Source organism: Kribbella caucasensis (genome assembly GCF_004361855.1).
Classification (GTDB): Bacteria; Actinomycetota; Actinomycetes; order Propionibacteriales; family Kribbellaceae; genus Kribbella; species Kribbella caucasensis.
On sequence record NZ_SNWQ01000002.1, the window covers coordinates 226206 to 282814 of the forward strand.

The 56609-nt window shown below is 68.5% G+C and carries 58 protein-coding genes, 1 tRNA gene and 1 pseudogene (1 of these 60 only partly in view); 45 read left to right on the forward strand and 15 right to left on the reverse strand.

What is annotated here, in order from left to right; genetic code table 11:
• Positions 1-3: 3 nt before the first annotated feature.
• The 6 genes from EV643_RS05220 to cobG all read right to left on the reverse strand — a co-directional run bounded on the left by EV643_RS05220 (position 4) and on the right by cobG (position 5773).
• The gene (locus EV643_RS05220; protein WP_133798806.1) at positions 4-744 is read right to left on the reverse strand and encodes an SDR family NAD(P)-dependent oxidoreductase; all 741 of its coding nucleotides are present in this window, start codon (positions 742-744) and stop codon (positions 4-6) included.
• A gap of 90 nt (positions 745-834) precedes the next feature.
• Positions 835-1473 carry a hypothetical protein gene (locus EV643_RS05225; RefSeq protein WP_133798807.1) on the reverse strand — a complete coding sequence of 213 codons (639 nt, stop codon included), beginning with the start codon at positions 1471-1473 and terminating at the stop codon, positions 835-837.
• 105 nt (positions 1474-1578) lie between these two features.
• A complete protein-coding gene (locus tag EV643_RS05230; protein WP_238165373.1) occupies positions 1579-2265 on the reverse strand; it encodes a hypothetical protein in 687 nt (228 codons plus the stop codon).
• A 93-nt stretch (positions 2266-2358) separates the two neighbouring features.
• Complete coding sequence (locus EV643_RS05235) at positions 2359-3858, reverse strand: precorrin-2 C(20)-methyltransferase (protein ID WP_133798808.1); 1500 nt, start codon at positions 3856-3858, stop codon at positions 2359-2361.
• Positions 3855-4487: a precorrin-8X methylmutase gene (locus EV643_RS05240; protein WP_133798809.1), complete on the reverse strand. Its 633-nt coding sequence runs from the start codon at positions 4485-4487 to the stop codon at positions 3855-3857. Before EV643_RS05240 ends, EV643_RS05235 begins: the two co-directional genes overlap by 4 nt.
• A complete protein-coding gene (gene cobG, locus EV643_RS05245; protein ID WP_133798810.1) occupies positions 4484-5773 on the reverse strand; it encodes a precorrin-3B synthase in 1290 nt (429 codons plus the stop codon). The genes EV643_RS05240 and cobG overlap by 4 nt, the downstream gene beginning before the upstream one ends.
• Positions 5774-6053: 280 nt before the next feature.
• On the opposite strand from cobG, the gene EV643_RS05250 reads away from it, so the two are divergent.
• Positions 6054-6536 carry a MarR family winged helix-turn-helix transcriptional regulator gene (locus EV643_RS05250; protein WP_133798811.1) on the forward strand — a complete coding sequence of 161 codons (483 nt, stop codon included), beginning with the start codon at positions 6054-6056 and terminating at the stop codon, positions 6534-6536.
• An 83-nt stretch (positions 6537-6619) separates the two neighbouring features.
• A complete protein-coding gene (locus EV643_RS05255; protein ID WP_202869399.1) occupies positions 6620-8104 on the forward strand; it encodes an MFS transporter in 1485 nt (494 codons plus the stop codon).
• Between the two features lie 49 nt (positions 8105-8153).
• On the opposite strand, the gene cobF is transcribed toward EV643_RS05255, so the two are convergent.
• The 4 genes from cobF to EV643_RS05275 all read right to left on the reverse strand — a co-directional run bounded on the left by cobF (position 8154) and on the right by EV643_RS05275 (position 11270).
• On the reverse strand, positions 8154-8921 hold the full coding sequence (cobF, locus tag EV643_RS05260) for a precorrin-6A synthase (deacetylating) (RefSeq protein ID WP_133798812.1): 768 nt from the start codon (positions 8919-8921) through the stop codon (positions 8154-8156).
• Between the two features lie 32 nt (positions 8922-8953).
• Positions 8954-10450: a glucose-6-phosphate dehydrogenase gene (zwf, locus tag EV643_RS05265; protein WP_133798813.1), complete on the reverse strand. Its 1497-nt coding sequence runs from the start codon at positions 10448-10450 to the stop codon at positions 8954-8956.
• 127 nt (positions 10451-10577) lie between these two features.
• Positions 10578-10967 (reverse strand): VOC family protein, encoded by a 390-nt coding sequence (locus tag EV643_RS05270; RefSeq protein ID WP_133798814.1) that lies wholly within the window; start codon positions 10965-10967, stop codon positions 10578-10580.
• Positions 10968-11042: 75 nt separating this feature from the next.
• Positions 11043-11270, reverse strand: coding sequence for a DUF8836 family protein (locus EV643_RS05275; RefSeq protein WP_133798815.1), 228 nt, complete (start codon positions 11268-11270; stop codon positions 11043-11045).
• Positions 11271-11634: 364 nt separating this feature from the next.
• On the opposite strand from EV643_RS05275, the gene EV643_RS05280 reads away from it, so the two are divergent.
• From EV643_RS05280 to EV643_RS05290, 4 genes and pseudogenes are all read left to right on the forward strand, one after another.
• Complete coding sequence (locus EV643_RS05280) at positions 11635-11973, forward strand: YciI family protein (RefSeq protein WP_133798816.1); 339 nt, start codon at positions 11635-11637, stop codon at positions 11971-11973.
• Between the two features lie 2 nt (positions 11974-11975).
• Positions 11976-12455: pseudogene (locus EV643_RS46830) on the forward strand (RNA polymerase sigma factor); the annotation flags it as partial.
• A gap of 27 nt (positions 12456-12482) precedes the next feature.
• Positions 12483-13181: an RNA polymerase sigma factor gene (locus EV643_RS46835; protein ID WP_370452230.1), complete on the forward strand. Its 699-nt coding sequence runs from the start codon at positions 12483-12485 to the stop codon at positions 13179-13181.
• A 51-nt stretch (positions 13182-13232) separates the two neighbouring features.
• Positions 13233-13862 (forward strand): maleylpyruvate isomerase family mycothiol-dependent enzyme, encoded by a 630-nt coding sequence (locus EV643_RS05290; RefSeq protein WP_133798818.1) that lies wholly within the window; start codon positions 13233-13235, stop codon positions 13860-13862.
• A 247-nt stretch (positions 13863-14109) separates the two neighbouring features.
• Here EV643_RS05290 and EV643_RS05295 read toward each other — a convergent pair whose 3' ends face one another.
• A complete protein-coding gene (locus tag EV643_RS05295; RefSeq protein ID WP_133798819.1) occupies positions 14110-15108 on the reverse strand; it encodes a hypothetical protein in 999 nt (332 codons plus the stop codon).
• Between the two features lie 2 nt (positions 15109-15110).
• Between EV643_RS05295 and EV643_RS05300 the strand changes: the two genes are divergently transcribed.
• The gene (locus tag EV643_RS05300; protein ID WP_133798820.1) at positions 15111-15890 is read left to right on the forward strand and encodes a hypothetical protein; all 780 of its coding nucleotides are present in this window, start codon (positions 15111-15113) and stop codon (positions 15888-15890) included.
• 125 nt (positions 15891-16015) lie between these two features.
• Positions 16016-16852 carry a trypsin-like serine protease gene (locus EV643_RS05305; RefSeq protein WP_133798821.1) on the forward strand — a complete coding sequence of 279 codons (837 nt, stop codon included), beginning with the start codon at positions 16016-16018 and terminating at the stop codon, positions 16850-16852.
• Positions 16853-17181: 329 nt separating this feature from the next.
• Here the strand turns inward: EV643_RS05305 and EV643_RS05310 are convergent.
• A tRNA-Arg gene (locus EV643_RS05310) sits at positions 17182-17253 on the reverse strand.
• A 231-nt stretch (positions 17254-17484) separates the two neighbouring features.
• On the opposite strand from EV643_RS05310, the gene EV643_RS05315 reads away from it, so the two are divergent.
• From EV643_RS05315 to prmC, 14 genes are all read left to right on the forward strand, one after another.
• Positions 17485-17679: a PspC domain-containing protein gene (locus tag EV643_RS05315; RefSeq protein ID WP_133798822.1), complete on the forward strand. Its 195-nt coding sequence runs from the start codon at positions 17485-17487 to the stop codon at positions 17677-17679.
• 51 nt (positions 17680-17730) lie between these two features.
• Positions 17731-18288 (forward strand): hypothetical protein, encoded by a 558-nt coding sequence (locus EV643_RS05320; protein ID WP_238165375.1) that lies wholly within the window; start codon positions 17731-17733, stop codon positions 18286-18288.
• 59 nt (positions 18289-18347) lie between these two features.
• On the forward strand, positions 18348-18848 hold the full coding sequence (locus EV643_RS44020; RefSeq protein ID WP_166665314.1) for a hypothetical protein: 501 nt from the start codon (positions 18348-18350) through the stop codon (positions 18846-18848).
• A 64-nt stretch (positions 18849-18912) separates the two neighbouring features.
• Complete coding sequence (locus EV643_RS05335) at positions 18913-19158, forward strand: FitA-like ribbon-helix-helix domain-containing protein (RefSeq protein ID WP_133798825.1); 246 nt, start codon at positions 18913-18915, stop codon at positions 19156-19158.
• Complete coding sequence (locus tag EV643_RS05340) at positions 19155-19571, forward strand: type II toxin-antitoxin system VapC family toxin (protein ID WP_238165376.1); 417 nt, start codon at positions 19155-19157, stop codon at positions 19569-19571. The genes EV643_RS05335 and EV643_RS05340 overlap by 4 nt, the downstream gene beginning before the upstream one ends.
• A 62-nt stretch (positions 19572-19633) precedes the next feature.
• On the forward strand, positions 19634-21292 hold the full coding sequence (gene argS, locus EV643_RS05345; RefSeq protein ID WP_133798826.1) for an arginine--tRNA ligase: 1659 nt from the start codon (positions 19634-19636) through the stop codon (positions 21290-21292).
• Positions 21289-22704, forward strand: coding sequence for a diaminopimelate decarboxylase (lysA, locus tag EV643_RS05350; protein WP_133798827.1), 1416 nt, complete (start codon positions 21289-21291; stop codon positions 22702-22704). Before argS ends, lysA begins: the two co-directional genes overlap by 4 nt.
• 150 nt (positions 22705-22854) lie before the next feature.
• Positions 22855-24147: a homoserine dehydrogenase gene (locus EV643_RS05355; protein WP_133798828.1), complete on the forward strand. Its 1293-nt coding sequence runs from the start codon at positions 22855-22857 to the stop codon at positions 24145-24147.
• Between the two features lie 3 nt (positions 24148-24150).
• Positions 24151-25215, forward strand: a complete 1065-nt coding sequence (gene thrC, locus EV643_RS05360; RefSeq protein WP_133798829.1) for a threonine synthase — start codon at positions 24151-24153, stop codon at positions 25213-25215.
• Positions 25215-26189 carry a homoserine kinase gene (thrB, locus tag EV643_RS05365; RefSeq protein WP_238165377.1) on the forward strand — a complete coding sequence of 325 codons (975 nt, stop codon included), beginning with the start codon at positions 25215-25217 and terminating at the stop codon, positions 26187-26189. Before thrC ends, thrB begins: the two co-directional genes overlap by 1 nt.
• A gap of 307 nt (positions 26190-26496) precedes the next feature.
• On the forward strand, positions 26497-28689 hold the full coding sequence (gene rho, locus EV643_RS05370) for a transcription termination factor Rho (RefSeq protein WP_202869401.1): 2193 nt from the start codon (positions 26497-26499) through the stop codon (positions 28687-28689).
• 119 nt (positions 28690-28808) lie between these two features.
• Positions 28809-29015, forward strand: a complete 207-nt coding sequence (rpmE, locus tag EV643_RS05375) for a 50S ribosomal protein L31 (protein WP_133798831.1) — start codon at positions 28809-28811, stop codon at positions 29013-29015.
• Positions 29016-29133: 118 nt separating this feature from the next.
• Positions 29134-30213, forward strand: a complete 1080-nt coding sequence (prfA, locus tag EV643_RS05380; RefSeq protein WP_133798832.1) for a peptide chain release factor 1 — start codon at positions 29134-29136, stop codon at positions 30211-30213.
• Positions 30210-31049 (forward strand): peptide chain release factor N(5)-glutamine methyltransferase, encoded by an 840-nt coding sequence (gene prmC / locus EV643_RS05385; protein WP_202869402.1) that lies wholly within the window; start codon positions 30210-30212, stop codon positions 31047-31049. Before prfA ends, prmC begins: the two co-directional genes overlap by 4 nt.
• On the opposite strand, the gene EV643_RS05390 is transcribed toward prmC, so the two are convergent.
• The gene (locus EV643_RS05390) at positions 31040-31987 is read right to left on the reverse strand and encodes a hypothetical protein (RefSeq protein ID WP_133798833.1); all 948 of its coding nucleotides are present in this window, start codon (positions 31985-31987) and stop codon (positions 31040-31042) included. The two genes, prmC and EV643_RS05390, sit on opposite strands and share 10 nt — an antisense overlap.
• Positions 31988-32152: 165 nt before the next feature.
• Between EV643_RS05390 and EV643_RS05395 the strand changes: the two genes are divergently transcribed.
• Both EV643_RS05395 and EV643_RS05400 read left to right on the forward strand, forming a co-directional pair.
• The gene (locus tag EV643_RS05395; protein WP_133798834.1) at positions 32153-32446 is read left to right on the forward strand and encodes a hypothetical protein; all 294 of its coding nucleotides are present in this window, start codon (positions 32153-32155) and stop codon (positions 32444-32446) included.
• Positions 32443-32946: a zeta toxin family protein gene (locus EV643_RS05400; protein WP_133798835.1), complete on the forward strand. Its 504-nt coding sequence runs from the start codon at positions 32443-32445 to the stop codon at positions 32944-32946. Before EV643_RS05395 ends, EV643_RS05400 begins: the two co-directional genes overlap by 4 nt.
• Before the next feature lie 206 nt (positions 32947-33152).
• Here the strand turns inward: EV643_RS05400 and EV643_RS05405 are convergent, their stop codons facing one another.
• Positions 33153-34166, reverse strand: coding sequence for an adenosine deaminase (locus tag EV643_RS05405; protein WP_133798836.1), 1014 nt, complete (start codon positions 34164-34166; stop codon positions 33153-33155).
• Positions 34167-34285: 119 nt separating this feature from the next.
• Between EV643_RS05405 and EV643_RS05410 the strand changes: the two genes are divergently transcribed.
• From EV643_RS05410 to sppA, 14 genes are all read left to right on the forward strand, one after another.
• The gene (locus EV643_RS05410) at positions 34286-35173 is read left to right on the forward strand and encodes an L-threonylcarbamoyladenylate synthase (protein ID WP_238165378.1); all 888 of its coding nucleotides are present in this window, start codon (positions 34286-34288) and stop codon (positions 35171-35173) included.
• Positions 35173-36291, forward strand: a complete 1119-nt coding sequence (locus EV643_RS05415) for a glycosyltransferase family 4 protein (RefSeq protein ID WP_133798838.1) — start codon at positions 35173-35175, stop codon at positions 36289-36291. The genes EV643_RS05410 and EV643_RS05415 overlap by 1 nt, the downstream gene beginning before the upstream one ends.
• A 209-nt stretch (positions 36292-36500) precedes the next feature.
• Positions 36501-36965 (forward strand): Cg1360 family ATP-synthase-associated protein, encoded by a 465-nt coding sequence (locus EV643_RS05420; protein ID WP_133798839.1) that lies wholly within the window; start codon positions 36501-36503, stop codon positions 36963-36965.
• Between the two features lie 126 nt (positions 36966-37091).
• Positions 37092-37304 carry a hypothetical protein gene (locus EV643_RS05425; protein ID WP_133798840.1) on the forward strand — a complete coding sequence of 71 codons (213 nt, stop codon included), beginning with the start codon at positions 37092-37094 and terminating at the stop codon, positions 37302-37304.
• Between the two features lie 97 nt (positions 37305-37401).
• Entirely contained in the window at positions 37402-38184 is a 783-nt protein-coding gene (gene atpB, locus EV643_RS05430) for a F0F1 ATP synthase subunit A (protein ID WP_133798841.1), read from the forward strand.
• A gap of 71 nt (positions 38185-38255) precedes the next feature.
• The gene (gene atpE, locus EV643_RS05435; RefSeq protein WP_133798842.1) at positions 38256-38480 is read left to right on the forward strand and encodes an ATP synthase F0 subunit C; all 225 of its coding nucleotides are present in this window, start codon (positions 38256-38258) and stop codon (positions 38478-38480) included.
• Between the two features lie 29 nt (positions 38481-38509).
• Positions 38510-39082: a F0F1 ATP synthase subunit B gene (locus EV643_RS05440; RefSeq protein ID WP_133798843.1), complete on the forward strand. Its 573-nt coding sequence runs from the start codon at positions 38510-38512 to the stop codon at positions 39080-39082.
• The gene (locus tag EV643_RS05445) at positions 39082-39879 is read left to right on the forward strand and encodes a F0F1 ATP synthase subunit delta (RefSeq protein WP_133798844.1); all 798 of its coding nucleotides are present in this window, start codon (positions 39082-39084) and stop codon (positions 39877-39879) included. The genes EV643_RS05440 and EV643_RS05445 overlap by 1 nt, the downstream gene beginning before the upstream one ends.
• Positions 39880-39968: 89 nt before the next feature.
• Positions 39969-41606 (forward strand): F0F1 ATP synthase subunit alpha, encoded by a 1638-nt coding sequence (atpA, locus tag EV643_RS05450; RefSeq protein WP_133798845.1) that lies wholly within the window; start codon positions 39969-39971, stop codon positions 41604-41606.
• A 6-nt stretch (positions 41607-41612) separates the two neighbouring features.
• Positions 41613-42524, forward strand: a complete 912-nt coding sequence (locus EV643_RS05455) for a F0F1 ATP synthase subunit gamma (protein WP_133798846.1) — start codon at positions 41613-41615, stop codon at positions 42522-42524.
• A gap of 5 nt (positions 42525-42529) precedes the next feature.
• Positions 42530-43984 (forward strand): F0F1 ATP synthase subunit beta, encoded by a 1455-nt coding sequence (gene atpD, locus EV643_RS05460; RefSeq protein WP_133798847.1) that lies wholly within the window; start codon positions 42530-42532, stop codon positions 43982-43984.
• Complete coding sequence (locus EV643_RS05465; protein WP_133798848.1) at positions 43984-44391, forward strand: F0F1 ATP synthase subunit epsilon; 408 nt, start codon at positions 43984-43986, stop codon at positions 44389-44391. Before atpD ends, EV643_RS05465 begins: the two co-directional genes overlap by 1 nt.
• Before the next feature lie 123 nt (positions 44392-44514).
• Entirely contained in the window at positions 44515-44946 is a 432-nt protein-coding gene (locus EV643_RS05470; RefSeq protein ID WP_133798849.1) for a DUF2550 domain-containing protein, read from the forward strand.
• Between the two features lie 30 nt (positions 44947-44976).
• Positions 44977-46635 carry a signal peptide peptidase SppA gene (gene sppA / locus EV643_RS05475; protein ID WP_133798850.1) on the forward strand — a complete coding sequence of 553 codons (1659 nt, stop codon included), beginning with the start codon at positions 44977-44979 and terminating at the stop codon, positions 46633-46635.
• 52 nt (positions 46636-46687) lie between these two features.
• Here the strand turns inward: sppA and EV643_RS05480 are convergent, their stop codons facing one another.
• A complete protein-coding gene (locus EV643_RS05480) occupies positions 46688-48541 on the reverse strand; it encodes a sialidase family protein (RefSeq protein WP_133798851.1) in 1854 nt (617 codons plus the stop codon).
• A gap of 225 nt (positions 48542-48766) precedes the next feature.
• Between EV643_RS05480 and EV643_RS05485 the strand changes: the two genes are divergently transcribed.
• The 7 genes from EV643_RS05485 to EV643_RS05515 all read left to right on the forward strand — a co-directional run.
• Entirely contained in the window at positions 48767-50428 is a 1662-nt protein-coding gene (locus tag EV643_RS05485; RefSeq protein ID WP_202869403.1) for an ABC transporter substrate-binding protein, read from the forward strand.
• 94 nt (positions 50429-50522) lie between these two features.
• Entirely contained in the window at positions 50523-51527 is a 1005-nt protein-coding gene (locus EV643_RS05490; RefSeq protein ID WP_133798852.1) for an ABC transporter permease, read from the forward strand.
• A 7-nt stretch (positions 51528-51534) separates the two neighbouring features.
• A complete protein-coding gene (locus EV643_RS05495) occupies positions 51535-52416 on the forward strand; it encodes an ABC transporter permease (protein WP_133798853.1) in 882 nt (293 codons plus the stop codon).
• Positions 52416-53438 (forward strand): ABC transporter ATP-binding protein, encoded by a 1023-nt coding sequence (locus tag EV643_RS05500; protein WP_133798854.1) that lies wholly within the window; start codon positions 52416-52418, stop codon positions 53436-53438. Before EV643_RS05495 ends, EV643_RS05500 begins: the two co-directional genes overlap by 1 nt.
• Positions 53435-54424, forward strand: a complete 990-nt coding sequence (locus EV643_RS05505; RefSeq protein ID WP_133798855.1) for an ABC transporter ATP-binding protein — start codon at positions 53435-53437, stop codon at positions 54422-54424. Before EV643_RS05500 ends, EV643_RS05505 begins: the two co-directional genes overlap by 4 nt.
• Positions 54421-55467 carry a LacI family DNA-binding transcriptional regulator gene (locus tag EV643_RS05510; protein ID WP_133798856.1) on the forward strand — a complete coding sequence of 349 codons (1047 nt, stop codon included), beginning with the start codon at positions 54421-54423 and terminating at the stop codon, positions 55465-55467. The genes EV643_RS05505 and EV643_RS05510 overlap by 4 nt, the downstream gene beginning before the upstream one ends.
• A gap of 14 nt (positions 55468-55481) precedes the next feature.
• On the forward strand, positions 55482-56609 hold the 5' portion of the coding sequence (locus tag EV643_RS05515) for an FAD-dependent oxidoreductase (RefSeq protein WP_133798857.1). 456 nt of this gene lie beyond the right edge of the window; 1128 of the gene's 1584 nt are visible here — the first part of the coding sequence; the start codon lies at positions 55482-55484; the stop codon falls past the right edge of the window.

The window sequence follows — 56609 nt, forward strand, 5'->3', positions numbered from 1 at the left end:
GCCCTACGCACTCAGATAGCCGCCGTCGACGGGCAGGACGGCGCCGGTGATGAAGGCCGCGTCCGGCCCGGTCAGGAAGGCGATCGCGGCGGCCACCTCGGACGGCGTACCCCACCGGGCCATCGGCGTGCGCCCCAGGATCCGCCCGGACGCGACCGGATCGGCCTGCAGCGCCGCGGTCAGGTCGGTCGCGATCCAGCCAGGCGCGACCGCGTTCACCCGGATCCCGTTTGCCGCCCACGCGACCGCGAGCGACTTGGTGAGCTGGACGATCCCGCCTTTGCTCGCGCTGTACGCCGGAACCAGCGGCCCGCCGAAATAGCTCAGCATCGAGGCCACGTTGACGATGCACCCACCGCCGTCCGCGAGCAGCCCGTACGCCGCCTCGGCCGCCCGCATCGCCCCGGTCAGATTGACCTCGACCACTTCCCGAAACACCTCGGGCCGATGCTCGTCGCCCCGCCGGATGATCCCGGCCGCATTCACCAACACATCCAGCGACTCAAACGACCCGACCAGATCTTCGACTGCCCCCGACTCCCGCAGATCAAGTTCCCGCACCTCGACCCGCGACCCAGTTCCGGCGGATTCCCCGAGCCCCGACGAGGCAACCTCAAGCCCAGCCGCCGAGGCGACGTCAAGCCCGGCCGCAACCACCCGAGCCCCATCGGCCGCCAACCGAACCGCAGTGGCCGCGCCGATCCCACTGGTTCCACCGACAACAAGCGCAGTACGAGCTGGCATGCCCGAATCGTGGCCGGTTCCGACGGCCCGAGACAACGAAGACCCGGAAGGCGGATGGGGGCGATCCGCCTTCCAGGTCAAGGGCCCGGATCAGCCGCGGGACTCGTCGATGTGGCGGTGGTAGCGGGCGCCTGCCTTGCCGCCGAGTACGGAAGCGATCAGCGTGATCAGGAGGACTGCGCCGAGCAGGATCAGGCCGCCTGTGGTGATCGTCTCGTCCGTCAGGGAGACCGACGGCAGGTCGACGCGGTCGAGGACGTCGTACTGCGAACCGGCGAGTGCGGCGATGCCGGCCACGATCGCGGTGATGACGACGCCGATCATCCAGACTCCGAAGCCCTGACGGCCGCCGTCGAAGCGGGCGAGCCGGCCGGCGACGTACCCGCCTTTGTAGTAGGCGATTGCAAGGATCAGGATCAGCACCGTGCCGGACACGAGGCCGATCGTGCCCGCCTCGGCTTCGGCCCGGTTCCAGTCGATGGTGATGGCGTAGTCGACCGCTGCCGCGACCGCGCCGACGATGCCGGTCAGCAGCACGGTGAGCCCGATGGCGATCAGCCAGCCGTAGAACGCCGCGCCACCCTTGAAGCCGCGGTAGACCCTGTCGAAGTCGGCCGGCGCCTCCGCCCGATGCTGCGGCTGCCGCTCGTCGACCTGTGTGTCGTCATCGCCGAACCGGCGGGTGCGCGGAGTGAGTTCCTGTGTGTCGTCGCGATAGTGCTGGACCATGTCGGTTCTCCTCACCAGGTCAGCCCCGTATCACTACTCCCGTACCCGGTTGAGGGCCACCTATGCGTGACAGGCCGTGTCGTTCTGATTCAGCTCTGTAGTCGCTCAGTTCAGCAGTTCGTCGATCTTGTTGTGGTAGCGCTGTCCGGACTTGCCGCCGAGCAGGGCCGCGACAAGGGTGAGGACGATGACGGCGGCCGCGGAGATGATGGCGCCGTTCGCCAGGACGTTGTCGGCCAGCGGCACATCCGGACGGTCCACCTCGGCGACCAGGTCGTACCGGTTGTCCAGCAGCGCACCGGCGCCGCCCGCCATCACGGCGAGTAGCAGCGCGATCATCCACACCCCGAACCCCTGCCGGGCGCCGTCGAAGCGCGCGAGCCGGCCGGCGACGTACCCGCCCGTGTAGAAGGCGAGGCACACCAGCAGACCCAGCACAGCGGCGGCTGTGATGGCGACCGTGCCGGGCTGTTGCTCCGCGTCCGCCCTGGTGTAGTCGAGGAGGTACGTCACGCCCGCGGTGGCCCCCGCGGCCACACCGACGAGCAGGACGGCCATGGAGTTCGTGATCATCCAGCCGTAGAACGCAGCACCGAACTTGAAGCCCCGGTATGAGATCGGCGGCTCTTCCACGATCGTGTGGGGGAGGGGCTTGTCCGGGATCAGACTGACAGTGGTCATAGCGCGATGGGCCGCGGCCCGCGCCTCCTCGTATCGCTGGGTGGACGTATCGGGCTGGGTCTCACTCTGGGGCTGGGTCATCGTGTCGGTGTCGCCGTAGCGCTGAACCACTGGTGTATCTCCTCACAGGTCGGACCGAGGGGCCCCTACCCCAACGACTGCCGGCTCATACAACGAATCCGCAGAATTAACGCGCGTCTGAGTTCACGGCGCCGGATAGCGACGCGGAGTGAACACGACGTCACCCGCCGGCCGGTTGACCGTCCGGGTCTGCGACGACCCAATCAGCAGCAGGCAGCGCATGTCTACGGTCGGCGGATCGAGATCTGCGAGCGTGGTGACGGTGATGGACTCGGCCGGGCCGCCGACATCCCGGCCGACGACCACCGGCGTACCGGGGGAACGGTGTTCGAGCAGCAGGTCACGGGTGGCGGCGACCTGCCAGGTGCGCGACTTCGACGCGGGGTTGTAGATCGCGATCGCCAGGTCCGCCGCGGCGGCCGCGGACAGCCGGGCGGCGATCACGTCCCACGGCTTGAGCCGGTCCGACAGGGAGAGCACACAGTAGTCGTGCCCGAGTGGAGCGCCCACCCGACTGGCAACCGCTTGCGCTGCTGTCATGCCCGGCAGCACGTGTACTGCGATGTCGGCGTACTCCGGTTCGGCGGCGACCTCCGTGACCGCGCTGGCCATCGCGAAGACCCCGGGATCGCCCGACGACACCACCACGACCCGGGAACCCTTGCGGGCCAGGTCGAGTGCGAACGCGGCCCGCTCGGACTCGACCCGGTTGTCCGAGCCGTGCTTGCGTTGGCGGGCCCGGTCGGGCAACCGGTCGACGTACGGGCCGTAACCGATGAGGTCGTCAGCCTCGGCGATCGCCGCACGTACCTCCGGTGTCATCCACTCGGGTCCGGCCGGCCCGAGTCCGACGACGGTGACCGACCCCTCGTACTGCTCGCGCGGGGTCGGTGGGGCGAAGGTGTTGTTGATCGGACTCGGCAGGAGGGCCAGGGAGAAGTACGGCACGGACTCCGGATCCACGTCGGCCAGTGGGGCCGTGCGCTGTGCGTCGGTGGTGGCCCGTTCGACGTACCAGGCCTCGTCGGCGCGACCGGCCAACTCGAACGCCTCGCGGACGTTGCCGAACGTCCGGCCGAGCTTCATCACGGCGGCGGCGTCGGTGTTGCGCAGCCGCTCGGCCAGTACGTCGGGCGGAAGGGTCCCGGGCAGCACGGTGAGGATCTCGTCCCGCTCGCACAGCGGCCGACCGAGTACGGCAGCGGCCGCACTGACCGACGTGACCCCGGGGACGACCTCGCACTCGTACCGGTCCGCGAGCCGCTTGTGCATGTGCATGTACGACCCGTAGAACAACGGATCGCCCTCAGCCAGTACGACGACGTCCCGACCGGCGTCGAGATGCGCGGCGAGCCGGGCGGCACAGTCGGTGTAGAAATCGTCCATCGCACCCTGGTACCCGCCGGGGTGATCGGTGGTCTCCACAGTGAGCGGATAGACCAGGTGCTCCTCGACCTGCCCGTCACGCAGGTACGGCGCGGCGACCGAGCGGGCGATGCTCCGGCCGTGCCGCGCGCTGTGAAACGCAACCACGTCGGCCGCTCCGATCAGCCGAGCGGCCTTCACCGTCACCAGTTCGGGATCGCCCGGGCCGAGCCCGACACCCCACAGCCGACCCGTCATTCGTCCTCGCTCGCGATCGCGTTGATGGCGGCAGCGGTCATCGCGCTGCCACCCCGGCGGCCCCGGACCACCAGATACTCCAGCCCCAGGTCGTTCGCCGCCAACGCGTCCTTCGACTCGGCGGCCCCGATGAACCCGACCGGGATCCCCAGTACCGCGGCCGGTCGGGGCGCGCCGTCGGCGATCAGCTCCAGCAACCGGAACAACGCGGTCGGAGCGTTGCCCACGGCAACCACCGAGCCTTCGAGCCGGTCCAGCCAGAGGTCGAGAGCGGCCGCGCTCCGGGTGGTTTCCAGCTTGGCGGCGAGCCCGGGCACGGCCGGATCGCTCAACGTGCAGACGACCTCGTTGTCCGCGGGCAACCTGCGCCGGGTGACTCCCGCCGCCACCATCGCCGCGTCGCACAGGATCGGCGCACCTTGTCGCAGCGCCGCCCGGGCACTTTTCACCACGTTGGGCGACCACGCGAGGTCCGTGACCAGATCGGTCATCCCGCAGGCGTGGATCATCCGGACCGCGACCTGCGCGACGTCCGCCGGCAGGCTGTCCAGCGCCGCCTCGGCCCGGATCGTCGCGAACGACCGCCGGTAGATCTCCGCGCCGTCGGTCACGTACTCGTACCTGCTCACCGAATCCCCATCACAGTCAGTTCGGCGGCCACGGCAGGACTGCCGTCGACCGAGTAGCCGTCGCCCACCGCGAGCACGTCGACGAACTCGCCGGCGGGCTTGCCGCATCTCCGCTCACACCCGGACCAGTGCACCGGTCGCTGGTTTTTCGGCTGGCGTGGCGTCAGCCGGCGCGCATCGCTCCGTACATCCGCCAACGCCTTCGCGCAACTGGGCTTACCCGCGCACGCCGTCACCTTGTTCCACGGCGACCCCGCATCCGTCACCAGCCCAACCTCGTGCAGCGCTCCCACGGCCGGCTCAGTCAGACCAGTTAGTACTACGGACCGCCAGGGCGTCACCCGAAGTTGCTGTGGACCCAACTCGACCAGAGCGGCAACCTGGTCCGCCTCCAGACTCCCCAACGGAACCGTCACCACCAGGGCCACCCGTCCATCACCCTGCCCGTGCAACCCAGCCCGAGCGGCCTCACCCGACGGCAGCGCGCCCGCCCGACCCACTCGCCCGGCCGTCGCGGGTCCACCACCGCCCGTCGCGGCTCCACCGCCGCCCGTCTGCCCGCCGGTCGCGGCTCCGCCGCCGCTGCCCATCCGCTCGCCGCTGCCCGTCCACATGTCCAGGCGAGCCACCACCGCCTCGTCCCCGTTCTCCAGTTCGGCCAGCCGCCAGGCCGACGATTGCTGCGCCTCCCGCTCGTCCAGGAACGCCTCGGCAGCCGCCAGCATCACCGGGACGACCTCGTCCGACCCCAACCTGATCCCGGTGTCCCTGCCCGCGAGCACGAGTGCGCCCTGCTCCGCGCTCACCATCTGGATCGCCACGTCGGCCCCCGCCCGCGCCAGATCACCCCGACCGTCGTCCAGCGCGAACAAGAACCGCCCGGGCAACTCCGCGAACCGCGTCCGCGCGCACAACTGACGATCCAGGTCGCCCGCAGCCGTCAGTACGTCGTACAGGCTGTGCTGGTCGAGCCCGGAGAGTGGGGAGGCGAGGATGTTGCGGATCCGCTCGTGCGAGATCGACGGGAGCAGACCGGCGTCGTACAGCCGGTCGGATAGCTCTCGGGGAGCGCCGGGGCGGAGTGCGCGGATCTGGATGTTCCCCCGCGAGGTCAGCTCGAGCCGCCCGTCCCCGAGGTCGGCGGAAGCGCCAGCAAGCACCTCCAGCTGTGCCGGCGTCAGCAACCCCCCAGGCAGCCGCACGCGCGCCAGTCCACCGTCAGCTGCCTCGTGCACAGCCAGAACACCCGGACAACGGTCCGGCCGACTCCTCTCTGAGCTGTGCACCCGCCGATGCTACGTCCCCACTTTCCGGCGACCGCACAAGGTGCGGACAAGCTATGACTTTGAGCACGGCCCAGTCGACTTCCGGCGTTCCCGGTAACCGACGCGTGCCCAAGGCGCGGGATGGAATAGACCTTGGGTACCGAGTGGTCGTCTGGCGGCCGATTCGGTGGCTGGTGGGTGCTCAAGGTCGTGAGGCGGCTCGTGGACGGGATGATCACCTTCAGGCTGGGTCGCTGGCTGGATCATCCGGTAACAGATAATCCCGCGCTAGCATGAACGCATGGCGCAGACACCTCTTCGGACCGTTCCGGACCTGACCGGCCTGCTCAAACACGCCGGGCACGTGCTGGAGACGCAGCTGACCGCGGCGCTGGCCGAGGTCGGGATGACGCCGCGGATGCAGTGCGTACTGCTCTACGCGCTCGAGGAAGAGCGGACCCAGGTCCAGCTCGCCGAGCTAGCCTACCTCGACAAGACCACCATGGTCGGCACAGTCGACGCCTTGGAGAAGGCCGGATACGCGGAGCGGAAGCCGTCCGCGACCGACCGCCGGGCCCGGATCGTCGCCGTCACCGAGGCCGGCGCCAAGGCGGCCGAGGAGGGTCAGCGCATCGTCGACCAGGTCCACGCGGACGCCCTCGCCGCCCTCGCGGCCTCCCAGCGCACCCACTTCGCCGACGCCCTCATCGAGCTCGTCGGCCATCACCTCGCCACCCCCGTCGTGGCCCAGCCGGTACGCCGGGCACGTCAGCGCCTCGCTTAATCCAATAGAAGATCGTCTGCTACAGAACTATCTGTTAAGGTCGTTCTTGTCCTGCTCTCTGCAGCCCGACAAGGAGACGACCGGTGACCAACACGACAACCCCCGAGCACCCATCAGCGGACTCGAGCCTCGAGCACACAGCAGCCGACCGGAGTTCCGGGGGAGGGCCGCAGTCGCGCAGGCGGCGGGCGCAGGTCCTCGCGGTGCTGTGCGCGATGCAGCTGATGATCATCCTCGACGGGACCGTGGTGACGGTCGCGTTGCCGACGATCCAGGGGGATCTCGGGTTCTCCCAGGCGGGGCTGGCCTGGGTGATGAACAGCTACCTGATCGCCTTCGCCGGTCTGCTCCTGCTGTCCGGCCGGCTAGGCGACCTGATCGGCAGCAAACGGGTCTTCGTCGCGGGCCTCGGTGTCTTCACCCTCGCCTCGCTGATCTGCGGCGTCGCCACCAGTGCCGAAGTACTGATCGCCGGCCGTTTCCTCCAGGGCGTCGGCGGCGCGCTCGCCTCGGCCGTGATCCTCGGCCTGATCGTCGGGCTCTACCCGGAACCAGGCGAGCAGGCTCGTGCGATGGGCGTGTACGGCTTCACCTCGGCCGGTGGTGCGTCGATCGGCCTGATCCTCGGCGGCGTCATCACCCAGACGGTCGGCTGGCACTGGTCCTTCCTGATCAACATTCCGATCGGCCTGGCCGCACTGGTCCTCGCCGTACGGCTGCTCTCGCCCGAGCGAGGCATCGGCCTCGGCAAGGGCGCCGACCTGATCGGAGCCGCCCTGGTGACCGCCGGCCTCTCCTTGGGCGTCTACACGATCGTCCAGACCGCCGAGCCGACCGCCGAACTACTCCGCACGCTCGTGCTCGCCGTGGTGACCCTGGCCTTTCTCGGCGGCTTCGTACTACGCCAGGCGCGGGCCACCCACCCGTTGCTGTCCCTGCACATCTTCCGCCGTCGCCAGGTGACCGCGGCCAACCTCGTCGTGATCCTGTTGTTCGCGGCCGGATTCGGCTTCCAGTTCATGACCGCGCTGTACGTCCAGCGGGTGCTCGGCTTCGACTCCTTGCAGACCGGCCTGGCGTTCCTCCCGGCGCCGCTGACCGGTGCGGTGATGTCACTGTTCATCGGTCCGCGGCTGACGGTCCGGTTCGGCTCCCGCACGATCCTGGTGGCCGGACTGGCCACGCTTCTGGTCGCACTCCTGGTCATGAACCAGGCGCCCGTCGGCGGCTCGTACGTCGTGAACGTGGCACCGGCGCTGCTCCTGATCGGTGCCGGCACCGGGGTCGGTATCCCGGCCGCGATCATGCTGGCGATGTCCGGTGCGGACGCGGCCGACGCCGGCCTGGCATCGGGGCTCAACAACACCGCCCAGCAGGCCGGCGCCGCAGTCGGTACCGCAGTACTCGCAACCCTCGCGGCTTCACAGACCGCCACGCGACTCGGTGAAGGTGCTGCCGAGGTCGGTGCGCTCCGCGACGGCTACAGCGCCGCGTTCCTGGCCGCAGCCGGCTTCGTAGCAGCAGCCATCCTGCTCACCGGCACGCTGCTACGCCCCGCCAAGTCCTGAGCCCAACGCCCGGTGCCGTGGGCAACTACAGCACCGGGCTGCCAAAGCATTACGCCTTTGGTCGGTGGTTCCTGCGCAGGAGGTAGGTGTCCATGATCCAGCCCTTGCGATCGCGTGCCTCGGCCCGGATCCGCTCGATCTCACCGGCCACCTCGGACAGCCGGCCCGCGACGAGCAGCTCGTCCGGCGTACCGAGGTAGGCGCCCCAGTAGATGTCGGCATCCTGATCCGCGTGCGCGCTGAACGCGGTCTGCGCGTCGAGCATCACCACCACATCGTCGACGTCGTCCGGCCACTCCTTCGCCAGCCGCCGCCCGGTGGTGACCTGGATCGGCTTCCCCACCTGGTTCAGCCCGACCCGGTGCCGGGCCGCCAGCGCGGACACGCTGCTGATCCCCGGAATCACGTCGACCTCGAAGCTCAGCTCGCCGCGCGCCAGGATGTCGTCGAGGATCGCCAGCGTGCTGTCGTACAACGACGGGTCGCCCCAGACCAGGAACGCGCCGGTCTGGTCGGGCTTCAGCGATTCGGCGATCATCCCCGCGCACACATCCGCCCGCCGGCGCCGCCAGTCGTCCACCGACTCGACATACGCCTCGCTGGTCCGATCCCGCTCCGGATCCCGCCCGACGACGACCTCGTACGCAGCCCCGGTCGCGTGCCGCCGCAGGATCTCCTCCCGCAGCTCGACCAGCTCCTGCTTCACCTCGCCCTTGTCGAGCACGAAGAAGACGTCCACCTCCGCGATCGCCTTCACCGCCTGCACGGTCAGGTAGTCCGGATCCCCGGCCCCGATCCCGATCACCTTGATCTCCATGACCCGGGAGCCTAGCTCCAGACCCTGTTTCGTCAGCGTTTGCCTTGGCGCCACTCTCGTTCGAAGGGGAGGCGCCAGGCGTGCGGGGCGATGAGCTGGTGGATGGCGTTGGGGCCCCAGGTGCCGGGAGCGTACGGCTTGACCGGCGGCTGGTCGTCGAGGAGGGGAGCGGAGCGTTCCCAGAGGGACTCGATGCCTTCGGCGGTGGTGAAGAGGGTGTGGTCGCCGCGCATCGCGTCGAGGATCAGCCGTTCGTACGCCTCCAGGACGTCCGCCGCGGACTCCGTCTCCTGGGTGGAGAACTGCATCGACAGCTTCTCCAGCCGCATCCCCGGACCGGGCCGCTTGCCGTAGAAGGACAGCGAGACGCGGGACGAGTCGGCCAGGTCGAAGGTCAGGTGGTCCGGGCCCTGGGCGCCGACCCCGGAACCGGCCGGGAACATCGTCTTCGGCGCCTCCTTGAAGGCGATCGAGATGATCCGCATGCCCTCGGCCATCCGCTTGCCGGTCCGCAGGTAGAACGGCACGCCGGCCCAGCGCCAGTTGTCGATGCCGACCTTCATCGCGATGAACGTCTCGGTGTCGGAGTCCGGTGCGACGCCGTCCTCGGCGCGGTAGCCGCCGTACTGGCCGCGGACCACGTCCGACGGGTGGATCGGCAGCATCGAACGGAAGACCTTGTTCTTCTCCTCCGAGATGGCTCGCGGTTCCAGCGCGGTCGGCGGTTCCATCGCGACGAACGCGAGCACCTGCAGGACGTGCGTGACCACCATGTCCTTGAACGCGCCGGTCGGCTCGTAGAAGGTGGCCCGCTGGTCCAGGCCGAGCGACTCGGGGATGTCGATCTGCACGTGGTCGATGAAGTTGCGGTTCCAGATCGGCTCGAACAGCCCGTTCGCGAACCGGAAGGCGAGGATGTTCTGCGCCGCCTCCTTGCCCAGGAAGTGGTCGATCCGGAAGATCTGCGACTCGTCGAACGTCTCGTGCACGAACGCGTTCAGCTCGACCGCGCTGGCCAGGTCGTCACCGAACGGCTTCTCCATCACCACCCGGGCGCGGTCGACCAGGTCGGCGTCGCGCAACATCTCGATCACCGAGCGGGCCGCCTTCGGGGGCACCGACAGGTAGTGCAGCCGGCAGGTGTCCGGGCCGAGCAGGGCCTCCGCGTTCTTCACCGCCTCGGCGAGCGCGTCCGGCCCGGAGTCGCGTGGCACGTACTCGAGCCGGTCCGCGAACTGCGCCCACTGCTCGTCGCTGATCTCGCGCATCCCGAAGGTGTCCACCGCTTCGCGGGCACGGGCGCGGAACTCGTCCGTGGTCAGCTCCTCGGTCGCCGTACCGATGATCCGTACGTCGGGCGCGAACCGGGACTGCTGCAGGTACGCCAGTCCCGGCAACAGCTTCCGTTTGGCCAGGTCGCCGGTAGCCCCGAACAGCACGATCACGTGCGGCGCCAACGGGTCGGGATCACGCCGCGACGGCCGCGATCCCGGTGCCGGATAGGCGATGGTCTGTGTACGGTCAGGCATTCCTGGTCCTCCTACGGACGCCGCCCAAGCAACACGCAAAGTGTAGGCGCGAGGAGGGAGCGAAGACCTGACCGGGAGTGACCGCCGCAGAGTCAATCGTCGGGTCGGCCGCCGGGTCAGCCGCAGGTCAGCTGGCGGGTGCGGATTGCCACAGCCCGAGCACGTTGCCCTCCGAATCCTCGAAGTAGGCCGCGAAGCCCATCTCGCCGACCGCGAACTTCCCGGTCACCGTCTTGCCGCCGAGGTTCTCGATCGACGAGAGCGCCGCCTCGATGTCGTCCACGTCGACCGTCAGCACCGGGCTGGTGGCCGACCCGGTCGCCCGGTCGAACATGCCGCCGTTGATGTACCCGGTCTCGATCGGGAAGCCCTCCTCGGACACCGGCCCGGTCGACACCGACGTGTACTGCAGATCCGGCATCACGTTCACCTGCCACCCGAACGCCTCGGCGTAGAACGCACGCGCCCGATCCCCGTCGTCGAACGGAATCTCGAAATGCACCAATCGTCCAGCCATCACAACCCCTCCCACGGTTTGTCCCCCTCGACGCTAAACCCCTACCCGCCCACCCACCAGACTCCAGCCGGCGGATCAGGTGGTCGGCTGGGACTGGGCTGGGTGTTCGACCAGGGCGATGACGCGGGTCGCCATGAAGCGCGCGGTGCGGACAACGACTCCGCTGCGCGTCACCTCGGTCACCTCGACCACACCGCGCCGTACGGCGGTTTCCACCCGGCGCCCGGCCTTCGTGGCGACGATTTCGTAGCCGCGGGTCGTTTCCCCGGCATCCACGACGATCTCTACCCGGTCACCCTTCATCGCTCACCATCTCCCGCAACTCGGCCCCACCCCCAGGGTCGCAGGCGGGTACGACAGTCAGGCGACGCTGTCGTAGTGGGCGCCCGCTGTGGTTCCACCTTGGGCACCCGCCAGTCGCCAGACCGCCGGATCCGTGGCCTGCCGGTGCTCAAAGTGCTGGCCGTGCGGGCCGGGGCGCACACCTTGAGCACCGACCGGTCATCGATTCGCCGGATTCGTGGCCGGCTGGTGCTCAAACCCGAGAGGCGCGCGGTGAAGGTGCGCCGGTGGTACTGCGTGGGGGCGGTTGGTGGGTCCTACCGTGGGGGTGTCTGTTTCTGCTGATGTTGTTCGTCGGTGGGGTGAGACGACGTGGAGGAGGATCGTGAAGTACTTGCTGATGATCTGTGGTGACGAGTCGGCCGAGGCGCATGCCAACGACGGGTGTGGCGGGTGGTCGGAGGAGATGGAGCAGCGGGGTGTGGTCGAGGGCGGGGCCGGGTTGCGGCCGCCGTCGGAGGCCACGACGGTCCGGGTGCGAGACGACGAGCTGCTGTTGACCGACGGGCCGTTCGCGGAGACCAAGGAGCAGATCGGTGGGTTCGTGCTGATCAACTGCGCCAACCTGGACGAGGCCATCGAGATCGCCGCCAAGCACCCGGCGGCGGGCTACGGCACGATCGAGATCCGGCCCGTGCTGGACGTTCCGCCGGAGTACGTGTGACCGGTGCCGTACAGGAGGAGCTCGACCGGGTCTTCCGGGACGAGTGGGGTCAGGTGGTGGCCACGCTCATCCGGGTGACCGGGAACTGGGACCTGGCGGAGGAGTGTGCGCAGGAGGCGTTCGCTGCGGCGCTCAAGAACTGGCCGGAGCACGGCGTACCGGATCGGCCTGGTGCGTGGCTGACCACCACCGCGCGCAACAGGGCCGTCGACTGGATGCGCCGCGAGGCTGTGGGCGCGGCGAAGCTGAAGGAGGTGGCTGCGATGATCCCCGATCATGACGACGAGCCGGACGAGCCGTACGACGTACCGGATGACCGGTTGCGTCTCATGTTCACGTGCTGCCACCCCGCACTGGCCATGGAGGCACGGGTCGCGCTGACGTTGCGCACACTCGCCGGACTCAGTACTGCGGAGATTGCGAGGGCGTTCCTGGTCGGCGAGTCGACCATGTCCAAGCGGCTCACCAGGGCCAAGCAGAAGATCCAGCACGCCGGTATCCCGTACCGCGTGCCGCCGGCGCACCTCCTGCCCGAGCGGACACCCGCCGTACTGGCTGTGCTCTACCTACTGTTCAACGAGGGCTACACAGACCCCCTCCGGAGCGGGCTGAGTAGTGAGGCCATCCGGTTGGCCCGTCTGCTCGTGCACCTCATGCCAGACGAACCAGAGGCGGCCGGACTGCTTGCGCTCATGCTGCTGCACGACGCACGACGGGACACCCGTCTGACCGCAGACGGTGAGCTGGTGACGTTGGAGGAGCAGGACCGCACTCGGTGGGACCACGCCGGGATCACAGAGGGCGTGGACCTCCTGGACGCGGCGCTCCGGCGAGGCACACCCCGTCCGTACCAGGTGCAGGCTGCCATTGCCGCCTGTCACGCCACCGCCCGTACGGCGGCCGACACGGACTGGCCCCAGATCGCAGCACTGTATGGCCAGCTCAAGCAGACCCCAGTAGTCGCGCTGAACCGTGCGGTCGCGATCGGTATGGCGGACGGGCCTGCCGTGGGGCTCCGGCTCGTCGACGACCTGGCAGCCGGTTCGCTCGTCGGTTACCACCTGCTCCCGGCGACCCGAGCGGACTTCCTCCGGCGACTCGGACGGTACGCCGAGGCTGCGGCGGCGTACCGGGATGCCGTTGAGTTGGCCGGCACGGACGCCGAGCGTCGCTACCTGACTCGGCGGCTGGAGGAAGTTTCTCGATAGGTGTCTGTCGGCGCAGGACCCGTTCGTCGGTGGGGCGAAAGGAGAATGCAGATGACCGACCTCAGATCCGCCGTCGCGGGGGAGCGGACCGACCTCGCCGACCTGCTGACCGCGCTGCCCTCGGAAGACTGGGACAAGCCGACCCTGTGCGACGGCTGGCGCGTTCGCGAAGTGGTTGCCCACATCACAATGCCCTACCGGATGTCCATGCCCCGCTTCCTCCTGGGGATGATGAAGGCCCGAGGCAACTTCGACCGCCTCGCCGACCGCCAGGCCCGTCACGACGCCGCTCAACTCTCGGCGGCCGAGCTGACGGATTGCCTGCGGAAGAACATCCACCACCCGTGGAAGCCGCCGGGCGGCGGTTACCGCGGCGCCCTGTCCCACGACGTCATCCACGGCCTCGACATCACCGTTGCCCTAGGCATCGACCGCCAGGTCCCGCTGGATCGCATGCGGCACATCCTCGACGACATCAAACCGCGCCAGCTCAAGTACTTCGGAGTGGACCTCACCGGCATCCAACTCCGCGCCACCGACCTCGACTGGACCCACGGTGCCGGCGTCCCCCTCACCGGCACCGCCCAACATCTCCTCCTGGTCCTCTGCGGCCGAACCCTCCCTACCGGCCACCTCAACGGCCCGCCTGCCGACCGATTCACCGCGGAGGTCGTTCGATGATCAACTTTGCACCCTAGAGTCGGTACTCTCCGGCTGGGAACGCTCACAGCGAGCGAAAGTAGCCTGACCTGGGGTGCATGATGGGGGATCGACGGTGGTTGGGGGCGCTGGTCGCGCTGGCGGTGCTGGTCCCGGCCTTGTCATGGGCGGTTGTGGCGGCAGCCGACCCTGGCCCGAGCTACTTCTCCGGTGACAACACCACGGATTCGTACGGCGGATCCGGCGTGACGTGGGATGGGACAGCGAGCTACGGCGCCGGGCACACCGCCGCCGCCGGCGACCGGGCGTTCGTAGTCGGCCCGAACGGCGTGCTGGCCGCGACCGACCCGACGCTCGGCAACGACTGTGCGGGTGGGTCGTTTCTGGATCTGCGGGCCGGCACCTCGTTCGGCGGCGTGTACTTCGAGATCCAGGACCTGCTGAACTTCGGGTTCAACGTCACGAACCCCACCAACATCTTCAACGACGCCTGGCACGAGATCACCGCGACCAGGGCCGGCACCCGGGTGACGCTGACCGTCGACGGGGTGACCACCAGTGGGACAACCAACGGCGTGGTGAACGTCGACAACAACACGCCGTTGAGGTTCGGCGACGGCGGATGCGTCGGCACGCTGGGAGACGGCACGGTCCGAGGGTCCGGCCGCCTCGACGCGATCTCGTTCGGCCCGGGCACCGCGGTCGTCGGGCCGCCTCCGCGTCCGGCTTCACCACCGCCGACTGTCACGTCGTCGCCGACAGCCGGCCCGACTGTCCCGCCCCAGACTGCGCCGCCCCGGACTGTCGCCCCGTCGACCGTTGCACCACCATCGAGCGCCACTTCGCCACCGCCGCAACGCCGGACGACGGCCCCGGCCACCGTCGTACCGGTCATCCCCCCATCGTCGAGGCCTACCTCGTCGCCGACCGTCACTGCCACGCCCACCTCACGGCCGACCACCCCCGCCGCGCCTACCTCACCGCCGGCCACCACCGCCGCACCCACAACCGAGCCGACGCCAACCGAGATCGCGGAGCCGTCCGAACCGCCCCGGAAGGAGGCCGGTGTCGAGTTCCCCAAGTCGGTGCCGACGCCGAGGGAGGTCAGCACGGATCTCCCCACCATCGCCCAGAACGTCCTGCTGGCCATCTTGTTGCTGGCGTTGCTGTCGCTGCCGATCGGCATCATCAACGACACGGCCTCGGCGAACGCCGACCGCTTCGCGGCATTCGCGGACCGGGTACGACGGCTGCGGCGAGCGGTCATCGTTGTGTGGTCCGAGCGGCTGCGGTTTCGCGCTCGGGACCGGCCTCGCCGCCGTGGCCGGGGCCGTCATCTACGGGTTCGTCGAGCCGTCGTTCCGCTTCGACCTGTCCTCGCTCGCGTTGGTGCTAGGGCTGGCGGTGGCGTTCCTGGTCATCAGCGCGGCCAAGCAGGTGTCGCAGTACCTGTTCCTGGGCCAGGCCTACGACATCCGCGCGTTCCTGCGGCTGTTCCCGGCATTCGGCGTCGTCGCCATCATCTGCGTGACGCTGTCCCGCGCGATCGGGCTCCAGCCGGGGCTGATTCTGGGCACCCTGGCCGCGCTCGGCACCGGGGCTGCGCTGAGCGTCCGGCAGAAAGGCTTGGCCGCGGCCGTGTCGGCGGGCTCGCTCACGGCGTTGGGCGTACTGGCCTGGGTCCTGCGCGGCCCGTTCATCGAAGACAGAGGTTTCGCCTACCAGTTGGTGGCGGTCGCCCTGACCGCGGTCGCTGTCGCGGCCGCCGAAAACCTGGCGTTTGGCCTGCTCCCGTTGTCTTTCCTGGATGGTGCGGCACTTTTCGCGTGGTCCAAGCCGGTGTGGGCAGGATTCTCGCTGCTCGGCGCCTTCGCGTTCGTCCACGTGCTGTTGCACCGGGAAGCGGGCGCCTTCGCTGAGCGCGTCACCTATCTGGCCATCCTCCTGGCGATCTACTTCACGCTGGCCGGACTCTTCTGGGCGTACTTCCACTTCACCCGCCGCCCCGAGCCCGCCCCATCACCATCACCAGCAGACGAAACCGCGTAAGAGCACGCGCAGCGGTTCGACCGTCGCGATCATCCTTCGGCGCGGTCATATCGACGAGGTGTGCGGTGTTGCACCTGTCGCCGGGGCTGACCATACTGCGAGTCATCATTGGGTGAGGGGAGTCCATGATGCGACGAGTTCGGATCGGCCGCCTGGCGAGCGTTCTCAGCGCACTGTCGCTTGTTGCCGGCATGCTGCTTACCGTGCAGCCGGCCGCGGCGATCACCGGCGGGCAGCGCGATGAGGTGCACACCAACGTCGGCGTCGTCCGGTTCACCACCGAGTCGGGTCGGTTCCGCTGCTCCGGCACGCTGATCTCGCCGACGGTGGTGCTCACCGCGGGCCACTGCACGGGGGACACCGCCGCGAGCCCGGCGACCAAGGTCTTCGTCTCGTTCAACACCGACCTGCCGCTCGACCCGCTCGCGCCGGGCATCACCCCGCAGGAGAGCGCGGCCCGCGCGGCGAACTACATCACCGGCACCGCACACCCCGATCCCGGCTGGGACGGCAAGCTGTCGATCTCCAAGCAGCACGACCAGGGCGTCGTGGTGCTGAACGCGCCGGCCGCTTCGAAGTGGCCGGGCATCACGCCGGCGCCGCTACTTCCGGTGGGCACGCTCGACGGCAACCAGGGCGCGCTGAAGAACGAGACGTTCACCCTGGTTGGCTACGGCGTTGACATCGGCGCGAAGAAGTCGCAGATCGTCGTGCCGGAGCGGCGCTTCACCACGTCGTTCCTCAAGAACGTGCAGGACGAGGTTGTCACCTTCCAGATCAACGACCGCGACTCCAAGGCCGGCGGCGGCTCTTGCTTCGGCGACTCCGGCGGGCCGGTGCTCCTCGGCCGGTACGTGGCCGGTGACTCTTCCTTCGTGAACTCGCTGACGTGCAACGCGACCGGCGGTTACCAGCGGGTCGACACGCCGTACGCACGGGCCTTCCTGGAGCAGTTCATCTAACCCGGTCCGCCAATCAGGTCAGAGCTGGCTTTCCCACCAGCGGCCTCTCGCGTAAGCACATACATCCGCGAAGGTCGCAGGTTTGGGCGATCTGAGCGAACGATCTCGTGGCCCGCGACGGCCAACCGAGGAGGGGGTCCGGGGGCGAAGCCCCGCCGGCCGGGGTCTGGGGGCTTGGCCCCCGGAAAACACGGCGCGTGAGCCAGGGCCCGCGCTTTCCGCGGGCACAAAACGCCCAGCGAACGCGCGCCCCCGGCAGGATTCGAACCTGCGCACCCGCCTGTCTGCGCAGCGCGGTGCTCTGTGCGCGGCAGGATGGTCTTGATGTGCGCCCCCGGCAGGATTCGAACCTGCGCACCCGCCTCCGGAGGGCGGTGCTCTATCCCCTGAGCTACGGGGGCTCAGGAACGTGCAGAACAGTAGCAGGAAAACCGGGCAGGTCCCGAATCGGGGGCCGGGCCGTGCGTCCGTGTGTCCGGTACTCCGTGGAGCGGCCGGACGGGGTGCGTCACCGAGCGGCGTACCGGGGGCACCCTGAACGGTCCCTGGCTGTGCCGCGTGGTGGGATCGACGCGGTCCGGGTACACGTCATAGTGGTCGTAAGCCCAAGAGCTGAAAGGAAAACCGACCTCATGGCAAGCACTTTGGTCCGTCCGTCGAACGGTCGCTGGATCGGCGGTGTGTGCGCAGGTCTGGCCCGCCGGTTCGGCATGTCGGCGAACACGATGCGGCTCATCTTCCTGGTCAGCTGCCTGCTGCCCGGCCCGCAGATCCTGATCTACATCGTCCTGTGGGTCCTGATGCCGTCGGAGGACCGCGTCCGCTGACGATCCGACCCCGTACTCACCCGGCCGGCCGGTCGTGAAAACCTGCTCTGCATGAGAGCAGGCAGCCGGCGCCGGGGGAGCGCGGGGACCACGGCCGCCCCGGTAGGTCTGCTCGTCGTACTGAGCGTGGGTCTGCTCGTCGTACTCAGCGCCTGCCAGGTCGGTCCCGCACCGCCCGGGCCTGCCGAGATCCGGTCCGGGCCGCCGCCGTGGGACGCCCCGCGCGACGCGGTCTCGTACATCGACCAAGCCGGGATGGAACGCCTGCCGCTCGACTTCAGCGGTCCGGCGCCGTACACGGTCAAGCTTTCCGTCACCGTCGACGGCAAGCTGGTCGAGATCCCGTCCGGTATCGGCGTCGACCGGGTCCGCGCCGAGCAGGCCGCGATCCACACGCACTCCACGGACGGACTCGTGTACGTCGAGGCGAAGACCGTCGCGGAGCGCCCGACCCTCAAACAGTTCTTCGAGCTCTGGGGAGTCCGGTACGACGGCCGCTGCGCCGGCGATGCGTGCGGCTCGGTCAAGGTGCAGCTCAACGGTCAACCGGTCGGCTGGGACACCAAGCTCGTCCGCGAGAGCCTCATCCAGGTCACGGCCACCCACTGACCGTGGCAGGAGGGTGACACCCCGCCACCCCGGGTCCCCGATTGCGGTTGGCTGATCCCATGCGAACCAGCACCATCCTCACGGCCGCCGTACTGCTCACGACCCTGACAGCCTGCTCCGGCGACCCCGACCCAGCCTCAAACACCGCCGTCAGCACACCCACAGCCAGTACGCCGACCGCCACCACGCCCACCCCAAGCCCCACGCCAACGCCCACCCCAACCCCAATTACCCCGAAGCCAACGCCGACGGCGAAGCCCAAGCCAGCAGGCCCACGGGCAGCCGACGGGTACAACTACCAGTCCTGCCGCGACGCCGTCTGCGAGATCTACGTCAAAACCGGCTCCCGGGTCCCCGTCAAGCGCAGCGTCGCCGGCTTCAGCACCCTCGTCGTCAGCCGCGTCGCACCCACCGGCGTCGATTTCGGCGGCAGCACCGCGAACACCAGCGTCAGCGCCGGCGGCCAGCAGCCCGGCTTCGACTTTCGCCTCAACAACCTCAAGGTCACCACCGTCGCCATCAACAACGAAACAGCCATCCTCCACCTCCGCCCCGCCTGAACACCACGCGAGCAGCTGCTGACAGTGATAGCATCGATAGCGCTGAGAGCAGTGGAGGTGGCGGATGGCGGCAATCACCGTGCGTAATCTGGATGATCACGTGAAGCAGCGGCTACGGATCCGGGCCGCGCAGCACGGCCGGTCGATGGAAGCAGAGGTACGGGCGATCATCGTCGAGGCGGTCGGGGCCGAAGATGAACCCAAGAACATCCTGACGAGATTGCGCGAGAGCGCCGCCGAACTCGGTGGAGTCGATCTGGACATTCCGCCGCGGGAGGGCACGATCCGGGTAGTGGAGTTCGACGAATGATCGTCGTGTTCGACACCAATGTCGCCTCTGAACTGATGAAGCCGACGCCGGACCAAGCCGTCACGCGTTGGTACGAGGCGCGGCGCCCGAACGGGCTGTACACAACGGCTATCACGGTGGCTGAGATCCGGCACGGCATCGAGCGGCTGCCGGCCGGGCGGCGTAAGACCCGGTTGTCGGAAAAGGTAGGTGAGGTCTTCATGGATTGCGTAGACGCGATCCTGCCATTCGATGCCTACGCCGCGGCGCTCTATGCGGAGGTTGCGGTCGGCCGGGAGCGCATCGGTCTGCCGATCGGTTCGTCCGATGCGAAGATCGCCGCGATCTGCCGGGTGGTGGACGCCACGCTGGCGACCCGGACCACGAAGGACTTCGCCGAGACCGGCATCACTGTGGTGAATCCCTGGGAGTGACCGCGTACCGGGCTGTGGATGGTGGGTCGGGGGTTTGGGGCGGGGGCCATTAGGCTGAGGCGGTGACTCCGGAACAGCTCGCTGAGAAGATCCTGCAGGCCCTGACCGCGCTCGTCGACGACGGCAGCATCGCGCTCGACGGTGGGTTGCCGGGCGAGCTGAAGGTGGAGCGGCCCAAGAACCCCGAGCACGGGGACTACGCGACGAACGTGGCGATGCAGCTGGGCAAGCGGGCCGGGCTCAATCCGCGGCAGTTCGCCGAGTTGCTGGCGGCCAAGCTCACCGACGACGACGCCATCGACGCGGTCGAGATCGCCGGGCCGGGGTTCATCAACATCCGGGTCGCGGCCGATGCCCAGGGCAAGGTGGCCGCGCAGATCCTGGAGGCCGGCCCGGAGTACGGGAGTACTGACAGCCTGCACGGTCAGGCGATCAACCTGGAGTTCATCTCGGCCAACCCGACCGGGCCGCTGCACCTCGGGCACACCCGGTGGGCCGCCGTCGGTGACGCGCTGGCCCGGGTGCTGGCCAAGGCCGGTGCGGTGGTGACGCGCGAGTTCTACATCAACGACCGCGGCGCCCAGATGGAGAAGTTCGGGGCCAGCCTCCAAGCCGCCGCGCACGGCCACAAGATCCCCGAGGACGGCTACCACGGCGAGTACATCCTCGACCTCGCCAAGCAGATCGTCGACGAGGTCCCGGACATCCTGACGTTGCCGGAAGACGAGCAGGCGACGGCGTTCCGCGAGGCGGGGTACGAGCGGCAGTTGAAGGAGCAGCAGGCTCAGCTCGACCACTTCCGGACCAAGTTCGACGTCTGGTACTCCGAGCGCAGCCTGCACGAGCAGAACGGCGTCGGCCACGCGATCGAGAAGCTCCGCGAGCAGGGCCATCTGTACGAGGCGGACGACGCGCTCTGGATGCGGACCACCGACTTCACCGACGACAAGGACCGGGTGCTGATCCGGACCAACGGCGAGCCGACATACTTCGCCTCCGACGCCGCGTACTACGTGAACAAGCGCGAGCGCGGCTTCGAGGTTTGCATCTACATGCTCGGCGCGGACCATCACGGCTACGTGAACCGGCTGAAGGCGATCTCGGCCTGCGCCGGTGACGACCCCGAGCACAACATCGAGATCCTGATCGGCCAGCTGGTGAAGATCCTCAAGGGCGGCGAGGAGATGAAGCTGTCCAAGCGGGCCGGCACCATCGTCACGCTGGCCGAGCTGGTCGAGGAGGGCGGCGTCGACCCGCTCCGGTACACGCTGTGCCGCTACCCGGTCGACTCCCCGCTGACCCTGGACATCGAGGAGATGACCCGCCAGGTCAGCGAGAACCCGGTGTACTACGTGCAGTACGCACACGCCCGGCTGGCCTCGATCCTGCGCAACGCCGACGATCTCGGGATCAAGCTGGACGAGTTCGACCCGGGCCTGCTCAGCCGCGAGCGCGAGGGCGACCTGCTCCGGGCGCTGGCCGAGTTCCCGCGGATCGTGGCGACCGCGGCCGAGTTGCGCGAACCGCACCGGATCGCGCGCTACCTGGAGGACACGGCGTCCGCGTTCCACAAGTTCTACGACAGCTGCCGGGTGCTCCCGCGCGGCGACGAGGAGGTCGAGCCGGTGCACAAGGCCAGGCTGACCCTGGTCGGCGCCACCCGGACCGTCCTCGCCAACGGGCTCGACCTGCTCGGCGTCTCCGCTCCGGAGCGGATGTGAGGGCGCACGAGGCAGGGGCCCTGCACGCGGACATCGGCCACCGCGGCCCGTCCTGGCTCCGGGCCCCACGCGACGTCAACGATCTCATCCCGTCGCTGTGGTCGCACACCGCGAAGAAGACCGGCGAGGGCTCGCTGGTGGTCGGTGGTGTCGACGTCCGTGACCTGGTCGCCGAGCACGGCAGCCCGGCGTACGTGCTGGACGAGGACGACTTCCGGTCCCGGGCCCGGGCGTTCAAGCATGCGTTCAAGGACTTCGACGTGTACTACGCCGGCAAGGCGTTCCTGTGTACGACGGTCGTTCGCTGGGTGATGGAGGAAGGGCTCAACCTCGACGTCTGTTCCGGTGGCGAGCTCGCGGTCGCGCTCCGGGCCGGCGCCGATCCGAAGCGACTGGGTTTCCACGGCAACAACAAGTCCGAGCAGGAGCTGGCCCGCGCGCTGGACGCCGGTGTCGGCCGGATCATCGTCGACTCCCTGCACGAGATCAGCCGGCTGATCGAGCTGGCCCGGGAGCGCGACACGATAGCACCGGTGATGGTCCGGGTCACCGCGGGCGTCGAGGCGCACACCCACGAGTACATCGCGACCGCACACGAGGACCAGAAGTTCGGTTTCTCGATCACCTCCGGCGCCGCCTATGAAGCCGTTGCCCGAGTCAACGAAGCACCCGAGCTCGACCTGCTCGGGCTGCACTCGCACATCGGCTCGCAGATCTTCGACTCATCCGGTTTCGAGGTGGCCGCGAAGCGCGTGATCGCCTTGCACGCAAGGGTTTCCGATGAGCTGGGCGTCGACATGCCGGAGCTCGACCTCGGTGGTGGTTTCGGGATCGCGTACACCACCCAGGACGACCCGTCGGACCCGGCGCAGCTCGCAACCGAGATGGGCAAGATCGTCGAGCACGAGTGCCGCGCGCAGGAGGTCGACGTACCAAAGGTGTCGATCGAACCGGGCCGCGCGATCGTCGGACCGGCCGTCTGCACGGTCTACACGGTCGGTACGGTCAAGCAGGTCGCGCTCGATTACGGTGCCGAGCGCACCTATGTGTCAGTCGACGGCGGGATGAGCGACAACATCCGCACCGCCCTGTACGACGCGGACTACTCCTGCACCATCGCCAACCGGTACTCCGATGCCGAGCCCACGCTGGCCCGGGTGGTCGGCAAGCACTGCGAGTCCGGTGACATCGTGGTGAAGGACGAGTTCCTGCCGTCCGACCTGGCCCCGGGCGACCTGATCGCCGTACCGGGGACCGGGGCGTACTGCAGGTCGATGGCGAGCAACTACAACCACGTACCGCGGCCACCGGTGATCGCGGTCAAGGACGGTCGCACCCGCGTCGTCGTACGCCGGGAAACCGAAGACGACCTGCTGATGCTGGACATGGGAGTTGAGGGGCATGTCTCCTAGCCCCGTGCGTGCTGCGCTGCACTCGGCGGCGCACCTCGCTGCACTGGTGCAAAGGTCACGATGCTCCGCATCGAGCCCTTCACCCCAGCACACCGAGCCACACCCCCGAGCACATGCTCGCGACTGCACGGGACTAGGAGACATGCCCCTGTGAACGAGAAACCCCTCAAGGTTGCGCTGCTGGGTTGTGGCGTCGTCGGGACCGAGGTGGTCCGGATCCTCACCGACCAGGCCGAGCACCTCGCCGCCCGCGTCGGCGCGCCGCTGGAGATCGCCGGCATCGCCGTACGCCGGCCCGGGCGCGCGCGGGATATCGCGGTGGACCCTTCGCTGATCACGACCGACGCGCAGGCCCTGGTCTCGCGCGGCGACCTGGACATCGTGATCGAGGTGATCGGTGGGATCGAACCGGCTCGCGGCCTGATCCTCACCGCGCTCGAGCACGGCGCCTCCGTGGTCACCGCGAACAAGGCGCTGCTCGCCGAGGACGGCCCGGCCCTGTTCGCCGCCGCCGAGAAGTACCAGCGCGACCTGTACTTCGAGGCGTCCGTCGCCGGTGCGATCCCGATCCTGCGTCCATTGCGCGAGTCGCTGGCCGGGGACGACGTGACCCGGGTGATGGGCATCGTCAACGGCACCACGAACTACATCCTGGACAAGATGGACTCCACCGGCGCCGGGTTCGACGAGGCGCTCGAGGAGGCCCAGGCACTCGGGTACGCCGAGGCGGATCCGACTGCGGACATCGAGGGATTCGACGCCGCCGCCAAGGCCGCGCTGCTGGCGAGTTTGGCCTTCCACACAAGGGTTTCCATCGCGGATGTGCATCGCGAGGGCATCACCGAGGTGTCGGCGACCGACATCGCCTCGGCCCGCGAGATGGGCTGCGTGGTCAAGTCGCTGGCGATCTGCGAGCTGGACGAGGCGACCGACTCGGTGAGCGCCCGGGTCTACCCGGCGATGATCCCGTTGACCCATCCGCTGGCGTCCGTCCGCGACGCGTTCAACGCCGTTTTCGTGGAATCCAAGGCGGCCGGCCAGCTGATGTTCTATGGTCGTGGGGCCGGCGGCGCCCCGACGGCCAGTGCTGTCCTCGGGGATCTGGTGTCCGCCGCGCGCAACCGGCTCAAGGGTGTGCCGGGGGTCGGCGAGTCGTCGTACACCCAGCGGTCGGTCCGGCCGATGGGGGACGCGCTGACCCGGTATCACGTGTCGCTGGACGTGGCCGACAAGGCCGGTGTACTGGCGGCGGTGGCGCATGCGTTCGCCGAGCACGACGTGTCGATCCAGACCGTCCGCCAGGAGGGCCGGGGTGGTGATGCGCAGCTCGTGGTGGTCACACACACCGCCACCGACGCCGCGCTGTCCGCAACCGTAGAGACCTTGCGTGAAATGGACATCGTCCGAGAAGTCCTCAGTGTCATGCGGGTTGAAGGAGAATGAGCCATGGCCCACCAGTGGCGGGGCGTGATCGAGGAGTACCGGGACCGATTGCCGGTCACGAGTGAGACCCCAGTAGTCACGCTCGGCGAGGGCGGGACGCCGCTGGTGGCCGCGCAGTGGCTCAGTGAGCAGACCGGCTGCGAGGTCTGGCTGAAGGTCGAGGGCAACAACCCGACCGGGTCGTTCAAGGACCGCGGGATGACGGTGGCGATCTCGCTGGCCGCGGAGGCCGGGGACAAGGCCGTCGTCTGCGCCTCGACCGGCAACACGTCCGCCTCGGCCGCCGCGTACGCCGTCCGCGCGGGCCTGCTGCCGTTGGTGATCATCCCGGCCGGCAAGATCGCGAAGGGCAAGCTGGCCCAGGCGATCGTGCACGGCGCGAAGCTGGTGTCGATCGACGGCGGCTTCGACGCCTGCCTGCGGATCGTTCGCGAGCTGGACAAGTCCTACCCGGTCGCGCTGGTGAACTCGGTGAACCCGGCCCGGCTGGAGGGCCAGAAGACCGCTGCCTTCGAAGTCTGCGACGCGCTCGGTGACGCGCCCGACCTCCATCTCCTGCCGGTCGGCAACGCGGGCAACATCGCGGCCTACTGGAAGGGCTACCTGGAGTACGCGAAGGACAACCTGGCCACCAGGACGCCGCAGATGTGGGGCTTCCAGGCCGAAGGGGCCGCTCCGATCGTGCGCGGCGCGATCGTCGAGCACCCGGACACCAAGGCCACCGCGATCCGGGTCGGCAACCCGGCCTCGTGGACGCTCGCCGAGGCCGCCCGGGACGAGTCGGGTGGCCGGATCGAGGCCGTCAGCGACGACCAGATTCTGTCCGCCCAGCGTGATCTGGCCGCCCATGAAGGTGTCTTCGTCGAGCCCGCGTCGGCGGCCGGTGTGGCCGGGCTGCTGGCTTCGAAGGCGGCCGGCCGGCTCGACAGCGGGCAGACAGTGGTGATCACTGTCACAGGTCACGGCCTGAAGGACATCGACACCGCGCTGTCGTATGCCTTGCCCGTCGAGACGCCGGTGACCGCCGCGGACACCGACGAGGTGGCCCGCGTCGCCGGACTGATCTGATGGCGCCTGATCTGATGGCGTCGGATCGATCCGGACCGGCGTCCGTCCGGGTCCGGGTGCCCGCGAACTGCGCGAACCTCGGTCCCGGCTTCGACGCCTTCGGCCTCGCCCTCACCCTGTACGACGAGCTGACGGTGACCGCGGGTGGTTCCGGGGTCACCGTCGACGTGGTTGGTGAGGGGGCGGGCGAGGTACCGCTCGACGAGTCTCACCTGGTCGTTCAGTCGATCCGGGCCGGGCTGGAGTCGCTCGGCGCGTCCGTGCCCGGTTTCACCCTGCGTTGCGAGAACCGGATTCCGCACGGTCGTGGCCTGGGGTCGTCGTCGGCCGCGATCGTCGGCGGCATCGCCGCGGCGTACGGGCTCACCGGTACGCCGCTGGACCGGGATCGCGTGGTCGCGCTGGCAGGAGAGATCGAGGGGCATCCGGACAACGTCGCGGCCGCGACACTCGGTGGATTCACGATTGCTTGGATCGAGGCGGGGACGGGCCGGGCGATCCGGTTGGAGCCTGTCGCGGGGTTGAGTGGTGTGGTCTACGTGCCGCAGACGAAGGTGCTGACCAAAGAGGCTCGTGGGTTGCTGCCGGACGTCGTACCGCACAGTGAAGCGGCCGCGAACGCCGGGCGAGCGGCGCTACTGGTTGCGGCCGTGACCGCTCGGCCGGACTTGCTGCTGACGGCGACGGAGGACCTGCTGCACCAGGAGTACCGGGCCACGGCGATGCCGGAAAGCCTTGCGTTGATGCACAAACTGAGGGGGAGCGATTGGCCGGCGGTGATCGGTGGAGCGGGTCCGACAGTTCTCGTCCTGGGCGGCCCAGGTGAGACCTCTGCCGGGATCCCTGCGGTGCCGACGGGTTCACTGCCTGCGGCGCCCGATGGGTGGGCGCGGTACGAGCTCGAGGTCGATCCAGTCGGTGTACAGGTCTGGTCAGGTGAGGTGGCCGGCGAAAGTTCGCCGTCGGCGGAATGATCCGGATCTGACACGCGTTATACCTCCCGAGTCTCAGTTGGACCCGGAGTGGTGCTAGTCTCGACTCACCCGATCCCCTCCAGGCGATCGGCAACTCTCGTCGCGATCCGGGCTGTGTCCCGGCACCCAGGTGTCACGTGGCGACCCTCCTGTGAACTGAACTTGCGCCGCCTGCGCCGGTGATTTCCGGGGGACTCAGATCGACCGAGAGCCCTTGTGCCCACGTCGCCGTTTCGTCGGTCGTGGGTGATGATTCCGGGCGATGAGCCTTTCAGGACATCGTCCATCCGTGTGGGAAGGACCTCACGTGACAGAAACTGTAGAAGCCTCCAGCGGCGCTGCTGCGCCGGCCGATGCCGGCGCCACCACGCGCCGTCGCAAGGCCGGAGGCGGCCTCGAAGGCATGCTGCTCCCCGAGCTCAAGCAGCTCGCCGGGACGCTCGGCATCAAGGGCACCGGCGCGCTGCGCAAGGGCCAGCTGATCGAGGCGATCAAGGCCGCCCAGGCGGGTGGCGGCTCGACGAGCGGAACCCGCTCGCGGTCGAGTCAGCCGACGCTGGACGAGGCGGCCGCGGAGCCGGTGGCAGTCAAGGCCGAGGCTCCGGTGCGGGAGAGCGGCAGCCGCCGTACCCGTGCCACCGCGACGGACACCGCTCAGGCTTCCGCCCCCAAGGCTTCCGCCCCGCAGGCGTCCGTAGCCGAGGCGCCCGCCGCTCAGGCGTCCGCGGCTCAGGCGTCCGTCGAGACGCAGCCGGCGCCGCAGGTCGCCGCCCAGAACGGCGCGGTGGTGGAGACCGCCGGTACCGAGAAGGCCGAGCAGACCGACAACCGGTCGGGCAACCGCGATGGCCAGGGCCGCGATGGTGGCCGGGACCGCAGCCGCGGCCGCGACAGCCAGCGGGAAACCCAGCGTGACGGTCGCGACCAGAACCGTGACGGCCAGAACCTGCGGGACAACCAGAACCGCGAGCAGAACCGCGACACCCAGAACCGCGACAACCGCGAGCAGAACCGCGACGGCCGGGACAACCAGAACCGGGACAACCAGAACCGGGACAACCAGAACCGGGACGGAAACCGCGACCAGAACCAGCGCGACAACCGCCAGGGCGACAACCGCCAGGGCGACACCCGGCAGAGCGATCGCCAGGGCGACCGTCAGGGCGACAACCGCCAGAACGACCGGCAGAACGACCGTGGTGACGAGGGCGATGGACGCAGGCGTCGTCGCCGCGGCCGCGACCGGGATCGCACCCGCGACGGCCGCGACACCGGCGGCCGCGACACCAGCCGGAACCGGGGCCGCGGCGAGCGGTTCGACCCGGAGCCGACGGTCAGCGACGACGACGTCCTGGTACCGGCCGCCGGCATCCTCGACGTGCTCGACAACTACGCCTTCGTCCGGACCAGCGGCTACCTGCCCGGCCCGAACGACGTGTACGTCGCGCTGTCGATGGTGAAGCGGTACGGCCTGCGCAAGGGCGACGCCATCACCGGTGCGGTGAAGCAGCCGCAGGAGGGTGAGCGCAAGGAGAAGTTCAACCCGCTGGTCCGGATCGACACCGTGAACGGGTCGGACCCGGAGATCGCCAAGCAGCGGCAGGACTTCAACAAGCTGACCCCGCTGTACGCGACCGAGCGGCTCCGGCTCGAGACCGAGCCCGGTGTGCTGACCACCCGGATCGTCGACATCGTCAGCCCGATCGGCAAGGGCCAGCGCGGCCTGATCGTGTCGCCGCCGAAGGCCGGTAAGACGATGGTGCTGCAGGCACTGGCGAACGCGATCACCACGAACAACCCCGAAGTACACCTGATGGTCGTGCTGGTGGACGAGCGGCCTGAAGAGGTCACCGACATGCAGCGCACCGTCAAGGGCGAGGTCATCGCGTCGACCTTCGACCGCCCGGCCGACGACCACACCACGGTCGCCGAACTGGCGATCGAGCGGGCCAAGCGCCTGGTCGAGCTCGGCCACGACGTGGTCGTCCTGCTCGACTCGATCACCCGCCTCGGCCGTGCGTACAACATCGCGGCCCCGGCGAGCGGCCGGATCCTGTCCGGTGGTGTCGACTCGTCCGCCCTCTACCCGCCGAAGCGGTTCTTCGGCGCGGCCCGCAACATCGAGGACGGCGGCTCGCTGACCATCCTGGCGACGGCGCTGATCGAGACCGGCTCCAAGATGGACGAGGTCATCTTCGAGGAGTTCAAGGGCACCGGCAACATGGAGCTGAGGCTCCGCCGCGAGTTCGCCGACCGCCGGATCTTCCCGTCCATCGACGTGGTCGCCTCCGGTACCCGCCGCGAGGAACTGCTGATGAGCAAGGACGAGACCCAGGTGGTCTGGAAGCTCCGCCGGGTGCTGTCCGCGCTGGACGGCCAGGCGGCACTGGAGCTCCTGATCGGCAAGCTCAAGGAGAGCAAGTCGAACATCGAGTTCCTGCTCCAGGTCAACAAGACCACCCCGTCGGCCGGCGGCCGCAACACCGACGACGGCAACTAAAGAGGCCGGGGCGGGCTTGATTGGTATGTGAGAGCCCGCCCGTGGCACACTTGTCTGTCGGTTCCGGTTCACGTCTGCGCCCGCGGACGACCCGGGACACCTGAGACCTAGGAGATCCCTTGAAGAGCGACATCCACCCGACGTACGTGATGACCACGGTGACCTGCACCTGTGGCGCGACGTTCCAGACCCGCTCCACCGCGGAGAACGGCGTCATCCACGCCGACGTCTGCTCGCAGTGCCACCCGTTCTACACGGGCAAGCAGAAGATCCTCGACACCGGCGGCCGCGTCGCCCGGTTCGAAAAGCGCTACGCCAAGAAGTAGCCGTCCCACCGCGCGCCGGTCCGCGCCCCCGCTGAGGGGTCGCAGCGGACCGGCGCGCGGTTTCTGTGTCCACACACCTGACTGCTGGCTGTGTCCTCACCAAGAAGGGAGTGCCCAGATGTTCGAGGCCGTACAGACCCTGAAGGCCGAGTACGCCGACCTGGAACGGCGGATGTCCGACCCCGACCTGCACTCCGACCAGGCCCAGGCCCGCAAGGTCGGCAAGCGGTACGCCGCGCTGGCCCCGGTGGTCCGCACGTATGACGAGTGGCTGCAGACCGCCGACGACATCGAGGCCGCCAACGAACTCGCCGCCGAGGACCCGGCGTTCGCCGACGAGGCCGCGAAGCTGGCGACCCGCCGCGAGGAGCTGGCCGAGAAACTCCGGCTGCTCCTGGTCCCACGCGACCCGGGCGACGACAAGGACGCGATCCTCGAGATCAAGGCCGGCGAGGGCGGCGACGAGTCGGCCCTGTTCGCGGGCGATCTGCTGAAGATGTACCTGAAGTACGCCGAGTCGCAGAACTGGAAGACCGAGGTGCTGGACTCCGCCGAGTCCGACCTGGGCGGCTACAAGTCGATCACCGTCGCGGTGAAGGCCAAAGGAACCCCCGAGCCCGGCGAAGCGCCGTACGCGAAGCTGAAGTTCGAAGGCGGCGTGCACCGGGTCCAGCGGGTGCCGGTGACCGAGTCGCAGGGCCGGATCCACACCTCCGCGGCCGGTGTGCTGGTGCTCCCGGAGGCCGAGGAGGTCGACGTGGAGATCGACGCCAACGACCTGCGCATCGATGTCTTCCGCTCGTCCGGTCCAGGCGGTCAGAGCGTCAACACCACCGACTCCGCGGTCCGGATCACCCACCTGCCGACCGGCATCGTGGTCTCGATGCAGAACGAGAAATCCCAGCTGCAGAACCGCGAACAGGCCATGCGCGTACTCCGCTCCCGGCTGCTCGCCGCCGCTCAGGAAGCCGCCGATCAGGAAGCATCGGACGCCCGCCGTTCGCAGATCCGCACGGTCGACCGGTCCGAGCGGGTCCGCACCTACAACTTCCCGGAGAACCGTTTCTCCGACCACCGCGTCGGCTACAAGGCGCACAACCTCGACCAGGTCCTCGGCGGCGACCTGGCCCCGGTGATCCAGGCGCTGACCGACGCCGACATGGCCGCCCGGCTGGACGCGGTCGAGTCCTCCCGGTGAACGCACGCCAACTCATCGCCGCCGCCTCCACCCGGCTGGCCGATGCGGGCGTCGCCTCACCCGACTACGACGCCACCGAACTCCTCGCCTTCGTCTGCGGCGTCTCCCGGACTCGCCTGAGCCTGATCGAGATCACCGCCGACCAGCAGACCCGGTACGACGAGTTGGTGGCGCGCCGAGCACAACGCGAACCGCTGCAACACCTGACTGGCACAGCCGCGTTCCGGTACCGCGAGCTCGCGGTCGGCCCCGGCGTCTTCGTGCCGCGCCCCGAGACCGAAGTACTGGTCGGCTGGATCCTCGATCGGCTGGCCGACGTGAAGTCGCCGCTGGTGGTCGACCTGTGCTCCGGTTCCGGCGCAATCGCGGGTGCGGTCGCCACCGAACGCCCCGACAGCACCGTGCACGCGGTCGAACTGTCGCCCGAAGCGTGTGTCTGGGCTCGCCGCAACCTCGAAGGAACCGGTGCGACCCTGCACGAGCGCGACATCGACGGTTGCCTCCCGGAACTGGACGGCCGGGTCGACGCGGTGATCGCCAACCCGCCGTACATCCCGTTGACCGCCTGGGAATCCGTCACCACCGAGGTGCGCGACCACGACCCCGCGCTGGCCCTGTGGTCCGGTGACGACGGCCTCGACGAGATCAAGGTCGTCGCCGCGACCGCCGGCCGGCTGCTCAGACCCGGTGGCTGGTTCGGCTGCGAACACGCCGACGTCCAAGGCGAGTCGGCCCCCGCCGTCTTCGCAGCCACCGGCCTCTTCACCGAGGTCCGCGACCAACTCGACCTCTCCGGCCGCCACCGCTTCACCACCGGCCGCCGCATTCACTCGTAGACGACGAACTCCGGGCGGGGCTTGAGGGACATGACCTGTTGGGGTGTCATGAGTGGGCCGTGCCGGGCGTCTTCTTTGTAGAAGACTTTGAAGCCCGCATGGACATCGGGCGCCATCGTCGTGGTGAGCTTGGTCCAGGTGGATTCCTTGTTCTTGCGATGGCCGATGCCGTCGACGGACTTGATCATCACCACGCCGGGGTGCTGTCTCAGCGCCTTCTCCTGGCTGATGATCCGGGTCGACAACTGGTGGAAGACGAAGAGCTTCTCGGGCAGATCGTGCTGCTTCACCAGACCGGACAGGTACGACGCGATCTCGTCGAGCTCGGCGCCGCTGGTGTGGCCGAAGACCCGGCCGGGCACCTGGTTCGGGCCGACCGCCCACTCGGGATCGAAGGCGAGCCCGACATCCGGTTCGTCGAGCCACTTCTCCAACCGCCTCACCTCGGTGACGATGTCCGCGCGACCGGGCTGCACGTCGAGCAGCAGCAGCGCCCGGTGTTTGCGGGCGACGTCGAGGTACTCCTGGATCTTGTCGTCTTCGAGCCAGCCGCGGTACATGCGGTCCCTGCCGGGCTTCTCCTTCGCGATCACCACGATGAGTTCCATCACCGGTTGCGGGGTGCGGCCGTAGGCGTACGACTTGGCCAGCGTCTCCAGCCTGGCCGCCTTCGTGTCCAGGTCCTTGTCCAGCGGCCCGAGCGCGGCCGAGCCCGGGAACCCGACGTACCCGACCAGCTGGTACTTCGGGAAGATCGTCCGCCCACCGCGCGGCAACTCACCATCCGCTGGGGCCGCGGGCGTGGGCGTGCTGGGTGTGGACTTACCAACCGATGGCGTCGCACCTACGTCGGCGGGGGCATCGGTACACGCGGCGACTGCGCCTAGCACCAGCGCCACGGCCGCTGTGGCGGCAGGGAGCTTTCGCGAGGAAGGCACCGAACCAGGGAACCACGCGACAGCCTGCACGCAACCCCTCAACGTCGGCGTGCTGACCTCGAGCGGGAGCTCCTTGCCCGAGGCCTACGGGTTTCCTGGCGCTGCTCGCCGATAGAATCTGGCTCCGCGTGGACGCGGTGTCCACGGGCGACGATGAGGCCAGACGTGACGGAGACGGGGAACAAGAGCGCGCAGCCGGACCCGCGCTGGTCGTTTGACGACGAGCGCGCATTCGAGTCGGCTCGCAATCGGATCGGCGCCGTGATCGCGGCGTACAGCGCTCGCATCGGCGCCGCCGAGGCCGCTGGTAACGATGCCGAGGCCGACCGCCTGGCGGACGTGTCCGCGGAGTACGAGGAGCTCCGGCGCAACCTGTCGCCCGACGCGAAGGACGAGATCGCGAGGATCAACGCCGAGTTCTCCGGGCTGCTGGCTCGGGTCCGCGCCGGTGAGGTGTGAGCAAGCTCTCGCCGGACAAGCTGCAGGAGTTCTACCTGCGGCGGATCCGCAGCGGGATCTTCAACCACCGCCGGTCCCGGTTGCTGAGGCAGCCCACCGTCCTGTTCATCGCCGGACAGCCCGGCGCGGGGAAGACCACCATGCAGGCCGCGGCGATGGAGCGCCTCGGTATGAAGAAGGCCTACGTCCTCGACCACGATGAACTGCTCGACAAGCACCCCAACTATGCGAGTGGCGCTCTCGAGAACGACTACACCGCGTCCGGAGTCTATGGCGAGGATGCTGCGACCTGGCGCGGATGGGCCCTCCATGATGTGCAGGCCCGGCGTATGGACGTTGTCGTGCCCTTCCCGATCTCGGGGCAGTACGACCTCGACCTGATGAGGCAGTTCCAGGCCAAGGGGTACCGCGTCGAGGTCGCGTTCGCGGCAGCAGTGGCCGCCGCCTTCGCAGGAGGTACAGCAGCCAGCGCAGCAGCAGTCGGCCGGTCAGTCTGTTGATCGACCGCCCGGCCAACCGCCTCACAACTGGCAAGGGTTCGCAGTCCGGTTGCAGACCGAACAGGCTTCACCGCGGGACATCTCTGCGCCTGGGCCCGAGTCCAGCTCACAGCCGGAGGGCGGCGCGGTCCCGCCCGCACATCTCTCTCACCGTAGCCAGGCTCCCGGTCCGGCACGTGACCCGCGCGGCACCGGCGAGTAGGAGCCTAGGCCTTCACGTAGGCGTCGATCTCCGCGATCACGGCGTTCTTCACCGAGTCCTCGGCGAACGACACCCGTACGGCGGTCCGGGCGAGCTCGGCGGCGCCCTGTTCGTCCAGGCCGAGCAACTCCGACGCCACGACGTACTCGTTGGTCAGATCGGTGCCGAACATCGGCGGGTCGTCGGAGTTGATGGTGACCACCAGGCCGGCGTCGACCATCGCGGGCAGCGGGTGCTCGGCGTACGAGGGGACCGCCTGGGTCGCGATGTTCGACGTCGGGCTGACCTCGAGCGGGATCCGGTGCGTGGCCAGGTAGTCGACCAGCGCCGGGTCCTGCATGGCCGACGTGCCGTGGCCGATCCGCTCGGCCTTGAGCACGCGCAGCGCGTCCCAGATCGTCTCCGGCCCGGTGGTCTCACCCGCGTGCGGCACGCTGTGCAGACCGGCAGCCAGCGCGGCCTCGAAGTACGGGGCGAACTGGGGCCGCGGTACGCCGACCTCCGGGCCGCCGAGGCCGAACCCGACCAGGCCGTCCGGGCGGATCTTGGTCGCGATCCGCAACGTCTCCTCGGCGGCCGGCAGACCGGACTCGCCGGGGATGTCGAAGATCCACCGCAGCGTGATGCCGAGCTCCTTCTCGGCCGCGGTCCGGGCGTCCTCGATCGCCTCGCAGAACGCCTCCGCCGCGATGCCCCGGAGCCCCGACGTGTGCGGCGTGACCGTCAGCTCGGAGTACCGGATGTTCTGCGCCGCCATCTCGCGAGCGATCTCGTACGTGAGCAGCCGGACGTCTTCGGGCGTCTTGATCAGGTCGACGACGGTCAGGTAGATCTCGATGAACTTCGCGAAATCGGTGAAGGTGAAGTACTCCGCCACCGCGGCCGGGTCGGTGGGCACCGGCGACTCCGGATGCCGGGCGGCGAGCTCGGCGACGATCCGCGGCGATGCGGACCCGACGTGGTGGACATGCAGTTCGGCCTTCGGCAGGCCGGCCAGGAACTCCCGCGACAAAGTCATGGCCGCGATCCTAGGCAGGCCTGCGGATCGGCCGCTCGATTCCTGACATTCGGTTGTCAGGGATGCGCTTGGGTGGGTCAAGTGGAGCGGGTGACCAGGTGGGTGGCACGATTCACTGCGTGAGCGAGCGCTTTGATTTCACCGGTGACGAGTTGGCGCCTGCGTACCGGGCCGCCGTGGACGCGATCGAGGCCGGTGACCTGGTCGTGCTGCCGACCGACACGGTGTACGGGCTGGCCGCGGATGCCTTCAAGTCCGACGCGGTCCAACGGCTGCTGGACGCCAAGGGCCGGGGCCGGGACATGCCGCCGCCGGTGCTGATCTCCGTCGTCGAGTCGCTCGACGCGCTCGCCACCGATGTGCCCGATACCGGCCGGCGGTTGTGCGAGGAGTTCTGGCCCGGGCCGCTGACGGTGATCTGCCATGCGCAGGGCTCGTTGATGTGGGACCTCGGTGACACCCAGGGGACGGTCGCGCTTCGGGTGCCGGATCACGAGAACACCCGGGAACTGCTGTCCCGGACCGGGCCGCTCGCGGTCAGTTCGGCCAACAAGAGCGGGCAGCCGGCGGCGCTGGACGTGTACGACGCCGAGGAACAACTGCAGGACGCCGTCGCGGTCTACCTGGACGGCGGTATGTCGACCGGCGGGCAGCCGTCCACCATCGTCGACCTGACCGGCGACATCCCGCACGTGGTCCGCATCGGCGCACTCTCGATGCAGGACATCCGCAAGATCGTCCCCGAAGCCACGACCGACCTCGAGCAGGACGAGAAGGCCGAAGACGAGGAGAAGCCGGCCGAAGACAAGCCCGCCGAGGACAAGCCCGCGGACGAGAAGCCGGTGGACGAGAAGCCGGCCGAGGACAAGCCCGCGGACGAGAAGTCGATCGAGGACAAGCCTGCGGACGAGGAGCCAACCGAACCCGCCGCCGAGGCGTCCAAGGAAGAGCCGGTGGACGAGAAGCCGGCCGACGACAAGACTCCTGATGTGAGGCCTGCGGACTAGTGCGCGAGTATCTGCTGGTCCTGTTCGTGGCGATGGCCACGACCTTCCTGTTGACCGGCGTGGCCCGGCAGATCGCGCTGCGCTACGGAGCGGTCGCCCGGGTCCGCACCCGGGACGTGCACAAGGTCCCGATCCCGTACTTCGGCGGCGTCTCCATCCTCGGCGGCCTGATCGCCGGTTTCGCGGTCGCCTCCAGCCTGCCGTTCCTCGGCAACAGCCTGCAGGTCGCCCACGACGCCCGCGCGATCCTGCTCGGCGGTGTTGTCATCTGCGCCGTCGGTGTGGTCGACGACCTGGTCGAGCTCGACCCGATCACCAAGCTGGCCGGGATGGTGCTCGCCGTCGGGGTACTCGTTGTCCAGGGCATCCAGTTGTACTGGATCCCGTTGCCCGGCGGCATTCTCTCGCCACCGCCCGCGCAGCTCGCCGTGGTGACCGCGGGCATCCTGCTGGTCTCCTGCAACGCGGTGAACTTCGTCGACGGCTTGGACGGTCTCGCCGCCGGCGTCACCGCGATCGGCGCCACCGCGTTCTTCACCTACTCGTACCTGCTGAACGTCGAGCAGAACCTCGACCGCGCCACCACCTCGACCCTGATCACGGTCGCGCTGGCCGGCGCCTGTCTCGGCTTCCTGCCGCACAACTTCTTCCCCGCCAGGGTTTTCATGGGTGACTCGGGCGCGCTGCTGATCGGCCTGATGCTGGCCGCGTCCACGATCAGCCTGACCGGCCAGATGGACCCGAACGCCGTCCCGTACGAGGTCGGCGGCTCGAGTCTGCTGCCCGCATTGCTGCCTCTGATCCTGCCGATCGCCGTCCTCGCGATCCCGGCGCTGGACCTGACGCTGGCCTACATCCGCCGGACCAAGGCCGGGCGTTCCCCGTTCGCCGCCGACAAACTGCACCTGCACCACCGGCTCATGCAACGCGGTCACTCGCACCGTCGCGCCGTCCTGCTGATGTACCTCTGGACCGCCCTGATCGCCTTCGGCGTCGTCGTCCTCGGCCTGCTCCTGTCCTGGTGGACGGTCCTCCTCGTCCTGGCCGTCGCAGTCACCGCGATCGTCCTCACCACAGGCCTCCCGCGCCGTACCCCAAGACCCCTCGCCAAGGTCTGAGTCAAGGTCCGGGTAGGGACCAGACCAGTGACGGGGCTGGGCTACCGATAGGGTGTTCGCGTACAGCGGGAACAGGGCCCGTTTTGCTGACCGTGCAGACTTTGTGCTAGTTTTCACAAGCACCAGCAAAGAACAGTGTCACCCCTGACCCCGCCCACCCGACGACCGGGCCACAAACCCGGGTCGCCAGCAGGACGGAACCACCAGTTATGGCTCCTCTAGGAAGTGGCCAGAAAACAGCCGGCCAGGCCACACGGCATCCGGCATTGGCGATGCTGCGCGGCGCTCTCGTCGCCGCTGTGGTCGTCGGCGTGAACACGGCCGCCGTCGCCGCTGTCGCCGCCGGACTCAAGGGTCTGCTGGGCGCGCTGCTGGGTCTGCTGATGGTGATCGTCTTCTCCGGCGCGGGTCTGGTTGCCCTGCACCTTTCCCGGCGCGCGACGCCGACCGCACAACTCGGTATCGCGATGGCCTCCTACACCGGCCGGATCGCGATCTTCGGTGGCCTGCTGGCCCTCGCCCTGAACTCCGAAAGCCTGGCCCGGAACGTCAACCTGACCGCCCTCGGGATCAGCGCGCTGGTGGTCGTGATGGGCTGGATGGCCGGCGAGATCTGGGCCTGGTCCCGGCTGCGGGTGCCGATCTACGACCTCGACAACGAGGTGACCGCATGAGCACGGTGCGTAACAGCCAGGTAAGCCCCAAAAAGACGGCTAGCCCTATCGTGACAAGGGATGTGGGCGACCAAACGGGTGCCGATGTGACCCGGCGCGTCACCGGCTGGTACGTTTCGGGTGCTCATGAGCCAGCACCAGGATCCGAAGCCGACACCGAACACCTCGGGCGACGGCTGGCGGGTCCTGTCCTACCTGATCGGTGGCATCGTCGTGTACGGCGGCATCGGATTCGGGCTGGATCGCTGGCTGGGCACCCCGTTCTTCCTTCCGGTGGGCATCGTCCTCGGTGCCGGGCTCACCATCGCGATGTTGCACTTCCGGTACGGGCGCTCCTGAGCCCTGCCGGGTCTGATGTTTTTGACCGCCATGCCCTGAGCCGCATTGCCCTGAGCCTTACGGCGAACGACTTGAGCACGACGCGAGAGGAGACCCGGTGATCGCCGGCGTTTCGACCGAGTTCATCCCACCCGGTCCACAGAGCTTCGACCTTCCGCCCATCTTTTCGGGCGTCGAGTGGTTCACCAAGCCGGTCCTGGTCGCCGCGCTGTCGGTGGTCGTCATCCTGTGGTTCTTCTGGGGTGCGTCCCGCAAGGCCGCGATTGTGCCGAGCAAGCTGCAGTTCGCCGGCGAGCTGGGCTACAACTTCGTCCGCAACTCGATCGCCCGGGACATGATCGGCAGCCCGGAGCACATGAAGTACGTGCCGTACCTGTGCGGCCTGTTCTTCTTCATCCTGCTGAACAACGTCGCGGCCACGATCCCGCTGATCCAGTTCCCGACCTTCAGCCACATCGGCTGGCCGTACGTCGCCGCGGTGATGAGCTGGGTGATCTACAACGCGGTCGGCATCCGCAAGCACGGCGTCTGGGGTTACTTCAAGCACCAGACGATGCCGGCCGGCGTGCCGGGCTGGCTGATGCCGCTGATGATCCCGATCGAGTTCATCTCGAACATCCTGGTCCGGCCGGTCTCCCTGAGCCTGCGGTTGTTCGCCAACATGTTCGCCGGTCACATCCTGCTGCTGGTGTTCGTCCTCGGCGGCGAGTACATGCTGCTGCACTCCGGCAGCCTCGCACTTGGCGGCGTCGGCATCATCACCCTGCTTATGGCCTTGGCGATCGCCGGGCTGGAGCTGTTCGTCCAGGTCATCCAGGCCTACATCTTCGTCGTGCTGACCGCGCAGTACATCGGCAGCGCGATCGCCGAAGAGCACTGATCCGCACACCCACTGTCCCGTAGTAACGGAAACCCGGATAGTCGCTATCCGTACCGAAAGGAAAACCAGCAATGAGCGCTCTCGAGATGACCGGTGACATCGCTGTCCTGGGCTACGGCCTGGCTGCGATCGGCCCGGGCGTCGGCGTCGGTCTGATCTTCTCCGCCGTGATCAACGGCACGGCACGTCAGCCCGAGGCCCAGAGCAAGCTGCAGGCCATCGCCTGGATCGGCTTCGGTGTGACCGAGGTGCTGGCGATCATCGGTATCGCCCTTGCCTTCGTGTTCCAGGGCTGACCAAGTCCCCTGACTGACAGGACCCAGACATGACGACACTGTTGCTCCCGCTCAGCGAGGCCGCAGGCGAAGAGACCAGCCCGCTGCTGCCGCACACCGCCGAGATCATCTTCGGCTTCGTCTTCCTGGTCCTGCTGGCGTTCGCCTTCGCCAAGTACGTCGTTCCCAGGTTCGAGAAGGCTTACGCCGACCGGACGCAGGCGATCGAAGGCGGGATGAACGAGGCCAAGCAGGCTCAGGCCGAGGCGAAGGCGGCGCTGGAGAAGTACAACGCGCAGCTGGCGGAGGCCCGCCAGGAGGCTGCCAAGATCCGCGAGGACGCACGTGAGCAGGGTGCGCAGATCATCGCGGAGATGCGCGAGACGGCGAAGGTCGAGGCCGATCGGATCGTGACCCACGCCCGGACCCAGATCGACGCCGAGCGGGCCCAGGCGGTCGCGTCGCTGCGCTCCGAGGTCGGCCACATGGCGACCACGCTGGCCGGCCGGATCGTCGGCGAGTCGCTCGAGGACGAGGCGCGTCAGCGTCGCACCGTCGAGCGGTTCCTCGCGGACCTCGAGGCGTCGGAGTCCGCGCGACAGGCCGTCGGAACGGACGGCTGATGCGCGGCGCGTCGCAGGAGTCACTCGCCCGGGCCACGGAGGCCCTGGCGGGTGTCACCGTCACCGAAACCCTCGGCGAGGAGCTGTTCTCGATCGCCCGGGTGCTCGACGGCAACGGCTCGCTGCGCCGGGCGCTGACCGACCCCGCGCGGTCGTCGGCCCAGCGCGTCGGCCTGGTCCAGCAGCTGTTCGGCGGCAAGGTCTCCGCCCCCGCGGAGCAGATCCTGACCGCCGCGGTCGGCGGTCGCTGGGTCAGCAGCCGGGACCTCGGCAACGCGCTGGACGAGCTGAGCGTGCAGGCCGACGTCGCGTACGCCGACGGCCAGGGCAAGCTGGACGAGGTGGAGGACGAGCTGTTCCGGCTGGACCGGGTGGTCGCGGCCGAGCGGAGGCTGAGCGACAAGCTGAGCGACCGCAACATCCCGGTCGGGCCGCGGCAGGAGCTGATCCGCGGTCTGCTGCAGGGCAAGGCCGATCCCGTCAGCGTACGGCTGGCCGAGCGCGCGGTGGACGGCCGGGGACGCGGCTTCGCGGCCTCGATGCGGGCCTACCAGGTCGCCGCCGCGGCCCGGCGCAGCGCCAGCATCGCGACCGTACGGGTGGCCACGGATCTGAGCGAGGCGGAACGCAGCCGGCTCGCCGAGGTGCTCGGCCGGCAGTACGGTCGGCTCATCCAGCTGAACGTGATCGTGGACCCCGACGTCGTCGGCGGCGTACGGGTGGACATCGGTGACGAAGTGATCGACGGAACGATCGCGGCCAGGCTCGACGAGGCGCAACGGCGCATCGCGGGCTGACTGACCTCAACGACATATCCGGCTTCCAGGCCTGGCAAGTGCCTCGGGAGCCACAACAGGCCAGCTAGGTCAAGGAAGCAGGGAAGCAAATGGCGGAGCTCACGATCAGGCCGGAGGAGATCCGGGACGCCCTGGATCGCTTCGTCTCCAGCTACGAGCCGGAGACGGCGACCCGGGAAGAGGTCGGCACGGTTGTCGACGCGGGTGACGGTATCGCGCACGTCGAGGGCCTGCCCTCGGCGATGACGAACGAGCTGCTCGAGTTCGAGGACGGCACCCAGGGCATCGCGCTGAACCTCGACGTCCGCAACATCGGTGTCGTCGTCCTCGGTGAGTTCGACGGCATCGAGGAGGGCCAGCAGGTCCGCCGGACCGGCCAGGTCCTGTCGGTCGGTGTCGGCGAGGGCTACCTCGGTCGCGTGGTCGACCCGATGGGGAAGCCGATCGACGGCCTCGGTGAGATCAAGGACCTCGAGGGCACCCGCGCGCTCGAGCTGCAGGCGGCCGGCGTGATGGACCGCCAGGAGGTCCGCGAGCCGCTGCAGACCGGGATCAAGGCGATCGACGGGATGATCCCGATCGGCCGTGGTCAGCGGCAGCTGATCATCGGCGACCGCAAGACCGGCAAGACGGCGATCGCGGTCGACACGATCATCAACCAGAAGGCCAACTGGGACTCGGGCGACCCGCAGAAGCAGGTCCGCTGCATCTACGTCGCGATCGGCCAGAAGGGCTCGACCATCGCCGCCGTCCGCGGCGCGCTGGAAGAGGCCGGCGCGATGGCGTACACCACCATCGTCGCCTCCCCGGCGTCCGACCCGGCCGGCTTCAAGTACGTCGCGCCGTACACCGGCTCGGCGATCGGCCAGCACTGGATGTACCAGGGCAAGCACGTCCTGATCGTGTTCGACGACCTGAGCAAGCAGGCCGAGGCGTACCGCTCGATGTCGCTGCTGCTGCGCCGCCCGCCGGGCCGCGAGGCCTACCCGGGCGACGTCTTCTACCTGCACAGCCGCCTGCTGGAGCGCTGCGCGAAGCTGTCCGACGGGTTCGGCGGCGGTTCGATGACCGGTCTGCCGATCATCGAGACCAAGGCCAACGACGTGTCGGCGTTCATCCCGACCAACGTCATCTCGATCACCGACGGCCAGATCTTCCTGCAGTCCGACCTGTTCAACGCCAACATCCGCCCCGCCATCGACGTCGGTATCTCGGTGTCCCGGGTCGGCGGCGCCGCGCAGGTCAAGGGCATGAAGAAGGTCTCCGGCTCACTGAAGCTGGACCTGGCCCAGTTCCGCGCGATGGAGGCGTTCGCGATGTTCGCCTCCGACCTGGACGCCACCTCCCGTCGGCAGCTCGACCGTGGCCAGCGACTGGTGGAGCTGCTCCGTCAGCCGCAGTACTCGCCGTACCCGGTCGAGGAGCAGACGGTCTCCATCTGGGCCGGTACGACGGGCAAGTTCGACGACGTCCCGACCTCGGACGTGCTCCGGTTCGAGCGCGAGTTCCTCGACTACCTGCGGCGCGAGAGCAAGGTGCTCGACAGCGTCCGTGAGTCGGGCCTGTTCGACGACGACGCGGCGCAGGCCGTGACGGCGGCGCTGGACGAGTTCAAGCCGACCTTCCAGACTGGTACCGGCGAGCTGCTGGCCGGCAAGGAAGAGGCCGAGGCGATGGACGTGGCGGACGTGGAGCAGGAGCAGATCGTCCGGCAGAAGCGGGGCTGATCAACCATGCCAGCCAGTCTGCGGGAGCTTCGCGAGCGCCGGGCCTCGGTCTCGACGATCAAGAAGCTCACCCGCGCGATGGAGCTCATCGCGGCGTCCCGGATCGTGAAGGCGCAGCAACGCGCCCAGGCGGCCGGTCCGTACGCACGTGAGCTCACCCGTGCCGTGTCGGCGGTGGCGACTTTCTCGAACGTCGACCACCCGCTGACCACCGAGAAGCCGAACCCGAGGCGGGCGGCGGTGCTGCTGATCACCTCCGACCGCGGCCAGGCCGGCGCGTACTCCTCCAACGTCATCCGCGAGGGTGAGCGGCTGAACCAGCTGCTCCGCGAGGACGAGAAGGAGATCGTGCCGTTCCTGAGCGGCCGCAAGGGGATCGCCTACTACACCTTCCGGCAGCGGGAGGTCCAGCAGCAGTGGAGCGGTGACTCCGACGCCCCGAGCTTCGCCCGGGCAAAGGAGATCGCCGACGCGCTGATCGAGGCCTTCCTGACCCCGACCGACGAGGGCGGCGTGGACGAGATCCACATCGTCTTCACCCGGTTCGTGTCGATGCTGACCCAGCGGCCGGACGTGATCCGGTTGCTGCCGCTGGAGGTCGTCGAGGGCGAGGAGCCGCCGGCCGAGGACGAGGTACTGCCGCTGTACGAGTTCGAGCCGTCCGCCGAGGACGTGCTGGACGCGCTGCTGCCGAAGTACGTCGCCAGCCGGATCCAATACTGCATGCTGCAGGCGGCCGCGTCCGAGCTGGCCAGCCGGCAGCGGGCGATGAAGTCCGCGACGGACAACGCGCAGGACCTGATCGAGTCGCTGACGCGTGAGTTCAACCAGGCGCGTCAGGCGCAAATTACCCAGGAAATCAGCGAGATCGTCGGTGGCGCGGGTGCGCTGGCCGACGCGACCGCCGGGAGCGAGTGAGAGAGATGACTGCCACGGTTACCGAGAAGAACAACGAGGCGCGCACCCCGGGTGTCGGTCGCGTCGCCCGGGTGATCGGCCCGGTCGTCGACGTCGAGTTCCCCGCGGACGCGATGCCCGAGATGTACAACGCGCTCGAGGTGGACATCACCCTGGGCGACACCACCCAGACGATCACCCTCGAGGTGGCGCTGCACGTCGGCGACAACATCGTCCGGGCCATCTCGATGAAGCCCACCGACGGCCTGACCCGCGGTACGGAGGTGCGCGATAGCGGCTCTGCGATTTCTGTCCCGGTCGGCGACGTCACCAAGGGCCGGGTCTGGTCCGTGACCGGCAAGTGCCTGAACCAGGACGAGTCCGAGTTCGAGGTCACCGAGCGCTGGCCGATCCACCGCAAGGCGCCGGCCTTCGACCAGCTCGAGTCCAAGACCGAGATGCTGGAGACGGGCATCAAGGTGCTCGACCTGCTCACGCCGTACGTGCAGGGCGGCAAGATCGGCCTGTTCGGCGGTGCGGGCGTCGGCAAGACCGTGATGATCCAGGAGATGATCTACCGGATCGCCCACAACTTCGGTGGCACCTCGGTGTTCGCCGGGGTCGGCGAGCGGACCCGTGAGGGCAACGACCTGATCCACGAGATGGACGAGGCCGGCGTCTTCAAGGACACCGCACTGGTGTTCGGTCAGATGGACGAGCCGCCGGGCACCCGGCTGCGCGTCGCCCTGTCGGCCCTCACGATGGCGGAGTACTTCCGCGACGTGAAGGAGCAGGACGTGCTGCTCTTCATCGACAACATCTTCCGGTTCACCCAGGCCGGTTCCGAGGTCTCCACGCTGCTCGGCCGGATGCCGTCCGCGGTGGGTTACCAGCCGAACCTGGCCGACGAGATGGGTGTGCTGCAGGAGCGGATCACGTCGACCCGGGGTCACTCGATCACCTCGATGCAGGCGATCTACGTGCCCGCCGACGACTACACCGACCCGGCGCCGGCGACCACCTTCGCCCACCTGGACGCGACCACCGAGCTGTCCCGCGACATCGCGTCGCGTGGTCTGTACCCGGCCGTCGATCCGCTGACCTCGACGTCGCGGATCCTCGACCCGCAGTACATCGGCCAGGAGCACTACGACGTGGCCGTCCGGGTGAAGCAGATCCTGCAGAAGAACAAGGAACTGCAGGACATCATCGCCATCCTGGGTGTCGACGAGCTCTCCGAAGAGGACAAGATCACCGTCGCCCGGGCGCGCCGGATCGAGCAGTTCCTCTCCCAGAACACCTACATGGCGGAGAAGTTCACCAACATCGCCGGTTCCACCGTGCCGCTGAAGGACACCATCGAGTCCTTCAAGAAGATCACCGAAGGCGAGTGCGACCACATCGCCGAGCAGGCGTTCTTCAACACCGGCAGCCTCGACGATGTCGAGCGCAAGTGGGCCGAGCTGCAGAAGGAACACTGATGGCCGACGAGAGCGGCAAGCACCTGGAGGTCGCGCTGGTCGCGGCCGAGCGGACGGTGTGGCAAGGGCAGGCGAAGATCGTCATCGCCCGCACCACCGACGGTGACCTCGGCATCCTGCCCGGCCACGCGCCGCTGCTCGGCCTGTTGCAGGGTGGCACCGTCCAGGTGCGGACCGTCGACGACGAGTTCTTCGTCGCGGCGGCGCCGGAGGGCTTCATCTCGGTGGCGAACGACCGGGTCTCGATCCTGGCCGAGAACGCCGAGATGGGCCACGACATCGACCTCGAGCAGGCCCGGCTGGACCTGGAGCGGGCGCACGCCGCCGGCACCAGCTCCGAGGGCGAGCACGAGGAGCACGTGCGCATCGCTGAGGCACGGCTGCGGGCCGCCGAGCAGGCGGACTGACCGGGGCGGTGGGGTGGGGCCGCATTGGCACTGAACCCACCTGCCATAATTGAACATCGCGTCAGTCAGTACGGTTCGGGGAAGATGCCGCCAAGCCGTCGGCATCAGGAATGAGGTCGGTATATGAGGACAGTCCTCGATGTGGTCGGGGTCTGTTTCCTTGCTGCCGTACTGCTGATCATCGCTTTCGCGTGCCGCCGTCGCTGGTTGTCCAGGGACGGCGGCACGTTCGATTGCAGCCTGCAACTGGCCGAGAAGGACCACGGCCGCGGCTGGGCCCTCGGCCTGGCCCGGTACGTCGGTGACGAACTGCAGTGGTTCCGGGTCTTCAGCCTCGCCTGGTGGCCGAAGCTGGTGGTGAACCGGCACCAGCTGCAAGGCGTCACCACCCGCCGCCCGATGGGTAACGAGCCGCTGGTCACTTACGCCGGTCACGTCATAGTGGACGCCGAGCTGCGGGACCGAACGGTGCACTTCGCGATGACCGAGGAAGCCCTGACCGGTGTCCTCGCCTGGATGGAGTCCGCGCCACCGAACACCCAGACCTACCTCTGACGTTTTGCCCCGGCCGTCTAGGGTCGGTGTATGACGGGCATTCTGCTGGAGCTGGATCTGACCCGGGGCGTGCTGGAAACGCCGCCCTCATCACCGCTGGCCGCCTTCCGGGCCCGCCATCTGCCCACCCTGCGGGAACTGGTCGCCGGCCTGCGTAAAGCGTCCCGCGACGACACGGTCGTCGGCCTGGTCGCGCACGTCGGTGGGCCCGCCTTGTCGTTGGCGCAGGTGCAGGATCTACGTGAGGCGGTCACCGACTTCCGGGCCGCGGGGAAGCCGGCGGTCGCCTGGACCGAGTCGTTCGGCGAGGTCGGCGCCGGCACCGTTCCGTACTACCTGGCCACCGCGTTCGACGAGATCTGGGTCCAGCCGTCGGGGGAGCTCGGCATCACCGGGGTCTCGGTGCAGGCCACCTTCATCCGGGGCGCGCTCGACAAAGCCGGCGTGATTCCCCAGTTCGGCAAACGCCGGGAGTACAAGACCGCGGCCGACACCTTCACCGAGAAGGAGATGAGCGGTCCCGCCAAGGAGATGGCGACGCGGCTGGCCGAGTCGGCGTACGAGCAGATCGTCGAGGGCATCGCCGTCCGCCGACAGCTCGACAGCGCGCGGGTCCGTGAGCTCGTCGACAGCGCGCCGTTGCCGGCCGAGGCGGGACGTGAGGCAGGGCTAGTGGACCGGCTCGGTTATCGCTCCGACGTGTACGACGAACTGCGCAAGAGCCTGGGGGAGACCACCCGGTTGCTGGTCGAGCGGTACCACCGTCGCCCGCCGCGCACGGTCAATGAGGTGATGGACAACCTGCCCTGGCCGCAGAAGCCCGTCGTCGCGGTCATCCGCGTCTCGGGTGCCATCACCGTCGGGCGCAACTCCGGTGGTGGCCCGCTCGGCGGTCCGCGGACTGGTTCCGACACGATCACCGCTGCCCTTCGCCACGTGGCCGACGACGACAAGATCAAAGCCGTCGTACTGCGGGTCGACAGCCCGGGTGGTTCGTACATCGCCTCCGACGCCATCCGCCACGAGGTACTCCGGCTGCGCTCGACCGGCAAACCAGTGATCGCGTCGATGGGGAGCGTCGCGGCGTCGGGCGGCTACTTCGTCGCGATGCCGGCCGATATCGTCGTCGCCCAGCCGGGCACGATCACCGGTTCGATCGGCGTGCTCACCGGCAAGGGCGTCGTCCGGGACGCGCTCGGCCGCATCGGCATCACCCAGGAAGCCGTGTCCCGTGGCGAGAACGCCCGGATGTACTCGGCCCAGGAGGAGTTCTCGCCGGAGCAGTGGGCACGGCTGGAGGAGACCCTCGACCGGATCTACGCCGACTTCGTCGCCAAGGCAGCCCAGGATCGCGGCCTGCCGGAGGAGCGGCTCGAATCCCTGGCCCGCGGCCGGGTCTGGACCGGCGCCGACGCCCACGAACGCAAGCTGGTCGACGAACTCGGCGGCTTCGAACGCGCCCTCCAACTCGCCTGCACCCGGGCCGGCCTGGACCGCGATCACATCGCCCTCACGGTCGCCCCGCACCGCAACCTGCTCGCCCGGCTGAGGCCGCCGACTTCCACCGACGACCTGGCCGTCACTGCCGCCCCGCTGAGCTTCGATGGCGTCACCGAGTCCGTCTACACGGCCCTCGGTCTCCCGCCCACCGGGGTCCTCGCGATGCCGCTGTCGTGGCGCCTCGAGTAACGTCCGAAGAACCTTGGCCTATGACGCAAGGTTCTTCGGACGCAACAGTTGTTCAGCGGACGGCTCCGTAGATGTTCTGGTCGAGGCCGCCGGCGCTCGGGCAGGTGTCGGGGCCGAAGGTGCCGTCGGGGTTGGCGACCCGGCATTGGAGGACGTCGAAGCCGTCCGTGCCGTCGACCGGGTAGCGCGGATCGTTGCCCGGGACAACGTCTCGGTGATCCGTCCAGGCCATGAACACCGTCGAGCCCGATGCCGCGATGTAGTTGTAGTCACCGAAGAACGGCACGTCCCGGTCACCGAACTGCTCGTACTGCGGCATCGTGCGAACCGTGGACACCTCGCTGACCGTCCAACTCGCGCCACCGTTCAATGACGTCGCGTAGAACGCCCCAAGTCCGGGAGCGGCAGCCACCGCGCCCGGCGGATTCGCCGCCACAGCGATGTTTCCGACCGGCACGCTGCGGAAGTCACGCCCGCCTGGACCCGCCGCCGCGTCGTTCCGGCTGTCCTGCCAGACGGCGTGCAACTGGCCCGCCTCGGCCACGATGTCGGGGAAGTACTGGTGTCCGCGCTCCTGCGAGTCGATCCGCGTCGGTGTGGACCACGTCGCACCACCTGTCGTCGTGTTCAGGGCGTAGACCGACGACTGGCTACCGATGCCCTCGGCAATGGTGCCGTACGTCGTACCGGTGGAGGTCTCCGTGCCGGGCACGCTCCCGTCGTACGCCAGGAAGACCTGGTCCGGATTACCGGCCGCGGTCGGGTCAGCCGTGATCCGGACCTGCGAGTTCGCCCGGTGGAACACGTAACCGGACTGGCAGGCAAGTGGTCCGTCACCGCAGTCGCGCGCGAACGCCCGCGGCTCGGGGCTCGCGCAAGTCCCCAGCGTCCCGTCGCCCACCAGACATGCGTCGTACTTCGCCTGGCCGTACGCGGCCGGTGAGACCGTCTGGTCGCCCGGGTCCCAGCCGACAAAGCCTGTCGCCACGCTCGGCTTGGTGAACGACTTGCCGCCGTTGGTCGACTTCACCCAAACAGCCGCGTTGCCCTGCATCTGCCCCTGATCAGGGTTGAACTCGAACTGACGCCACGCGACGTAGACGTCACCGTCCCTGGTGACCGCGATATCGCAGAACTGGCTGCCGTGGACCGAGTCCGAGACCTTCTGGCTGCGGAAACTGCGGCCGCCGTCACTCGAGCGGGCCAGGAACACCCCGTTGTTCGGACCACTCGCGGTGAAGCGAGCCCAGCACACGTAGACGTTTCCCGCATGCGCGCTGTCGGCGCCGCGATCCACCTCGAGCTGGATCTTGTCGTGGAACAGGCCGAGGAAGATCGGGCTCGGCGTCCCACGCTCGACCAGCGTGGTGAACTGGTACGCCGGACTGGCGCCGGCCGGCCATCCGTACCGGGCGACCCAGATCGAGCCGAGCGCCGGTCTGGCCCGGTTGAAGGCGATCCCCGCGTAGTACAGGTTCCCGTCGTTGTCCCACGCCTGCACCGGGTCCCCGGCGTTGTTGACACCGATCCGCTGCAGCGGCGACGCAGTACCGCCTGGTGACGCGTCCCCGGGGTAGCCCGGCAGCAGGCTGTTGGTCCACGACGTACCGCCGTCGGCCGAGTAGTAGAAGCCCGCCCAGTTGCCGCCGATGTTCGGGACCGTGCAGTAGTCGTTGGCCCCCGAGGTCATCAGCGCCGGATTGTGCGCGGCCACGGTCGCCGTCGGCTCGTTCTGCTGCCGGTTGTTCGTCGAGCAGGCGGCCAGCACCGGGTCGGTGCCACCGTCGTAGCGCACATAAGTGCGGTCACTGACCGCCACGTCCCCCGGCGCCGCGTCGGCCGGTACGGACAGCAGCGGTATCACCAGGCCGGCACCGAGAACGCCGGCCACCACGAAACGCTTCACGACTCCACCCCTACTTCCGCTCCACCCCCGAGGAACTCTTCTCACAGAACGCCCGGCCGCTTCGGCTGTCAACAACTCGTGCCGGGTTCTCGTTGTCACGGTATTGACATGCGCATTTAACGTCTCTAAGTTCTTGCGCATACGTAAGAGCAGGGCCCGGAACGAGTTTGATTGCGTGCTCATACGTATGAACATGCAACCGCCCTCAGTACCGGGAGACCTGACATGCGTACTGGAAAGACCCGTGCCCTCGTGGCCGCAGCGGTGGCCGCCGCGATGATCCTGGCGGGCTGTTCGGGCCCCGCGGCCACCCAGCAGACCGGCGCGAAGGCCGGTACCGCCGACACGATCGTGCACGCCAAGACCGATGGTGGGACCACCTTCGTCCGCAACTACAACGTGCTCGGACCGGCCACCGACAAGGCGCCGAACATGGAGCTGGTCTACGAACCGCTGCTCCGGATCGACTACGGCGACGGGGCGGTGGTGAAGCCGTGGCTGGCGGAGAGCTGGACGTTCTCCGAGGCCGGCAAGCTGCTGACGATCGAGCTGCGAAGTGACGTGACGTTCTCGGACGGGCAGAAGTTCACCGCCGACGATGCCGTCTACTCACTTGGCCGGCCGTTGGCCAAGCCTGATTTCAGCATCGCCGGGATCACCTACAAGTCGGTGACGAAGGTGGACGACCGGCAGGTCGCGATCCGGTTCGCCGAACCGGCGTACGCGACGCTGACGCAGTTCGCGAACATCCTGCTGCCGATGGTGCCGAAGCACATCTGGGCGTCGCAGAACCTCAACACCTGGACCAACCCCGAACCGGTCGGCACCGGGCCGTTCACGGTGGCCGAGTTCAAGCCGCAGCAGATCACCCTCAAGGCGCGGGACGGCTACTGGGGCGGCAAGCTGCCGATGACCACATACAAGATCATCCCGACCAGCCCGGACGCGTTGAAGGCCCAGCTGCTCAAGGGCGAGGTCGACTGGGCGTCGAACTCGTGGGCGAACGGCGAGAAGGAGTACGTCGCCAAGGACCCGGAGAAGCACCTCTACCAGCTGTACTCCAACGGCGGCGCGATGTCGGTCCTGTTCAACACCGCGAAGGCCCCGTTCGACGACGTCCACGTACGCCGGGCGCTGGCGCTGACCATCGACCGGACGGCCGTCGTCACCACGTTGCAGCGGCCGGGGACCGAGGCCGGGCCGACCGGCTTGTCGGATCAGTTGTTCGCCGACTGGCTCGACCCGGCGTACAAGGGCAAGGTCCAGACGGTCGACACGGCGGCGGCCAAGGCAGAGCTGGCCGCGGGCGGTTACACGATCGAGCAGGGCGCGTTGGTTAAGGGCGGCCAGCGGTACCAGCCGACCATTTTGTTCAACTCCGACTGGAGTTGGGGCAACTACGCCGACATCCTGATCAACACTTGGAAGCAGACCCTCGGCCTCGAGGTGAAGGGCGCCGGGCAGCCGTCCGCGGGGTACTACGACAAGCAGGGGCTCGGTCAGTTCGATCTGGTCGCCGCGTCGACCGGTGGAGCCGGGGTGTACGGCGTGTACAGCTTCCTGGACAGCTCGTTCCGGGTGCCGATCGGCAAGGCGGCGACGCTGAACCAGGGCCGCTGGAACGACCCGCAGACCGACACGATCATCGCCGCGATGCAGCGCACGGACGACGTGGCGGAGCTGAAGTCGCTCGGCAAGCAGTTGCAGAAGATCGTGGTGGACAAGGTGCCGTTCAGCCCGATCTACAACAACTACTACTTCGTCGAGATCAACGCGACCCGGTGGACCGGCTGGCCGACACCGCAGAACTTCGACCACATCCCGTTCGTCGGGATGGGCCCGGACACCATCCTCACCCTGCTCAAGCTGCAACGCCGCGGCAGCTGACCAGCGACTGCGGGGTGCGCCCCTCCGGCCCGGCGCGCCCCGCAGTTCCCCTTCTGAGAAACCTCTGAATCCCTGCTAGGAAAGGAGACGGCCGATGAAACGGCGCTGGGCGTTCCTGCTCCGCCGGCTCGGGTTCTACCTGGCCGCGGCGGCCGCGGCGATCGGCCTGAACTTCCTGCTCCCGCGGCTGATGCCCGGCGACCCGTCGTCGGCCATCGTCGAGGAACTCGAGCGGGTCAGCGGTCAGCAGGTGCCGGCCGAGACGCTGATGTCGATCCGGGCGATCTTCGGCAACCCGTCGGACAACCTCGCGCAGCAGTTCGTCGACTACCTGCAGCAGCTCAGCCACTTCGACCTGGGCGTCTCGGTGGTCAACTTCCCGGTGCCGGTGGCCGATCTGGTCTGGCAGGCGTTGCCGTGGACGCTCCTGCTGGTTGGTACGACGACCGTGGTCGCCTTCGCGATCGGGACTCTGCTCGGTGTCATCGCGGGCTGGAAGGCGGGCAGCCGGTTCGACGCCGTACTGACGCCGCTGACCACGTTCCTCTCCTCGGTGCCGTACTTCTGGGTGGCGCTGCTGGCCCTGTGGGTGTTCGGTTTCATCCTCGGCTGGACGCCGTTGTCGGGCGGTTACGACGCCGATCTGGCTCAGGGGTTCAGCTTTGCCTACGCGGTCAGCGTGCTGCATCACGGCGTGTTGCCGGCGGCAACCATCGTGTTCTCGGCCTTCGGCGGCTGGCTGCTCGGGATGCGGAACATGACGGTCACCACGGTCCGCGAGGACTACGTGCTGCTCGCCCAGGCGAAGGGGTTGTCGACGGCCCGGGTGATGTTCCGGTACGCCGCCCGGAATGCGATGCTGCCGAGCTTCACCGGATTCGCGATGGCGCTCGGCGGTGTGGTCGGTGGGGCGCTGCTGACCGAGATCGTGTTCAGCTACCCGGGGATCGGCTACCTGCTCTACGAGGCGTTGCAGAAGCGGGACTACCCGATGATGCAGGGCGTGTTCCTGCTGATCACGCTGGCGGTCCTGCTGGCGAACCTGGTCGCCGACCTGGCGTACGTCGTACTGGATCCGCGAATCCGGGAACGGGGGTGAGGCGGACATGCGTGCAAGCCTGCTGACCAGCTGGAAGGTCCGGTTCGGATTGGCCGTGCTGGGCCTCTTCGTCCTGCTGGCGATCTTCGGGCCAATGCTCGGGAGCGATCCGCGAGCCAACGACATCTCGGCGATCGCCGAGCCCCCGAGCAGGGATCACCTGCTAGGCACCACCCAGTTCGGTCAGGACGTGCTGGCGCAGACCATCGCGGGTGCGCGCGGTTCGATGCTGGTCGGGATCCTCGCGGCCGCCATCGGCACGGTGATCGCGATCGCGGTCGGCGTACCGGCCGGGTACTTCGGTGGCGCGGTGGACAACGGCCTGAACTTCCTCACCAACCTGTTCCTGGTGATGCCGGTGCTGCCGCTGATCCTGATCGTGGCCGGCTACGTCCAGGGCACCGGGCTGTGGGTGATCGCCCTGATCATCGGCCTGTTCGGCTGGTCGGGCGGCGCCCGGACGCTGCGGGCGCAGGCGATGAGCCTGAGCAACCGCGACTTCGTGCTGGCGATGCGGATGCTCGGCGAACCCCATCGCCGGCTGATCTTCGCCGAGGTGCTGCCACATCTGTCCGGCTGGATCTCGGCGATGTTCCTGCACGGCATGATCGGCGGCGTGATGGCCGAGGCCGGGCTGGCGTTCCTCGGCATCTCCGACTCCGGCTCGATCAGCTGGGGCACGATGATCCAGTCCGCCCAGCAACAGAGCGCCGTACTGCGGGGTCTGTGGTGGTGGTTCGTGCCACCGGGGCTGTGTATCGCGTTGATCGGTACCGCCGCGACGCTGGTCAACTTCGGCGTCGATGAACTGTCCAACCCCAAACTGCGCCTGGCCCGCCGGTCGGTGGTCACCCGCGCCCGGCTCGTCCCCCGGAGAGGTGAAGTCTGATGATCACCGAGCCAGCTCCCGGCCTGGTGACCGCTGCGACCGGACCGAATTCGACGGTTCTGTCGGTGCGCGGGCTCACGGTCGACTACCTGACGGATGGTGCGCCGGTCCGCGCTTGCGACGACGTGTCCTTCACGCTGCGCCGGGGCGAAATCCTCGGCGTGGCGGGGGAGTCGGGGTCCGGAAAGTCCACGCTGATCACTGCCTTGACGCGGTTGCAGCGCCCACCCGCGGTGACCACTGAGGGCAGCATCGAGTTCCACTCGCGGGACGGCTCCGTCGACCTGGTGTCGCTCAGTGCCAGCGAGTTGCGAGCGCTCCGCTGGACGTCGCTGGCGATCGTGCTGCAGAGCGCGATGGACGCGTTGAACCCGGTGATGCGGATCGGCGCGCAGTTCGTCGACGTACTGCGGTCGCATGACAAGGGACTCGGCCGCAAGGACGCCTGGGCCCGGGCGTCGGAGCTGCTCGGCATGGTGGGGATCTCCGCGGACCGGGTCCGCAGCTATCCGCATGAGCTCTCCGGCGGCATGCGCCAGCGTGCGAGCATCGCCCTCGCGTTGGCCTGCGGTCCCGAGCTGGTCGTGATGGACGAGCCGACCACCGCTGTCGATGTGGTGATGCAACGGCAGATCCTGGCCCAGGTGCTGCGGCTTCGGCGCGAGCTCGGATTCTCGGTCGTGTTCGTCACGCACGACCTGTCCCTGTTACTCGAACTGGCCGACCGGATCGCGATCATGTACGCGGGCCGCATCGTCGAGATCGATACCGCCCACTCCCTATACGCCAACCCCCGCCACCCGTATACCCGCGGGCTGCGCGACTCCTTCCCACCGCTTCGCTCTCCGCTGCGTCGGCTATCCGGGATCCCCGGCAGTCCGCCCGACCTTCGCAATCCGCCCGCCGGGTGCGCGTTTCACCCACGATGCCCCGACCGGTTCGAGGGCTGCGACCAGGAACGTCCGCTGCTGGTGGATGGCGTCGCCTGCAGGCTGCATCAGTCGGGAGAAAATCGAGCATGAGCCAACCCGTTCTCGAGGCCCGTGAGGTCTCGAAGCACTTCCCAGTCCGCATCGGCGCAGGCCGAACGGCCGTAGTACGGGCGGTCGAGGACGCGACGCTCGCGTTGCAGCCCGGCCGGATCGTCGCGCTCGTCGGGGAGAGCGGTAGCGGCAAGACGACGCTGGCGCGGTTGCTGGCCCGGTTCTACCCGCCGACCTCGGGCGAGATCCGCCTGCGTGGGAAGGCGGTTCGGGGCAAGGAGCGCGACTACCACCGGGATGTCCAGCTGATCTTCCAGGATCCGTTTGGCTCGCTCAACCCGTTGCATCGCGTCCGGTACAACCTTGAACGTGCACTGCGCCTGCATCATGGGGTCCGGGCTCGCGCAGAGTTGAACCGGCGGGTGTTGGAGCTGCTCGACCGGGTCAGCCTGTCGCCGGCCGATCAGTTCGTGGACAAGTTCCCGCACGAGCTGTCGGGTGGGCAACGGCAGCGGGTGGTGATCGCCCGGGCGCTGGCGGTCGAGCCGAAGGTGCTGCTCGGCGACGAGCCGATCTCGATGCTGGACGTGTCGATCCGGCTGGAGATGCTCAACCTGCTCGACCGGCTCCGGACCGAGGACGGTCTGGCGCTGCTGTACATCACCCACGACATCGCGAGTGCGCGCTATCTGTGCGACGACATCGTGGTGATGTACGCCGGCCGGATGGTCGAGGGCGGTCCGAAGGACGACGTGATCGCCTCGCCGCTGCACCCGTACACGAAGTTGCTGATCGACTCCTCGCCCGATCCCGACCGGATCGGCGGCGATCGGGATGCGTTGTTCGACAGCACCGCGGAAGACCTGGGGGAGCCGCCGAGCCTGATCGATCCACCGTCCGGATGCCGGTTCCATCCACGCTGCCCCTTCGCGATGGACGTCTGCAAAACGGCCGTACCACCGCGAACGGAGCTGCCGAACGGCCAGTGGACCCACTGCTGGCTTCAACAGGAGGAGACCCGATGAACGGGGTCCCGAGGAAATCCGCGCCGAAGCAATCCGACGTCGCCCGCCTCGCGGGGGTGTCGCAGTCGGCCGTGTCACGGGTGATCAGTGGTGACGTCGATGCCGGCCGGATCCCGCCGGAGACGCGGCAGCGCGTCCTCGACGCGGTGAAGGAGCTCGGCTACGTCCCGAACGCGGCCGCGCGGAACCTGCGGAACAAGCGCAACCGGCTGCTCGGCGTGCACACCTTCGAGGCCGTCTTCCCGCACGCGCGGGACGACTTCTACTTCGAGTTCCTGCTCGGGATCGAGGAACGCGCTGAGGAGATCGGGTACGACCTGGTGCTGTTCACCTCGACCGGTGCCAGCGACGGCCGGCGCCGGATTTACCGGGACGGCACCAACCGGCTCAACCTCGCCGACGGCAGCGTGCTGCTGGGCGTCGCGACCGATCGGGAGGAGCTGGCCAGGCTGTGGCACGACGGCTACCTGTTCGTGCACATCGGTCGGCGGGAGGTCGCGGGCGCGGAGATCCCGTGCATCGTGCCGGACTACGAGAGCGCCGCGGCGCGGATCGTCGAGTCGCTGGCCGCCCGCGGTCATCGGCGGCTGGCATATCTGCGGGAGGGCATCGAGCAGGAGTCGTACGACGACCGGCGTACCGGCTATCGGCGCGCCGTCGAGCGGCTTGGTTTGGTCGACCGGTCGCCGGGGTTCGGCGGTGAGCCCTGGTTGAGCGAGGCGTGGCTGGACGAACTGGCCGGTGGGCCGGAGACGGCAGTGGTTGCCGAGAGCATCCGATTGGCCGAGGGGCTTCGCGCTGGGCTGGCTGCGCGTGGTCTGAGCATTCCGGCCGACATGTCGGTCGCTGTGCTGGAGGGGTCGGGGGATGAACCCGGGCATCGCTGGGACTGTCTGGTGATCCCGCGCAAGGAGATCGGCCGGATCGCGATCGATGCGCTGGTCGCACGGGTGGAGAACCCGGACCGACCGCCGGTCAGCGAGTTGGTCGAGTGCGATCTCGTGGCCGGCGAAACCATCGCCGGGCCGCGTGAAACCCGTTGAAACTAAGGAGCCCGATGGAACTCGCGACGGACGTGCTGGTGGTCGGCGGCGGACTGGGTGGGGTCGCCGCCGCGCTGACCGCGGCCCGGTTGGGCTGGCGGGTCGTCCTCACCGAGCCGACCGACTGGCTCGGCGGCCAGCTGACCAGCCAGGCGGTGCCGCCCGACGAGCACCCGTGGATCGAGGAGTACGCCGCACCGGGGTACGCCGAGCTGCGCCGCCGGATCCGGGACTATTACCGGCGGAACTACCCGTTGCGTCCGGAGGTGGCGGCCGATCCGCTGCTCGACCCGGGCCGGGGGATCGTCAGCCGGTTCTGCCACGAACCACGTGTCGCTGCCGCCGTGATCGAGGAGATGCTGGCGCCGTGGCGGGCCAGCGGCCGGATCACGGTTCGGTTCGAGCACGAGCCGATCGCGGCGTACGCGGGTGGTGATGAGATCGAGGCGGTAACGCTGCTCGACCGGCGGACCGGGGGTGAGCTGACCGTCAGCGCGACGTACGTGGTGGATGCGACGGAGCTCGGTGATCTGCTGGAGCTTGCCGGAGTCGAACATGTTGTCGGCGCTGAAGGTCAGGACACCACGGGCGAGCTGCATGCGCCGCCGGTAGCCGATCCGTTGGATCAGCAGGCGATCTCTTGGTGCTTCGCGCTCGACTACCGGCCGGGGGAGGATCACACGATCGACCGGCCGTCGACGTACGGGACTTGGCTGGAGCGGGCGGCACCGTTTTGGCCTGGGTCGCAGCTGTCGTTTGCCGACGTCGTGCCGATCACGCTGCAGCAGCGGGAGTGGAGGTTGTTCGAGCCCAACCCGGCTGAGCGTGCTCCCTTTGCTTTGTGGGACTTCCGGCGGATCATTGCTCGCAGCAACTTCGCCGATGGTGCCGTCGAATCCGATGTGACTGTGGTGAACTGGCCGCAGATCGACTACTGGGAGACGCCGCTTCTCGGCTCCAGCGACCCGGACGCCGCGCTCGCCGCGTCGCGCGAGCTCTCGCTGTCCTTCCTGCACTGGCTGCAGACCGACGCCCCGCGTCCGGATGGCGGGACCGGATATCCCGGGCTGCGACTCCGCCCGGATGTCACCGGTACGCCGGACGGGCTGGCCAAGTCGCCGTACATCCGCGAGTCCCGGCGG

Excerpts from the sequence above, each read along its gene's own strand:
- EV643_RS05220 (WP_133798806.1), bottom strand. The coding sequence starts at position 744 with ATGCCAGCTCGTACTGCGCTTGTTGTCGGTGGAACCAGTGGGATCGGC.
- EV643_RS05225 (WP_133798807.1), bottom strand. The coding sequence starts at position 1,473 with ATGGTCCAGCACTATCGCGACGACACACAGGAACTCACTCCGCGCACC.
- EV643_RS05235 (WP_133798808.1), bottom strand. The coding sequence starts at position 3,858 with ATGACGGGTCGGCTGTGGGGTGTCGGGCTCGGCCCGGGCGATCCCGAA.
- EV643_RS05250 (WP_133798811.1), top strand. The coding sequence starts at position 6,054 with ATGGCGCAGACACCTCTTCGGACCGTTCCGGACCTGACCGGCCTGCTC.
- cobF (WP_133798812.1), bottom strand. The coding sequence starts at position 8,921 with ATGGAGATCAAGGTGATCGGGATCGGGGCCGGGGATCCGGACTACCTG.
- zwf (WP_133798813.1), bottom strand. The coding sequence starts at position 10,450 with ATGCCTGACCGTACACAGACCATCGCCTATCCGGCACCGGGATCGCGG.
- EV643_RS05270 (WP_133798814.1), bottom strand. The coding sequence starts at position 10,967 with ATGGCTGGACGATTGGTGCATTTCGAGATTCCGTTCGACGACGGGGAT.
- EV643_RS05275 (WP_133798815.1), bottom strand. The coding sequence starts at position 11,270 with ATGAAGGGTGACCGGGTAGAGATCGTCGTGGATGCCGGGGAAACGACC.
- EV643_RS05290 (WP_133798818.1), top strand. The coding sequence starts at position 13,233 with ATGACCGACCTCAGATCCGCCGTCGCGGGGGAGCGGACCGACCTCGCC.
- EV643_RS05295 (WP_133798819.1), bottom strand. The coding sequence starts at position 15,108 with ATGACCGCTCGCCGCAGCCGTCGTACCCGGTCCGCGAATGCCGCGAAG.
- EV643_RS05305 (WP_133798821.1), top strand. The coding sequence starts at position 16,016 with ATGATGCGACGAGTTCGGATCGGCCGCCTGGCGAGCGTTCTCAGCGCA.
- EV643_RS05315 (WP_133798822.1), top strand. The coding sequence starts at position 17,485 with ATGGCAAGCACTTTGGTCCGTCCGTCGAACGGTCGCTGGATCGGCGGT.
- EV643_RS05320 (WP_238165375.1), top strand. The coding sequence starts at position 17,731 with ATGAGAGCAGGCAGCCGGCGCCGGGGGAGCGCGGGGACCACGGCCGCC.
- EV643_RS44020 (WP_166665314.1), top strand. The coding sequence starts at position 18,348 with ATGCGAACCAGCACCATCCTCACGGCCGCCGTACTGCTCACGACCCTG.
- EV643_RS05335 (WP_133798825.1), top strand. The coding sequence starts at position 18,913 with ATGGCGGCAATCACCGTGCGTAATCTGGATGATCACGTGAAGCAGCGG.
- EV643_RS05340 (WP_238165376.1), top strand. The coding sequence starts at position 19,155 with ATGATCGTCGTGTTCGACACCAATGTCGCCTCTGAACTGATGAAGCCG.
- thrC (WP_133798829.1), top strand. The coding sequence starts at position 24,151 with ATGGCCCACCAGTGGCGGGGCGTGATCGAGGAGTACCGGGACCGATTG.
- thrB (WP_238165377.1), top strand. The coding sequence starts at position 25,215 with ATGGCGCCTGATCTGATGGCGTCGGATCGATCCGGACCGGCGTCCGTC.
- prfA (WP_133798832.1), top strand. The coding sequence starts at position 29,134 with ATGTTCGAGGCCGTACAGACCCTGAAGGCCGAGTACGCCGACCTGGAA.
- EV643_RS05405 (WP_133798836.1), bottom strand. The coding sequence starts at position 34,166 with ATGACTTTGTCGCGGGAGTTCCTGGCCGGCCTGCCGAAGGCCGAACTG.
- EV643_RS05420 (WP_133798839.1), top strand. The coding sequence starts at position 36,501 with ATGGCTCCTCTAGGAAGTGGCCAGAAAACAGCCGGCCAGGCCACACGG.
- EV643_RS05425 (WP_133798840.1), top strand. The coding sequence starts at position 37,092 with ATGAGCCAGCACCAGGATCCGAAGCCGACACCGAACACCTCGGGCGAC.
- atpE (WP_133798842.1), top strand. The coding sequence starts at position 38,256 with ATGAGCGCTCTCGAGATGACCGGTGACATCGCTGTCCTGGGCTACGGC.
- EV643_RS05440 (WP_133798843.1), top strand. The coding sequence starts at position 38,510 with ATGACGACACTGTTGCTCCCGCTCAGCGAGGCCGCAGGCGAAGAGACC.
- EV643_RS05445 (WP_133798844.1), top strand. The coding sequence starts at position 39,082 with ATGCGCGGCGCGTCGCAGGAGTCACTCGCCCGGGCCACGGAGGCCCTG.
- atpA (WP_133798845.1), top strand. The coding sequence starts at position 39,969 with ATGGCGGAGCTCACGATCAGGCCGGAGGAGATCCGGGACGCCCTGGAT.
- EV643_RS05455 (WP_133798846.1), top strand. The coding sequence starts at position 41,613 with ATGCCAGCCAGTCTGCGGGAGCTTCGCGAGCGCCGGGCCTCGGTCTCG.
- atpD (WP_133798847.1), top strand. The coding sequence starts at position 42,530 with ATGACTGCCACGGTTACCGAGAAGAACAACGAGGCGCGCACCCCGGGT.
- EV643_RS05465 (WP_133798848.1), top strand. The coding sequence starts at position 43,984 with ATGGCCGACGAGAGCGGCAAGCACCTGGAGGTCGCGCTGGTCGCGGCC.
- EV643_RS05470 (WP_133798849.1), top strand. The coding sequence starts at position 44,515 with ATGAGGACAGTCCTCGATGTGGTCGGGGTCTGTTTCCTTGCTGCCGTA.
- sppA (WP_133798850.1), top strand. The coding sequence starts at position 44,977 with ATGACGGGCATTCTGCTGGAGCTGGATCTGACCCGGGGCGTGCTGGAA.
- EV643_RS05485 (WP_202869403.1), top strand. The coding sequence starts at position 48,767 with ATGCGTACTGGAAAGACCCGTGCCCTCGTGGCCGCAGCGGTGGCCGCC.
- EV643_RS05490 (WP_133798852.1), top strand. The coding sequence starts at position 50,523 with ATGAAACGGCGCTGGGCGTTCCTGCTCCGCCGGCTCGGGTTCTACCTG.
- EV643_RS05495 (WP_133798853.1), top strand. The coding sequence starts at position 51,535 with ATGCGTGCAAGCCTGCTGACCAGCTGGAAGGTCCGGTTCGGATTGGCC.
- EV643_RS05500 (WP_133798854.1), top strand. The coding sequence starts at position 52,416 with ATGATCACCGAGCCAGCTCCCGGCCTGGTGACCGCTGCGACCGGACCG.
- EV643_RS05505 (WP_133798855.1), top strand. The coding sequence starts at position 53,435 with ATGAGCCAACCCGTTCTCGAGGCCCGTGAGGTCTCGAAGCACTTCCCA.
- EV643_RS05510 (WP_133798856.1), top strand. The coding sequence starts at position 54,421 with ATGAACGGGGTCCCGAGGAAATCCGCGCCGAAGCAATCCGACGTCGCC.